Genomic DNA, 55685 nt, shown 5'->3' with positions numbered 1-55685 from the left:
CGCGGTCGTCGCTGCCGCTGGTGGTGAACAGCGCCAGCGGGTAACGGGCGTCGGCGCGCAGGTGATGGTAGGGCGAATAGGCCGCCAGCGCTGCGCGCTCGGCCTCGTCGTCCGGATCGCCGTACTCGTCTATCCAACTGGCGCCGGCCAGCAGCTCGGTGTAGCGCAGCATGTCCAGCAGCGGCACCTCGCACACCACCGCGCCGAACAGTTCCGGTCGCTGCGCCATCGCCGCGCCCACCAAGAGGCCGCCGTTGCTGCCGCCCTCTATCCCCAGCTTGGCCGGAGAAGTCAGTTTGCGGGAAATCAGGTCCTGCGCCACCGCCAGGAAATCGTCGAAGCTGACCTGGCGCTTGGCGCCCTGCGCCGCTTGGTGCCAGCGCGGACCGAACTCGCCGCCACCGCGGATGCAGGCCAGCACGAAGGCGCCGCCCTTGGCCAGCCAGTGCGGGCCGAAGTTTTCAATGTAATACGGCAGCATCGGCACCTCGAAGCCGCCGTAGCCGTACAGCAGCGTCGGCGCGCCGCCGTCGAACGCCGCGTCGCGGCGGCGCACCACGAAGTAGGGGATCATCTCGCCGTCCGGCGCGCGCGCCTGCCATTGCTCGGCCACATAGGACGCGGGGTCGAAGGCCGCCGGCTGCTGGCGCAGGCACTCGCCCTCGCCGCAGGCGACATCCAGCCGGTACAGGCCGCCTGGCGTGAGGAAGTCGCTGTAGCTGTAGTAGAGGATGTCGCTCTGCCAGGGCTGGTCGGCAAACTCGACCACCCCGCCCTCCGGCACAGGCAAGGCGCGCGGCAGCCAGACGCCGTCCTGCTTGGCGAAGGCCAGCAGCCGGCTTTTGACATTGTCCAGCAGGTTGACCAGCAACAGGCTGCGGGTGGTTTCCACCGCCGCCACCGCAAGTCGCGGCTGAGGCGCCTGCAGCAGCTGCGGCGCCGGGCCCTCGCCCAGCAGGCCGGCCAGGCTCACCGCCAGCAGGCTGCCGCTGCGATAGCGCTCGCCGCGCCAGTTCCAGTCCTCTGCCAGCTTGACGATGAAGTCGCCGGCGATATAGGCCTCGATCTCCGCCTTGTCCGGCAGCGGCAAGGCATGGGTTTCCAGCGCGCCGTCCAGCAGATGGTAGGTCTTGCGGTAGAAGCCGTCGGAGGCCTCGATCAGGTCCAGCGCGCTGCCGTCGCTGTCGAGGAAGCGCCAGGCCGCCACCATCATCGCGTCCTCCGGAGCGGCGAACAGCTGGGTCCAGCCGTGCTGGCCGTCGGCGCCGCGCGTCACCAGCCACACTTCGCGCGGATAGCCGGCGCGGGTCAGCGGCGCGCCCTTCCAGCCCGGGCAGACGAAGGCGCTGTCCGGATCGCGCCAGGCGATGTGGTTCTTGCCTTCCGGAAAGCGGAAACCCTGCTCCAGCCACTGCCGCGCCTCGATGTCGTATTCGCGCGCCACGGTGGCGTCGCCGCCGCCGTCGGTCAGATGCACCAGCGCCCGCTCCGGCATCACCGTGCAGTGCGACACGCCATCCAGATACCAGTCGCGCTCGTCGACGTCGGCCAGCGCGTCGATGTCCAGCACCGTCTGCCAGTCCTGGCTGCCGGCGCGGTAGGCGTCCAGCGTGCTGCGGCGGTAGATGCCGCGCGGATGGGCCTCGTCCTGGTGAAAGTTGTACAGCCAGCCGGCATGCTCGGCGAAGTACGGAATCTGCCGGGTGTCGCGCAGGTGGGCCAGGATGTCGGCGCGCAGGCCGGCAAAGCGCGGGTCGGCGTCCAGCACGCTTTCGGTGCGGGCGTTTTGCTGCGCCACCCAGGCGGCGGCGGCTTCGGAATCGAGGCTTTCCAGCCAGAGATGGGAATCGTGGGACGGGTTCATGGCGATACCGGAAACTCAAGGAATGGCGGCGAGGGTAGCACCGGCGGCGGCGGCTGCCAAATCGGCCGGCTAGCGCGCGCCGTGGGCGAGCATCCAGGCGCCGGCAAGCTTCAGCACCCGCGGCTCGATGCCGTGGTAGCCGTGCCAGGCCCAGGGCTGGCACGGGTCGCCCTCGCTCTTGCCGCCGTCCATCAGCATCAGCTCGCGCGGCTGATCCGAACGCAGCTTGTCGATGATGGCGCCCAGAGCGTAAGCGCGGCTGGAGCGGCACTCGTCGCGGCGGTGCTGGATCATCAGCACCGGCACCTTCAACCGCTCCAGCGCGAAGCCGGACAGGCTGCCGCGGCCGCTGTCTATGCTGGAGGTCAGCACCAGGCCGCTCACCTGGTCCGGCAGCTGCAAGGCCACCGCCACCGCCGAGGTGGTGCCGCGGCTAGTGCCCGCCAGCCACAGCGGCAGCGCCGCGCCCTGTTTCAGATAGCCGGCGACGGCGGCGATGTCGCGCGCGTGCTCGGCGCTGGCGCGGAAGTCGCCGAGCAGGCCGCGCGGTTGATCCGACGGCGCGTCCACCACCGCCACCCTAAAACCCATGTCAGCCCACCCCTGGCGGGTGCGCACCAGGAAATTGCTCTTTCCCGCGCCCAGTTCGCCGCTGTCGGACAGTTTGAGCTGCCCTTCGCCGCCGGTGAACAGGATCAGGCTGGCGCGCGCCGGCCCCGCCGGCTCCAGCAGCAGGAAGCGCACCGTCACTCCGGGACGGCTGTCCACGCTGACCAGTTGCTCGGCCAGCGTCGGGCAGGCGAGCAGGCAAGCGCAGAGCAGGCACAGCAGTTTGTGGAACATGGCGGCAGATCTCCTGGAAAGCGACGGGTCGCGGCGATCCGCGCCGCTCACTCCACCTCGGCGGCGGCGGCCTTGAAGCGGGCGATCACCTCCGGCGGAGTGTTCTTGTTGAATGCCGCGTACAGGGCGCTGTCCAGCTTGTCCAACTTCATTCCGCGCGCCAGTTGCGCCCGTTCCGCGCCCAGCGCCTTCAGTTTGCTGAGCATGCCGGTCTCGGTGGAAACGATCAGGTCGCAGCGGCCGCCGAGGAATTTCCTGACGTTCTCGGTGGTGTCGCCGGCGGTGTCCAGCTTGAGAAAGCCTTCGCTCTCCAGATATTCCTGCCGGTAGTCGTTGCGCACCACGCACACCGAGTATTTCTTGGCGTCGTCCAGCGACGCCAGCTGGATATCGGCGCGGCTCCTCCGCCAATAGAAATAAACCTCGGCATCGATGATCTTGAAGGTGAAGTCCAGGTATTTCAACCGCTCGCGGGTTTTGGCGATGGGAAACACCATCGCGTAGGGGCGGGTTTTCGCCTCCTGGTAGGCGCGCGCCCAAGGCACCGCCTGCAGAGCGCTGAAAGGCAGCCCCACCTTGCGCATCACCCGCGTCACCTTCTCCACCGTGGTGCCGCCCGCCACCGCGCCGTCCGCCGCCACCATCACGTAGGGCGGATCGTCGTCGGTATAGATCTTTACCTCGTCCAGCCCGGCGGCGCGGACCTCTCCCGCCGCCGGCTGGAGCCAGGGATTGCACAGCCCGGCCGCCAGCAGCGCGCCAGACAGCAAGCGATGCCACATGCGGCCAGCTCCCATCGATTCACGCTTTGTTTATAGCCGGCTCTCGCCGCTCAATCGCAAAGCACTTGCCGCATGGTCTCCACCAGCCGGTCGATATCGTCGCGGTCCACCTGCCAGTGGGTGACCAGGCGCATCATGCCCTGATGCGGCGGATTGGCCAGGAAACCGGCCTGCTTCAACGCCGCCATCAGTTCCGCGCCGTCGATGTCGGCGTTGAAGCGGAACCACACCAGATTGATGTGAACCTCGTCCGGCCGGATGTCGATGCAGGGCAGGCCGGCCAGACGCTCGGCCAGGTAGCGGGCATTGGCGTGGTCTTCCGGCAGCCGCGCCGCCATTTCGGTCAGCGCCAGGATGCCCGACGCGGCGATCACGCCGGCCTGGCGCATGCCGCCGCCCAGCAGCTTGCGCTTGCGGCGCGCCAGGGCGATGAAGTCAGCGGAACCTGCCAGGATGGAGCCGATGGGCGCGGCCAGGCCCTTGGACAAACAGGCCATCACGCTGTCGGCATGACGGGTGATCTCGCGCACGTCGCAGCCCAGGTGGGCGGCGGCGTTGAACACCCGCGCGCCGTCCAGATGCACCGGCACGCCATGCGCGCGCGCCAGCGCCACGGTGTCGGCCATCGCCGACAGCGGCAGCACCTTGCCGTTGCCATGGGCGTTTTCCAGACAGATCAGGCCGGTGCGCGGCTCATGGATGTCGTCGCCGACACGGATGCGCCGCTCGATGTCCGCCGCCGCCATCACGCCGTCCCGGCCCTCGATGGTGCGCAGCTGCACGCCGGCGATCACCGCCGCGCCGCCGGCCTCGTGCCAGACCAGGTGGCTGCTGTCCTCGACGATCACTTCCTCGCCGCGCCGACAGTGGCTGAACAGCGCCAGCTGGTTGCCGAAGGTGCCGCTGGGCACCAGCAGCGCCGCCTCCTTGCCCAATTTGTCCGCCGCCAGCGCCTCCAGCCGGATCACGGTGGGATCGTCGCCGTAGACGTCGTCGCCGACCTCGGCGTCGAACATCGCCTGGCGCATCGCCGGCGTCGGATGGGTGACGGTATCGCTGCGCAGGTCTATCCACTTCATCATTCGCACTCCCAGGTGGTGTCAATTCTCCGCCGGCAGGCCCAGAAAGCCCGCCAGCGCGTCGCTAATCAGTTGCGCCAGATCCGGCGGCGGCTCGGCGTCCAGCAGCAGGCCGTGGATCAGGCTGTCCGCCATCCTGAGCAGCACTTCGGCCCGGTCGGCGCCGACGCCGATGCCGTCCAGCCAGGCGGCCACGCAGCCGCGCAGCGCAGCGTCCTGCGGATTGCTGGGCGGCGGCTCGTCGAAAGCCGGCCACTCGCGTTCCAGCACCCGGTGCAGGCCCAGTTCGCGCTGATGCAGGGCCAGCACCGCCGATACCAGTTCGGCCAATTGTCGCCTGGGGGACAGCGCCGCGCCGCGCCGCAGCGTAGCCTCCACCACGGCCAGCGTTTCCTCGCCGTGGCGGCGGTGCAGCGCGGCCACCAGCGCTTGCTTATTGGGAAAGTATTGATACAGCGAGCCGATGGCGACGCCGGCCAGCTCGGCCACCTTGTTGGTGGTCATGCCGGCATAGCCGTCGCGCGCCAGAATGCGAGCAGCCGCCTCTAGGATGGCGGCGACGGCGTGGCGGGAACGGGCCTGACTCGGCTGTTTTCGGGCTTGCGGAATGGAGGGCATCGGTCTAGTGAAACACGAGTTTTTTCCTCATGCAAACCAACTTAAAGTTGGGGCTGCAAACATTTGCGTGGTTTCACTTTCACAGGAGCCTGACCCATGCAGCAAACCTACGCTTTCTTCGCGCTGTTGCGCGTCACCCCCAACTGGTTGCGGCTAAGCCGCCCGGAGCGCCGCCGCTTCGAAGCCGAAGTGCTGCAGCCGATCTACGCCCGCTATAGCCGCCGTGCGCATGCGCTGGTTCGACGCCGAGGCCTTCACCGGCCGCTGCAGCGACATCGCCCTGTTCGAAACCAAGTCGATCAAGGATTTCTATTACCTGATCGACGCGCTGCGCGACAGCAAGATAGGCACCGAGCCCTATTTTGAATTCCTCGACATCATCCCGGCGGTGGAGAACGGTTTTCGCGAATACGACGCCCAGCTGGCGCAATAGCGCGCGCCATTCCCAGCCTCGCAAAGCCATCCAAGCGGAACGGCGGCCGAATGGCCGCCGCGTCTATTGGTGCTTCCTGGATTCGAGCCTAAGCCCGATAAGGCCGGCTAAGGCTGCCGGCGGTTGCAGCGTGATCAATTGTCAGAGACTGAAATCAGTGTATTCGATACGATTGTCGGATGGCGTCCGCCTGGCGTTCGGCTTTCTGGATGTCGGGCGCGGCCATCGAGATGTCGGCGCCGCAGCTGCACTGCAGGGGATGGTCCGGAAGGATGGTTCTCAGATGTTGGCGCGTTTCACGTCCGCATTCTTCGCAGGCGATCACCACAGTGGCGTTGTAGTGCTTGTCCAGATCGATATCGAATCTTTGCTGCTTCATCGGAATCTCCCTAATGCTGAGAGTTGGCCGGCGGAGGACGCGCCGATGGCGCTTCATGCCGGTCCCTGACGCGCGCCCACCAGTAACCGGACGCGTATCAGTCAAGATACGGCCAATGCGGAAAAGGTTCCACGCAATCAAGCAGTTGGATTGTAAAAAAATCTTCACGCCGGCCGAAAACGCCACACCGCGCCCAAACCGGCCCCCCGCCGCCGGCAGGAGAAACGCGGCGGGGCTGGCACCAAGCCGCAGCCTTGGTTATCCTTGGCCGTTTTTCGCGCAACAGGTTATCCCGATGGACCACTCAGCCGACCTAGAACGCCGCTTCGGCGGCATTGCCCGTCTGTACGGCGACGACGCGCTCGCCCGCTTCCAGGGCGCCCATGTCTGCGTGGTGGGCGTGGGCGGCGTCGGCTCCTGGGTGGTGGAGGCGCTCGCGCGCAGCGCCATCGGCGCGCTGACCCTGATCGACCTGGACAATGTCGCCGAATCCAACACCAACCGCCAGTTGCCGGCGCTGGACCCGCTGTACGGCATGGCCAAGGTGACCGCGCTGGCCGAGCGCGCGCGCGCCATCAACCCGGCCTGCCGGGTGGTGGAGATAGAGGATTTCGTCACCGAGGACAATCTGGATGCAATGCTGGGCCAGGGCTACGACTACGTCGTCGACTGCATAGACAATCTGCGGGTGAAGACGGCGATGGCGGCCTGGTGCGTGAAGCGCCGCCAGCCCTTCATCGTGTCCGGCGGCGCCGGCGGCCAGATGGACCCGAGCAAGATCAAGCTGGCGGACCTCGCCGAAGTCACCCAGGACCCGCTGCTGTCCAAGCTGCGCTACAACCTGCGCCGCCACCACGGCTTCGAGCGCGACGCCAAGAAGATGCGGGTGCCCTGCGTCTACTCCACCGAACAGCTGATCTACCCGCAGGCCCAGGCCTGCGACGCCGACCCGGCGCGCGGCCCGCAGGGCCTGTCCTGCGCCGGCTTCGGCGCCGGCATGGTGGTGACCGCCAGCTTCGGCCTGTTCGCCGCATCGCGGGTGCTGACCGACTTGGCCAAGCCGCCGCGCAAGGCGAAGTAAAGCCTGCTCAGCCCCCGCGCTGGATTAAATCCCACTGGTTGCCGTACAGGTCGCGGAATACCGCCACCGTGCCGTAGTCCTGCTCCAGCGGCGGGCGGACGAATTCCACGCCGGCCGCGCGGTAGCGCTCGTAATCGCGCCAAAAGTCGTCGGTGTCGAGAAACAGCCACACCCGGCCACCGGCCTGGTTGCCGATAAACGCCGCCTGCCGCTCGTTGCTGGCCTGAGCCAGCAGCAGGCCAGCCTGCGAGCCCGGCGGCGTCACCACCACCCAGCGCTTGTTCTGCTCCGGCTGCGCGCTGTCGTCGCTTAGCTCGAAACCCAGCTTGTTGACGTAAAAATCGATGGCCTCGTCGTAATCCCGCACCACCAGCGACACCAGCCCCAACGACTGCTTCATGCCTGTCCCTTCGCGTTTGCCGGCGCCCCCGGCCCCGCATCGGAACCGGCAACGCCATGATTTAGAGGGCGCGATGATACCGCGGATGGCTCCCCGGCGGCGGATGGCGTACCCTAGCGGTCCAGCACCTTGCAGTCATGGTCCTGCAGCTCTTCCGCCGAGCCGCGGTTCACCTGGAACAGATCGGCGCGGCCGGCCAGCAGCACGAAACCGTCGCCGTCGGCGAAGCGCGCCGGCAACAGGGCCAGGCCGTAGCGCTCCATTTCGGTTCCCGCGCCGGGCAGTTCGTTGGCCAGCAAGCGAAACGGGTCACCCTCCGGATTGCCGTCCGGATCGGCATCCACGCGCCGCGCCCAATAGGCGTGCCCTTGCAACTCCACCGGCAGCTGGCGCCAGCGCCTCGGCAGGCTGTCATCCAGATCGTCTATCTGCTGGCGCACGGTGGGGTCGACGCAGGAAATGTGGATGTGCAGCTGGTTCTGGCTGCGACCATACTGCGAATTGACCGCCAGCAACACCGCCTGGCGCGGCAAGGCGGCGCCGCGCTTCTGGTCCATGTAGCGCCGCGCCTGCCATGCCTCGCGCCAGTAATCCGGCACACCGTCCCGCAGCAGCTGCGGACTCTCGATGCCGCTGACCCGGCTGGTGGGAATCAGCAGGTACTGCAGCGCGCCGTTGCGGTCCTTCAGCACCGCCACGCCCCGCTGCAGCTTGACCTCGGCGCAGGGGTCCGGCCTGCCTTGCTGCTGCTGATTGGGCACGCACTGCTCGCCGACGATACGCCACAAGGCGTCGCTGTCGGCCGCCGCATAGTAGGACACGCCGGCCAATAGCAGGCCGCACAGGCTGGCGCACAACACGAGTCGTCTCTTCATCATCCATCGCATTCAGTGGTTAACGTGGTCGGCGGCTTCCTGGCGCCGCCGGACATAATACTCCGCCCGGCTGGAATCGCCGTGCGCGCGATACAGCTTGGCCAGTTCGTCGAAAACATCGGGGTCGGGATCGCCGGCGGCGTCGTTTTCCCGCTCCAACCGCAACTGGATGGCCAGCGCCTCGTCGTCGTCGCCCCCGGCGTGCAGGGTCCAGGCCACCATCCACCACGCCACCCGGGTGGCCGCGGCATCCTTGCCCTGCTGCCGCAGGGCCAGGGCCTGGCGGAATTCGGCCAGCGCGGCGGGGTAATCGCGCTGCTGGTACAAGGCATAGCCGATATTGTTGCGCAGCGAGGCCTGCCACTGCCTGGCCTCAGCTTGGCCGGACGCCAGTGCCAGCTCCAGCGCCTGCCGGTCCCAGCGCAGTTGCGCCGCCGGCTCGGCATCGACAAAGGCCAACATATGCAGCGCATCCACCGCCAACGCGTCCAGCTTGGCCGCGCGCGCCAGCTCCAAAGCGCGCAGATAGGCGCGCCGCGCCTCCGCCCTGGCCGCATCGGTTTGCAAGGCCGCCGGGTGGGTGGCCGAAATCCAGCTGCGCCCCCATTCCAGCTGGTAGCGGACCTGCGCCTCGGCGCCGGCCCGCGGCAATTGCGGCGCGATCGCAACGAGTATCGCCCGCGCGCCGGCGAAGTCGCCGCGCAGGCCGTGGCTGCGGGCGATCTGGGTTTGCAGGATCAGCGCCTCATCCGGACTGGCCGTCGCCAGCGCGGCGCGGAAACGCTGCTCGCTGGCCTGCGGCTGGTCGAAATTCCACATCGAAGCCAGGTCCAGCGCCGCCGCCTGATTCGCCCAGGCGGCAAACCACGCCGCCGACCACAAACCGTACCCTCTCATCACCACCCTCGCCATGGATTGTCCTTCTGCGGCGAAAACCGCCTCCGCCACAGAAAATAACATGAGCATGGCCCTCGCCGCAGCCGCCTTCAGCGCCGCGGTCCGGCGCCAGCCAAGCCCCAATCCCGAAAACGGATGGCTCCTCCTGTCGGCAACCATGCCGCAGCGCGGTTTGCCAGAACACATTGATATCAATCAAATACAAATAAGCGACGTCATATTCCATAAAAGTAAAAAATCAAGCAACAAGCATAGGAAAACCATACTTAAGTACAGGCATTGCATCTGCGTTATTGACCTATCCTGTGCGCCGATTGAATGACGGGACGCTCCGCCGCCAGGCCGACGCCCATCCATGCCCGCCCACAGCCGTCGTTATTTGCCGCTGCAGCAAGAAAGCCGTTCCCCATGTCCGCCGAAACCTTCCGTCCCCTGCTAGCGATCCCGCGCCGCCAGGCTTTGCTGTTCTGCCTGCTGCTCACCGCCTTCGAGCTGCTCACCTACCTCGCCAGCGACATGGTGATGCCGGCCATGCTGCGCGTCACCCAGGACCTGCGGGCCGACAGCCGCCACGTGCCCACCGCCTTCAACGCCTTCCTGCTGGGCGGCGTCGCCTTTCAGTGGCTGATAGGCCCGCTGTCCGACCGCTTCGGCCGCCGCCCCTTGCTGCTGGCCGGCACCGTGGGCTTCGCCGCCGCCTGTTTCGCCGCCTCCGGCGCGCAGGCGATCGAATGGTTCAACCTGCTGCGCTTCGCCCAGGGCATCGGCCTGGGCTTCATCGTGGTGGTCAGCTACCCGGCGCTGCAGGAAACCTTCGCCGAAGAGGACGCGGTGCGGCTGATGGCGCTGTTGGCCAATATCGCGCTGCTGTCGCCGCTGGCCGGGCCGCTGCTGGGCAGCCTGCTGCTGGGCGCGCTGTCCTGGCGGGAACTGTTCGCCGCGCTGGGCTGCGCCACCTTGCTGGTGACGCTGGGCCTGTGGCGGCTGATGCCGGAAACGGTGGGCGTTCCCCGCCGCGACGGCAGCATGCAGCCGCCGACGCCGCTGCGGCTGCGCGCCGCGCTGGCCAATTACCTGGCGCTGCTGCGCCATCCCACCGTGCTGTGCGGCAGCCTGGCGCTGGGCCTGCTGACGCTGCCCCTGATCGCCTGGATAGGCCTGTCGCCGCTGCTGCTGGTCCGCCAGCTGGGTTACAGCAATCTGGAATACGGCCTGTGGCAGCTGCCGGTATTCGGCGGCGTGATCGCCGGCAACCTGCTGCTGAACCGGCTGGCCGGCCGCAAGAATCTGCCCGAGGTGCTGCGGCTGGCGCTGGCGCCTATGGGCTGCGGCTTGCTGCTGATCGGCGCGCTCACTCCGCTGCACCCGACGCTGCCGGCGCTGGTGGCCGGCCTTGCCGTCTACGCCTTCGGCCTGGGCCTGGGCAACGCCGCGCTGTACCGGCTCACCCTGTTCGCCAGCGACAGCGCCAAGGGCAGCGTCGCCGCCATGCTGGGCATGCTGTCCACCGCGACGCTGGGAGGCGGCGCCGCGCTGCTGGCCTGGCTGGACGCCGGCGCCAGCCCGCAACGCTTCGCCGCCGGCATCAGCCTGGCCGCAGTGCTGGCCGCGCCTTTGCTGTGGCGGCTGCTGCGCGCGCCGCAAGCGCAGCCTAGCCCCGTCTGATCCCTCTTTCCCATCGACACCGGAGTCACAATGAACACACTTGCCCATGTCGAAGCGCTTTGCAGCCTGGAGCATCCCTATCGCGCCGACGCCGAATGCGACCGCCTGTTCGACGCCGCGATGCGCGAACTGGTCGACTACCACTGCGAGCACAGCCCCGGCTACCGCCGCTGGCGGCAACAGAACGGCATGACGCCGGAGCGGCTGGCCGGCCTGTCAGACTGGTCGCAGCTGCCGCCCATCTTCGCCAATTACTTCAAGCGCAAGCTGCTGCTGAGCAAGGCCGGCGAGGACGCGCTGGAACTGACCTCGTCGGGCACCACAGGCCAGAAAAGCCGCATGCGCTACGACGCGCGCAGCATAGGCGCCGCCCAGCGCATGGTGGACCGCATCTTCGAGCACTACGGCTGGAACACCCCGGAGCAGCCCGCCAACTACCTGCTGCTCAGCTACGAGCCGGCCGGCGCCATCACGCTGGGCACCGCCTACACCGACCAGTTCCTCTGCAAGTACGCGCCGGTCAAGCGCGCCGTCTACGCGCTGCGCCACAACGGCAAGGGCAACGAGTTCGATCCCTTCGGCGCCATCCGCGCGCTGCAGGAGTTCGCCGCCGAAGGCCTGCCGGTGCGCATCTTCGGCTTCCCGGCCTTCCTGTGGTTCACGCTGGAACGGATGCAGGAAATGGGCTTGCCGTCCTTGCAGCTGCATCCGGATTCGCTGGTTTTCCTCGGCGGCGGCTGGAAAACCCACGCCGACCAGGCCATCCCCAAGCTGGAGTTGTACCGCCGGCTGGGCGAACAACTGGGCCTGCCGGACGCGCGCTGCCGCGACGGCTACGGCGCGGTCGAGCATCCAGTGCCTTATGTCGAATGCCCGAACCACCGTTTCCATGTGCCCAGCTACGCCCGCGCCTACATCCGCCACACCGCCACCCTGGAACGCCAGCCCTACGGCGAACCCGGCTTCCTGCATCTGGTGTCGCCCTACATCACCTCCAGCCCGGCGCACAGCATGGTGATGAGCGACCTGGCTGTGCTGCAACCGGCCGGGCAATGCGGCTGCGGCCTGGCCACCGACTGGTTCGAACTCTTGGGCCGCGCCGGCACCAGCAAGAGCCGCAGCTGCGCGATGGCCGCTTCCGAACTGATCAAGGAGTCCTGAACATGTACCTGAGCCACGGCACCCTGCACGCCGCCGCTGATCTCGCCGTCCTGCTGCCCGACCTGCGCCGGCAACTGCCCGCCACGCTGGCGCAAACGCCGATGCCTGACCTGGTGGTGGACTGCGCGCAGCGCTTCGCCGACGCGCTGTCCAGCGCCAGCCAGCACCCGCTGCTGGACGAGGCCGGCCGCGCCGCGCTCGCCGGCTTCTGCCAGCGCGAGGCGTTGGAGACCAAGCTGGAACGCGAACTGGGCGAACAGCCGTTCTCGCTGCGCCGGCACGACTACCGCCAGCCGCGCTTCGAGGCCTGGCAGCCGCTGGGCCTGGTGGTGCATATCACCCCGGCCAACGCCCCGCTGCTGCCCTTCATGGCGGTGCTCGAAAGCTTGCTGGCCGGCAATATCAACTGGCTGCGGCCCAGCACCAGCGACCAAGGCCTGAGCGCGCGGCTGCTGGCGGAGTTCCTGCATCACGACCGCAGCGGCCGGCTGGCCGCCCGCATCGCGGTGCTGCCGCTGCCAAGCGGCGAGCTGGGCCGACTGCTGGCCGACGCCGACGCGGTGTCCGCCTGGGGCGGCGACGGCGCGCTGTCCGCCATTCGCGCGCAGCTGCCGGCCGGCTGCCGCTGGATAGACTGGGGCCACCGCATCAGCTTCTCCTACCTCGACCCCGCCGCTGGCGAGCAGCAGCTCGACGCGCTGGCCGACGACATCTGCCGCCACGACCAACAAGCCTGTTCCAGCCCGCAATGCCTGCTGGTCGACAGCGACGACCCGGCCACGCTGCGCCGCGCCGCCGCGCAAATGGCCGCCGCGCTGGCCCGCCGCGCGCCATTGTGGCCGGCCTTGACGCCGGACATCCAGGAAGCCGCCGAGATCAGCAGCCAGATGGCCTTCCAGCGGCTGGATCAGACCTTTGCCCAGCTGGACGGCGAAGTGCTGCGGGGCGAAGGCTGGCGGCTGGCGTGGAACACGCGCCGGGAACTGGCGCCGTCGCCGCTGTTCCGCACCCTGCAGATGCGGCCGGCTCCGCGCGCCGAACTGGCGGCCATCTTGCGCCCCTGGCGCACCCATCTGCAAAGCTGCGGCCTGATCGCCCCGGCGGCGCAGCTGCCTGAGCTGAGCCGCATGCTGCTGGCGGCCGGCGTCAGCCGCATCGCGCCGGCCGGCCGCATGCACGACGGCTACCACGGCGAACCGCACGACGGCGTCTACGCGCTGGCACGGCTGTCGCGCCGGGTATCGGTGAGCCTGGACGCCGGCCAGGCCGGCTGCCATGTCCAGCTGGACGCCCCGCCGCCGGCCCCGGCCGGCCTCGACGCGCTGCCGGTGATGGACAAATCCGACTTCCAGCGCCAGGGCGCCAACGACAAGGCCCAGTTGTTCTTCCGCAGCGGCGGCAGCAGCGGCGCGCCCAAGCTGGCCGGCTTCAGCTACCGCGATTACCGCCGCCAGATGCGCGCGGCCGCCGACGGCCTGTTCGCCGCCGGCCTCAACCCGGCCGAAGACCGGGTGATGAACCTGCTGTACGGCGGCAAACTGTACGGCGGCATGCTCAGCTTCTTCACCATCCTGGACCAGATGGGCGCGGTGCAATACCCGATGGGCGGCCCGTCCGACGACGACTTCGGCGAAATCGCCCGCTTCATCGTCGAACAAAAGATCAACACCCTGGTCGGCATGCCCGGCACCCTGCACCGCTTATTCGAATGCGAACACAAGCTGCTGCGCCGCTACGGCGGCGTGCGCAAGGTGTTCTTCGGCGGCGAGCACATCAGCGACGGCCAGCGCGCCTACATCGGCAGCTTCGGCGTGGAGCTGATCCGCTCCGCCATCTACGGCTCGGTGGACGCCGGTCCGCTCGGCCACGGCTGCCCGCACGGCGCCGACAGCGAATTCCACCTGCTGGCGGATATCCAATGGCTGGAAGTTCTGGAGCAGGACAGCGACCGTCCTGCCGCCACCGGCGAGATCGGCCGCCTGGTGTTCACCTCGCGCGAACGCGAAGCGCAGCAAGTGGCGCGCTACGACCTGGGCGACCTGGGCCGCTGCTTGTCCGGCCGCTGCGCCTGCGGCCTGGCCACGCCGCGCTTTCAGCTCACCGGCCGCCACGGCGCCTTGCTGCGGGTGGCGACCATCTTCGTCAACCCGGGCGAACTGACTCAGGAGATAGGCCTGCCGCTGCAGTGGCTGGTGGACCAGGCCAACAGCGGCTGCGACCGCATTCATCTGTTGGCCGACGGCGATCCGAACCGGATCCGCACCCAATTACTGCAGGACCCGATGCTGAACGAAGTGATAGGCGGCGGCCTGCTGCAACTGGAAGTCACCGCCACCCCGGCCGCCGAATTCCGCCGCCACCCGCACAGCGGCAAAACGCCGCTGGTGATGGACCTGCGCCGTTAACCCCCGCGCCGGCGTCCTCGCGGCGCCGGCGCCAAAGCCGCAATCATGAATTCCAAACTAAAACAATTAGTCGACCACGCCCTGCATCATTCGCCGTTCTACCGCGAGCTGTACCGCTCGCTGCCCGACCAGGGCTGGACATTGTCCGACCTGCCGCTGGCGGACCCTGCCGACTACTGGCGCGGCTCGCAAACACTGCGCAGCTGGCCGGTGCTGAGCGCGCCGCTGCAGGACGGCCACGTGTTCAAGACCGGCGGCTCCACCAGCGAGGGCAAGCTGTCGGTGTTCAGCCGCGCCGAATGGCAGGCCTTCGTCCAGGCCTTCGGCCGCGGCATCGCCCGCCAGCTGAAGGCCGGCGACCGCGTCGCCAATCTGTTCTTCGCCGGCGACCTCTACACCAGCCTGCTGTTCATCCACGGCGCGCTGTCGCACGCGCCGCTGCCGGTGGTGGAGTTTCCGTTCACCTGCAATGTCGACGACGCGGCGCTGGCAGACGCCATCGCCCAGCACCGGATCAACGCGCTGGCCGGCGTGCCGGCGCAGCTGCTGCGCTTCGCCCACCACCTGACCGGCAAGAACACAACGCTGGACGAGGTGGACACCGTGCTTTACGGTGGCGAGAGCCTGTTCGGCGAGCAGATCGCGCTGTTGAAGCAGGCTTTCCCGCAGGCGCGCATCGCCTCGGTAGGCTGCGCCAGCGTCGACGCCGGCCTGATAGGTTACGCCGATCCCGGCTGCCGCCACGGCGAGCACCGGGTGTTCGACGGCGACAGCCTGGTGGAAATCATAGACGAGGCCAGCGGCGAGACGATTGAAGAAACCGGCCGCAGCGGCTTGCTGGTGCTGACCAATCTGCAGCGCCGGCTAATGCCGGTGATCCGCTACCCCACCGGCGACCTGGCCTGCTGGCGCGAGCCACCCGGCCCTGGGCGCAAGTTCGCGCTGCAGGGCCGCGCCGGCAACGGCCACCGCATCCGCGTCGGCACCCTGTCGCTGTTCCCGCAGCAGCTAGCGCCGCTGCTGGAAAGACACGCCGAGCTATTGGCCTGGCAGCTGGTGATCGAACGGCGGCAAGGCATGGATTGCCTCGGCCTGCTGCTGGCCAGCCGCCGGCAACTGGACTGCGCCGCGCTGCGCCAGGACGTCTTGGCCGCCCAGCACGCCATCGCGGCGCTGTGCGCCGCCGGACAATTGCAACTGGAGGTATCGCAGACCAGTCCGGAGCAGATGCATACCCATCCGCGCTCCGGCAAGCTGATGCGGGTGGTGGACCGGCGCGACTACCAGCCTGAGGAGGCGCAGCCATGAGCGCCCGCCACCCCGCCTCCGCCTGGGCGCGCGACTACCAGGCCGAAGACGCCGCCGCGGTCAGCGCGCTGTTCCGCGCCGTCTACGGCGACCACTACGTCTATCCCGACGTCTATCTGCCCAGCCAGATCCAGCAACGCAACGCCAGCGGGCAATGGCGCTCGGCGGTGGCGCTGCTGGATGGCCGGCTGGTGGGCCATGCCACGCTGTGGCAAGACCCGGCGCGGCCGGGGCAGGCCGAACTGGCGTTGAACGTGGTGCACCCGGACGCGCGCGGCCAGGGCGTGGCCAGTCTGCTGGGACGCCATCTGCGCGCGGCCGCGGCGGTGCAGGGCGTCGCGCTGCTGACCATCAAACAGGTATGCTCGCATCCGCAGAGCCAGTACGTGGCGCAAACGCTGGGCTTCCACACCAGCGCGCTGATGCTGGACTACGTCGACTCGCCGTTCGGCAAGCCGGAACCGGAAAGCATCGTGCTGGGCTGCCTGCCGCTGCAGCCGCGCCCCCTGCCTGACCTGGCCTGGCCCGCCGAATGGCGCGAATGGCTGCGGCCGCTGCAGCAGGCCTTCGGACAGCGCGCCGCCGTCGCTCCGTCGGCCAGATTGCCCGGCTTGAGTCTGGCCCGCCACGGCCAGCGGCTGGAGATCACGGTCCACCAGCCGACCGCGGCACGGCTGGCGGAGATCGCCACCCTGCCCGCCGGCCAGCTGCTCTACCTGAAGCTGGCGCTGAGCGCCGACGCGCTGGCGCTGCTGCCCGCGCTGCGGCAGGCCGGCTTCGGCTTCGGCGGCCTGCTGCCGGACGCCGGCGACGGCTGGCTGCTGCTGTTCCTGCGCGGCCAGCGCGGCGACGCCATCCGGTTTTGCGACGCCCAGGCCGAGCGGCTGCACCAACTGGAACTGCAGACCACGGCCGCTCCGGGCTAGAGCTGGCGAGCCGCGTCCAGCGGCTCCACCCGCACCGCGGTGCCGTAGCACAGCACCTCGGTCAAGCCCGCCATCACGTCGGTGGCGTCGTAGCGCATGCCGATCACCGCGTTGGCGCCCAGCGCCGCCGCGTGCTCGCACATCAGCGCATAGGTTTCCGAGCGGGCCTGCTCGCACAGGCTGGTATAGATGGTGATGTTGCCGCCGAACAGCGACTGCAGGCCGCCAAAGAAATTGCCGACAATCGAGCGCGAGCGCACGGTGATGCCGCGCACCACCCCCAGATTGGCCGTCACCCGGTAGCCGGGCAGATCGAAAGTGGTGGTAACCATTTTGGCAGGCAGCATGGGACTCTCCAGCAGGGAAACGGCAACGCGGTCGCGCGCCATCCCGCCATGTTAGCCGGTCGGCGGCGCGCCGGCATCCGCGTCAGGCGGCGGCGCCCAGGCTGGGCGCGCGATACGCGCCGTCGCGCAACACCGGCACGCAGCCGCTGACGCTCAGTTGCGCCGCCAGCTCCACATCGCCGGCAAAGCCGCGCTGGCTCAAATCGCAACCGGACATGCCCTGCGCCAGCTGGCGCTCCAGATCGTGGCGCGCCAGCGTGAAGGCGGCCTCCGCCGCCAGCGCTTCGGGCGACTTGCCGCCGGCCAATTGCCGGATGATGGCGCCGGCGCCGAGGAAATCCTCGTAGGCGAAGCGCAGCCGGCCATCCGGGCCGAGCTCACCGGCGGCGATCAACAGCACCGAACCGCCCTGCCGATTCAGATATTCGGCCACGGCATCGGCATTGCGCAGGCAACCGGCCAGGGTCTGCTCCGCCTCGCTGGCCAGGCTGATCGCCGCGCCGTTGAGCGATGGCAACACCAGCCGGCTGTCGGCGGCAAGAGTCTGCAGCGAAACCGGCGACAGGGACGGCTTGGCATGGCTGCGCTTGCCGGCCAGCAGCGCGCGGCTCTCGTCGGCGAAAGCCTGGGCGCCATCGGCCTGGTGGCGGTAGGGCAGCACCTGAGCGCCTCTGCCGCAGGCGATGTCGACGCAGGTGCTGAACGACAACACATCGATAACTACGCAATGCTCCGCCAGCCGGCTTAACTGCCGCGCGGCCTCCATGCCCCATTGCAGGCGCACCGAATATTCTTGTTGCGCGTAGTGCATTCCTGGTTCCGATGAAACGACAAGCCGCCAGCAGTCGGCTGGCGGCATTGGCTTTGACTTCCCGCCGCGGCGGCGGCGAGCAGCGATGCCGGTGACAGCATCGCCTGAAATATTTCTACCTAGAAGGTCAAGATCCTAACCATTGCTCGTGAAAAACTCAAAAGAATCAGGCAAAAAGCTAGCCCCAACCGCCAGGGAGGCGGGATTTATGACGCATTTCCAACACGGTCCGCCGCGCTTCAGGCCGGGCGCAGCGTCAGCAGATATTCGCCGCCATGCTCGCCCGCCCTGGCGACGATGCGGCCGTCGCCTGCCAGACCGGCGAAGTCGCCGCTGCCGCTGCCGGGCACTACGGTCAGCGTTCCGCTGACACCATGCTCCGGCGAATATATGCCGTCGTGCTTGAGCACCAGGCTGCCCCGCCTTTCCCCCCAGCGCGCCACCACGCGCTCATAGCCGATGAAAGGCACGTCGCCGCCCGCCGCCTGCGGATACAGCAGCTGGTACTCCAGCCAGCCCTCGCCCTCCAGGTTGCCGCTGAGCGCGTTGACGATGCTGGCGCGCTTGAGCTCTCCGGCGCCGTCGGTTTGCTGCAGCAACTGCTCCGTCCATTGGCTGGCCGTGAAACGGCAGGCCAGCGTGACGGGAAGATCCTTTGCCATCGCCCTCTCCCGTGATAATTCACATTGCAAGCATACCAGCTGGACCAGCGCGCAAGCATGAAAACGAAACCGCCGCCGATCCGAGAGGAAGGGCGGCGGCGACTGATGGATGAACCGGCCTCAGGCCAGCAGGCAGGACGACTGGGTATCGCTGGACAGCTTGCGCAGCTTGGGCACTTCCTGCGCGCAGCGCTCCACCGCCAGCGGGCAGCGGGTGCGGAACACGCAGCCGGACGGCGGGTTGATCGGGCTGGGCAGATCGCCTTGCAGGATCTGGATCACCTTGTTCTTTTCCAGCCGCGGATCGGGAATGGGGATGGCCGACAGCAGCGCGCGGGTATACGGGTGCGAAGGCACGTCGTACAGCGCGTGTTTCTTGGCCAGCTCCATTTCGCGGCCCAGATACATCACCAGGATGCGGTCGGAGATGTGCTTCACCACCGCCAGATCGTGGGCGATGAAGATCAGCGCCAGGCCCATCTCGCGCTGCAGCTCCTTCAACAGGTTGATGATCTGCGCCTGGATGGAAACGTCCAGCGCCGACACCGGCTCGTCGCAGATGATCAGCTTGGGCTCCAGGATCAGCGCGCGGGCGATGCCTATGCGCTGGCACTGGCCGCCGGAGAACTCGTGCGGATAGCGGTTGATCATCTGCTCACGCAGGCCCACCCGCTTCATGATGGCCTTGACCCGCTTCATCACCTCGTCCGCCGACAGCTCCGGCTTGTGCACGCGCAAGGGCTCGCCGATGATCTGCGCGATGGTCATGCGCGGGTTCAAGGACGCCAGCGGGTCCTGGAAAATCATCTGGATATCCTTGCGGACGCTCAGCCAGTCCTTGTCGCTGCCCTGGCGCAGGTCCTTGCCCATCCACACGATCTCGCCCTCGGTGGCCGGGATCAGATTCAGGATGGCGCGGGACAGCGTGGACTTGCCGCAGCCGGACTCGCCCACCACGCCCAGCGTTTCGCCGGCGTAGAGGTCGAAGCTGACGCCGTCCACCGCCTTCAGGGTCTTTCTGGGGCTCCACGGCCAGGCGTCGCCGCCCTTGACCTGGAAATGCACCTTGACGTTGCGCACCGACAGGATCGGCTGTTTGACTGCTTCAGACATGCGTCACCTCCTCGGCGGCTTTGACCAGCTCTTCCGCCGGCTTGTGACAGGCCCGCAGGATTTGCGGGTTCAGGCTGCTGGCCGCCAGCGGCGGCAGTTCGCTCACGCAGCGCGCGCTGCTGTGCACGCAACGCTCGGAGAACGGGCAGCCCTTGGGCATATTGGCCATATTCGGCGGATTGCCGGGAATGCTGACCAGCTCCGAACCATCGTGGTCCAGCCGCGGCAGCGCGCCCAACAGGCCTATGGTGTAGGGATGGCTCGGGTGGTAGAAGATGTCGTCGGCCTGGCCGTACTCCATCGCCCGGCCGCCGTACATCACCAGCACGTTCTCGCACAATCCCGCCACCACGCCAAGATCGTGGGTGATCATGATGATGGAGGTGCCGAAATCGCGCTGCAGGTCTTTCAGCAGAGTCAGGATCTGCGCCTGCACCGTCACGTCCAGCGCGGTGGTGGGCTCGTCGGCGATCAGCAGTTCCGGCTCGCACAGCAGCGCCATCGCTATCATCACCCGCTGGCGCATGCCGCCGGAGAACTCGTGCGGATACATTCCCACCCGGCGCGCGGCTTCCGGAATGCGCACCGCGTCCAGCAGCTCGATCGCGCGCTTCTTGGCGGCGCGCCGGCTCAGGCCCTTGTGCAGCTCCAGCACCTCGGTCATCTGCCGCTCCACCGTCAGGTAGGGGTTGAGCGAGGTCATCGGGTCCTGGAAGATCATCGAGATGCGATCGCCGCGGATCTTGTTCAAATCCTTGGCGCCCATCGTCAGCAGGTTCTGGCCGTGGTACAACGCTTCGCCGCTGGTTTTGCCGTTCTTGGCCAACAGGCCCATCATCGCCAGCACGGTCTGGCTCTTGCCGGAACCGGATTCGCCGACGATGCCCAGGGTCTGGCCCTTGTTCAGCTCGAAGTTCACGCCGTTGACGGCATTGACCACGCCGTCGTTGGTCTGGAACTGAACCCCGAGGTTAGTTACTTTCAGAATGCTCATGGCTTGCCTCATCTATCCTGCGGGGGTCAGCGGTCTTTCGGGTCCAGCGCGTCGCGCAGACCGTCGCCGATATAGTTGGCGCAATACAGCGTCAGCGACAACATCCCGGCCGGGAACAGCAGGATCCACGGCGTGGAGTCCATCACGCCGGCGCCGTCCTGGATCAGCACGCCCCAGCTGGTCATCGGCTCCTGCACGCCGAGGCCCAGGAAGGACAGCACCGACTCGGTCAGGATCACGCCCGGCACCGTCACCGTGGTGTAGATCACCACGATGCCCAGCAGATTGGGCACGATGTGGCGGAAGATGATCACCGGCGTGGACACGCCGATGGCGTGCGCCGCCTCGACGTACTCCTTGGACTTGATCGCCAGCGCCTGGCCGCGCACCACCCGCGCCATGTCCATCCACGAGAACACGGTGATGGTCAGCACCACCAGGTAGAACTCGCGGCCCAGCAGGGTCACCATCAGAATGGCGATCAACAGATAGGGCACCGCGTACATCATGTCGACGACACGCATCATCAGCGAGTCGATCTTGCCCCCCAGGAAGCCGGCGGTGGCGCCCCAGACGATGCCCAGGATCACCGAGGCGATGGTGGCCAACAGGCCCACCATCAGCGAGATGCGGCCGCCCACCAGGCAGCGCACCAAGAGGTCGCGCCCCAGCGCGTCGGTGCCGAACAGGTGCATATTGTGCAGGGTCGGAGCCTCGCTCATCGCATCCCAGTCGGTGTCGGCATAGCCGCTGGACAGCAGCATCGGACCGAAAATACAGGCCAGCGTGATCAGGCTGAGTATCACCAGGCTGACCACCGCCGCCTTGTTGCGGAAGAAGCGGATGCGGGCGTCGCGCCACAGGCTGCGGCCTTCGACCGCGGCTTCGCTCAGGCCGTTTTCCAGCGCCACGGCCGCGGCGGCTTGTTTTGTCTTTATCATTGCGGAATCCCCCTCAGTAACGGATCTTGGGGTCGAGCAGCGCGTAGGCCAGGTCGACGAGGAGGTTGAACAACACGGTGATCACCGTCACCAGCACCACCAGTCCCAGCACCAGCGTGTAGTCGCGGTTGGATGCGCCGTTGACGATCAGCTTGCCCAGACCCGGCAGGCCGAACACTGTCTCGGTCACCACCGCCGAGGTGATGGAGGAGATGGCCAGCGGGCCGATCACCGACACCACCGGCATCAGCGCCGGTTTCAGCGCGTGGCGCAGCACGATGGTGCGCAATGGCAGGCCCTTGGCGCGCGCGGTGCGGATGAAGTTGCTGTTCAGCACCTCGATCAGGCTGCCGCGCATCACCCGGCCTATGGTGGAAACGTTGATGAACACCAATAGCGAAACCGGCAGGATCATGAACTTGGGATTGAAATTGTCCCAGCCGCCAGCCGGCAGCCATTTCAGCCAGATGGCGAAGATCATCACCAGCACCGGCCCCAACACGAAGGACGGGAAGGCGCCGCCGATATTGCCGAACAGCATCACCAGGTAGTCGATCAGGCTGTTCTGGCGCAGCGCGGCGATGGTGCCCAACAGCACGCCCAGCACCAGCGAGATCAGGATGGCTCCGCCGCCTATGCTGGCGGACACCGGCAAGGCCTTGCTCACCAGATCGTTGACGCTCCAGTCCGCATAACGGAAGGAGGCGCCCAGATCGCCGTGCAGCAGGCTGTTGAGGTAATACAGGTATTGCTGCCACGGCGGCAGGTCAAGATGGTACTTGGCCTGCAGGTTGGCCAGCACCGCGGCGGACACCTTGCGCTCGCCGTCGAACGGGCCGCCCGGCGTCAGGTGCAGCAGCAGGTAACAGACCGTGATGACCGCCAGCAAGGTGGGGATCGTCGCCAGAATGCGTCGGAAAGTATAAGACCACATATCAAACTCCGCTTGGCAGGCGCAGGGCGACCGCGCGCCTAGGCGCGGGCCGGACTGACCGCCAATCTACATCGCAGGCCGGAGTCCGCCAGGCGGGCCTCCGGCCTCTGTTCATCCAGCGCTAGCGCTGGCCGCTTGCATCACGCTCAGTGGGCGATGATGTAGAGGTCCTTGCCCTGGTAACGATCCAGCGGGCTCTTGCCATAGCCGCCCACATAGGACTTCACCAGGCGCGGCGCGGTGTATTGCAGCAACGGCAGCATCGGGTAGTCGTCCATGATCATCTTGGTGGCCTGGGAGAACAGCTGCTTGCGCTTGGCCGGGTCCAGCGACTGGTTGCCCTGCTTGATCAGCTCTTCCGCCTTGGCGTTGCAGTTCTTGTTGTCGTTCTGGTCGTTATTGCACTGCACCAATGCCAGGAAGGTGGTGGCGTCGTTGTAGTCGGCGTTCCAGCCGTTGCGGGCGATCTGGTAGTCGCCGTCATGGCGCTTCTTCAGCAGCACCTTGAACTCCAGGCTCTCCAGCTCGGTGTTCAGTCCCAACTTGGACTTCCACTCGGAAGCGGCGAAGATCGCCATCTTCTTGTGATAGTCGTTGGTATTGTAGGTGAAGGTGACCTTGGTGCCAGGCTTGACGCCGGCTTCGGCCAACAGCTTCTTGGCCTCTTCCACCCGCTTGGCCATCGGCCATTTCACCCAGTCGTAGGTGGAGGCGTCGGCGCCGGAGATGCCGCGCACCATCACGCTATAAGCCGGAATCTGGCCATCGGCGGTGATCTTCTTGGCCAGGATGTCGCGGTCGATCACCATCGACAGCGCCTTGCGCACGCGCACGTCCTTCAGCAGCGGGTCCTTGTTGTTGAAGGAGTAGTAACGCAGCGCCAGGAATTCGGCGTTGCGGATTTCCTTCGGATACTGGGCCTTGTACTTGTCGAAGGTGCCCGGCGGCAATTGCTGCACATAATCGTTTTGGCCGGACTCATACAACTTGACGTCGGCGTTGCTGTCCTCGATCGGCAGATAGGTGATCTTGGTCAGCTGCACATCCTTGGCACCCCAGTAGCTCGGGTTCTTCACCGTGATGATCTTGCTGTTGACCTGCCAGTCTTTCAGCTGGAACGGACCGTTGCTGACCATCTTGCCCGGCTTGGTCCAGTCCTTGCCGTACTTGTCGATGACGGCCTTGGGCAGCGGGGCCAGCTGGGTATTGGCCACCAGCGACGGCAGGAACAACACCGGATACGGGGTCTTCACTTCCAGCGTGTACTTGTCCACCGCCTTCACGCCCAGCGTGGCGGCCGGCTTCTTGCCTTCGGCGATTTCCTTGCCGTTGACGATGAACATGCCGTAGGTGGTGGCGTACGGCGAAGCGGTTTTCGGATCGACGAAGCGCTGCCAGCCATAGACGAAGTCGCCGGCGGTCACCCCGCTGCCGTCGGACCACTTGGCGTTCTTGCGCAGGTGGAACACCCAGGTGGTGGCGTCGGTCTGCTTCCAGCTTTCGGCCACGCCGGGCACAACCTTGCCGTAAGCGTCCAGACCAGTCAGACCTTCGAACAGATCGGCGGTGATGGTGTTGGCGGGAACCGATTCGGCCACCACCGGATCCAGGGTTTCCGGCTCGGAGCCGGTGTTGCGGGTGAATTCCTGCTTGGCGGCCAACTTGACGCCGGCCGGCACCTTGGCGGCAAACACGGAACCCGAGGCCATGGCCAGCGCGACGGCGGCGGCGATCACCTGCAGCGATTGCTTATTAGACATCTCTACTCTCCTGATTCTGTAGCATCCCGTGACAACGGGTTGTTCGAATTTTTTCACTCGATTGTATCCAGAGTGGGTCCGCAGATTATGCGCAGAGGGTTTTGAATACTTCAAGCCCCAAAACCCATAATGTGCCATTCATTTTTCTCACGCCGGACAATTTGTCCGACAATAGACTATCAATGCAAATCAATGGCTTGATTATGCATGTCTTTTTATACGCACGACATGTAGCCATGTCGAATGCTATTGCCTGATCCGAGCAAATATCATGATGCAAAGACGTCCGCCGCCGCTGCGTTCCCAGCCGGATCATCATCCCCTGATTTGCAGGCTATGCTGCTTTCGCTAATTCCCCCGTCCCAATCGCATAAAATGCAAAAAGCCGCCCAAAAGCGGCTTTTTGCGACTGCATTTCTGCAATCAGCGCTGCAAACGCCAGGCGATCTCCTCGCCGGCGCGCAGCGGCACCAGCATATCGCCCGGATACGCCAGCTCGGCCGGCACGGTCCAGCTTTCCTTCACCAGCGTGACGCGGTCCGGATTGGCCGGCAGGCCGTAGAAGGCCGGACCGTTGAGGCTGGCGAATGCCTCCAGCCTGTCTAGCGCGCCGGCCGCCTCAAAGGCCTCGGCGTACAGTTCTATCGCGGCATTGGCGGTGTACATGCCGGCGCAGCCGCAGGCCGCCTCCTTGGCGCCCTTGGCGTGCGGCGCGCTGTCGGTGCCGAGGAAGAACTTGGCCGAGCCCGACGTGGCTGCCTTGACCAGCGCCTGTCGATGCAGTTCGCGCTTCAATACCGGCAGGCAGTAATGATGCGGACGGATGCCGCCGACGAACAGCGCGTTGCGGTTCATCAGCAGGTGGTGGGCGGTGATCGTAGCCGCGACATTGGCCGGCGCGGCGGCGACGAACTCGGCGGCCTCGCGGGTGGTGATGTGCTCGAACACCACTTTCAGATCCGGCAGCTTTTGCAGCAGCGGCTTCATCACCTGCTCGATGAACGCCGCCTCGCGGTCGAACACGTCGATTTCCGCCGCCGTCACTTCGCCGTGCACCAGCAACGGCATGCCGACCTCCGCCATCGCCTGCAACGCCGGCATCGCGCGGGCAACATCGGTGACGCCATGGTCTGAGTTGGTGGTGGCGCCGGCCGGATACAGCTTGACGCCATGGACGAAACCGCTGGACTTCGCCAAGCGGATTTCATCCGGGCTGGTCTTGTCGGTCAGGTATAGCGTCATCAGCGGCTCGAAGGCGCTGCCGGCCGGGCGCGCCGCCAGGATGCGCTCGCGGTAGGCGGCGGCGGCGGCCACGGTGGTGACCGGCGGCTTGAGATTGGGCATAACGATGGCACGGCCCATCTGGCGACAGGTGTCGGGCAGCACGGCGGCCAGCGCGGCGTCGTCGCGCAGGTGCAGGTGCCAGTCGTCGGGGCGGATCAGGGTGAGTGTCTGCATGGTCGGTGGCTTGGCGTATCCTAGGGATAAAAGAATGGCGACGGAAAAGCCGTCGCCTGTCTGCTTATTTGCGCTTGAGCACCATCCGGAACTTGCCCTCGCCGGTAGTGGTCGATTCGAGCAGGCCGTTGCCGGTCTGGCGGCAGAAGGCCTCGAAGTCCTTGGGCGCGCCCGGGTCGGTGGCGATCACCTCCAGCACGCTGCCGCTCGCCATGTCGGCCAGCGCCTTCTTGGCGCGCAGGATGGGTAGCGGGCAGTTGAGGCCGGAAAGATCAATGTGCTTGTCGGGAGTCATGGGCCGGTGTCCTGAGCCATATCGCGTTACAATGAATGAATACGGGCCCTGCACGCAGTGCGGACCGGTGGTAGCCGTATAGTTTACGCCAGTCGTCAAGCCTCACCCAAATCGGTCTTCAACATGTGCATCATCGCTTTTGCCTACAAGACGCCGGGCATGGGCCAGCTGGTACTGCTGGCCAACCGGGACGAATACTACGCCCGCCCCGCCGCGCCGCTGGACTGGTGGCCGGAATACCCGCACACGCTGGGCGGGCGCGACCTGCAATCCGGCGGCAGCTGGATGATGGTGGACGGGCGCAACCGCTTCGCCGCCGTCACCAATTTCCGCGACGGCTTCCCGGCCAAGGCCGAGCGCTCGCGCGGCGAGCTGGTGGAGCGCTTCGTCGTCGGCGACGACGACCCGTTCACCTTCGCCGACTGGCTGCGCGCCGAACATCACCGCTACGCGCCGTTCAACCTGCTGTTCGGCCATACCTCGGACCTGTTCTTCTTCCACAGCCGCACCGCGCAGATCGCGCGCGTCACCCCGGGCGTCCACACGCTGTCCAACGCCACACTGGACACGCCGTGGTTCAAGAGCCAGCGGCTGGCGGAGTACCTGCGCGAATTCCGGCGGCTGCCGACGGAAGACCAGGCCTATGCCGCATTATCCGACCCCACCCCCGCCGGTCCCGGCCAGTTGCCGAATACCCGCATCGGCCTGGCGCTGGAGAAGACGCTGTCGCCCATCTTCATCCAGGGCCGCGACTACGGCACCCGCGCCTCGATGCTGCTGACGGTGTCCAGCCGCGGCGACATCCAGTTTTCCGAACTGAGCTGGGGCCTGGCGGGCCGAGAAACCGACCGCCGCAACTACAACCTGCGCGCCGGCCAGGCGCGCTGATCCGGAGCACCCGAATTGAAAGTCATCCATACCCTGCCGGCCCTGCTGGCGCTATGCCTGAGCCTGGCCGCGCACGCCGAAGGCCGGGTCATCAAGAACGACAACTACGCCTTCGGCGACGACGACAAGCCGTGGCAGGAGGAAGCCTACGCGCTGCCCGGCTATCCGCAGAGCGCGGATTGGGTGGAAGTGAAGCCGGACTGGCTGCAGAGCAACCGCTTCTTCGTCGACGGCAAGTCGCTGAGTGTGGGCAAGGACGGCGTGGTGCGCTACATCGGCAAGGTGCTCAGCTCCAACGCGGTGGAGAACCTCAGCGTCGAGGGCATCCAATGCAAGGACAACAAGTACCGCGCCTACGGCTTCGGCGACAGCGTCAACCAGCGCTGGATCGAGCCGATGCGGCCCTTGTGGCAGGACATCGGCTACGGCGACAAGCTCAGGCGCGAACTGCGCGAGCTGCTGTGCCCATCGCACAGCGCTCCGCGCGACGCCGCCGAGGCGCTGAAATCGCTGCGCAAGGGATCCTGACAGCCTGACGGCGGAACGCCTGCCGCGCAGGCTTCCGCCCTAGGCCTTCCACTCGCCGCTGTTGCCGCCCGCCTTCTCCAGCAAGCGGACGCCGTCGATGACCATGCCGCGGTCCGCCGCCTTGCACATGTCGTAGATGGTCAGCAGGCCGATGTTGACCGCAGTCAGCGCCTCCATCTCCACCCCGGTCTGGCCGTTGCATTCGGCCGTCACCACGATCCGCACCGCCGACTCCGCGTCCAGCAGTTCGAACTCGACAGCCAGCCGCGTCAACCCGATGGGATGGCATAGCGGGATCAGGTCCCAGGTCTTCTTGGCCGCCATGATGGCGGCGACGCGGGCGATGGCCAGCACATCGCCTTTCTTGTGTCCGCCGCCCCGCACCAACTGGAAAGTGGCCGGCAACATGCGGATGAAACCCTCAGCCACCGCGCGGCGCCGGCTGACGCCCTTGGCGCCGACATCGACCATATGCGCCTGGCCGGAAGCGTCGAAATGGGTAAGCTCCGCCATCCGCGGCTCCTCAATAATCAGAAAATGGACGTGAAAAAGCCCGCTGCGTTAGCGCAGCAGGCGGAAAATCAGCCAGAAGCAGGCCACGATCGCCAGCAGGCCGCCGCTCCAGCGGGCAATGCCGCGCATGCGGCGCAGGTAGCCGCGGTCGCCGGTCAGCGCGAAGCAGACCAGAGCCCAACCCAGCGCCAGAATGGTCGCCAGCAGCCACAAGCGCCAGAAACCGAACATGGCGCTACTCTACGCGCGGCAGCTGGTGGAAGCTGGACGGCGCGTCCAGCGGGTCGTCGAAGCTGGCGAACTCCCAGGCGTCCGGCGTTTCCAGCAGCTTGCGCAGCAGCTTGTTGTTCATCGCGTGGCCGGATTTGTGGCCGGAGAAGGCCGCGATCAACGGATGGCCGACGATGTACAGGTCGCCGATGGCGTCCAGGATCTTGTGGCGGACGAACTCGTCCGGAAAGCGCAGGCCCTCCGGATTGAGCACGTACTCGTCGTCGATGACGATGGCGTTGTCCAAGCTGCCGCCGCGGCCCAGGCCGTGGCTGCGCATGTACTCCACCTCGTGCATGAAGCCGAAGGTGCGGGCGCGGCTGATCTCGTCGATATAGGAATGATGGGCGAAGTCCACCTCCACCGTCTGCGGCGCCAGATTGAACGCCGGATGGTTGAAATCGATGGACAGCGTGACCTTGAAACCGTCGTGCGGGTCCAGCCGGACCCACACGCCGCGGTCGTCGGCGACCGACACGGCCTCCTTGACGCGGATGAAGCGCTTCTTCTTGTGCTGCTCGACCACTCCGACCGACTGCAACAGGTAGACGAAGGGCGCGGCGGAGCCATCCATGATGGGGATCTCCGCCGCCGTCACCTCGACGATCAGGTTGTCGATGCCGAAGCCGGCCAACGCCGACATCAAATGCTCGATCGTGCCGACACGCACGCCGGTGTCCGTCACCAGCGTGGAGGAGAGGCGCGTGTCGTTCACGAGCGAGGGTTGCGCTTTCACATCGACCGGCTCGGGCAAGTCGGTACGACGGAAAACGATGCCGGTATCGGGCGGCGCCGGCAGCAGGGTGAGCTTCACCCGCTCGCCGGAATGCAGACCGACGCCCGTGGCGCGGATCGCTTGTTTCAGCGTGCGCTGCAGTATCATTTCAGGCTACTCAACCAGACGGGAAAACCCGATTCTAGCATAGCGACTGCCTATGCTTTATTGATTGATTCGCTAGGATGAATAGCGTTTCTCTATCCGTTCCCTCTCAGTCGGCCTGCTTGCGCAGAAAGGCCGGGATGTCGTAGCTCTCGCTGACTTCCGGATTGGAAAAGTCCAGCGACGGCGACGAGCGGCGACGGCCGGTGCGCATGATGGCCGGCGCGTCCAGGTCTTCGTAGTTGACCATTTCCACCGCGCGGTCATCGGTGCCGGTCTTGACGATCTTGATGTATTCCGGGCGGTCTTCGTTGCGGGAAGAGGACTTCTTCTGTCCCAGACCGGTGGCGATCAGCGTCACGCGGATGGTGTCCTCCGGCATGTCTTCCACTTCGGCGGTGCCGAATTTGATCTGCGCCTCTTCGTCGGCGTACTGGCGGACGATGCCCATGATCTCGCGGTACTCGCTCATCTTCAGGCAACCCGGCGCGGTGGAGATGTTCACCAGCACGCCGCGCGCGCCTTCCAGCGTGATGTTGTCGAGCAACGGGCTGGCCACCGCCTGTTCCGCCGCCACGCGGGCGCGGTCGATGCCGGAAGCGTAGGCGGAGCCCATCATCGCCAGGCCCATTTCGCACATCACGGTGCGCACGTCGGCGAAGTCGACGTTGATCAGGCCCGGGCAGGTAATCACTTCGGCGATGCCGGCCACCGCGCCCTTGAGCACGTCGTCGGCGGCGCGGAACGCTTCGCGCATGGTGACGTCGTCGCCCAGCACTTCCATCAGCTTCTCGTTGGGGATCACGATCAGCGAATCGACGTGCTTCTTCAGGTCTTCGATGCCGTTCTGCGCGACTTTCATGCGCTTGCCTTCGTGGTCGAACGGACGGGTGACCACGCCTACGGTCAGGATGCCCATTTCCTTAGCCACTTCGGCAACAACGGGCGCAGCCCCTGTACCTGTCCCGCCGCCCATGCCCGCGGTGACGAACACCATATTGGCGCCGCGCAGGGTCTCGGCGATGCGTTCGCGGTCTTCCAGCGCCGCGCTGCGGCCCACTTCCGGATTGGCGCCGGCGCCCAGCCCGCGCGTCAGATTGGTGCCCAGCTGCAGCTTCTGCGGCGCACGGTTGCGCTGCAGCGACTGCGCGTCGGTGTTGGCGCAGATGAATTCCACGCCGTGCACATTGCCCACGATCATGTTGTCGATGGCGTTGCAACCGCCGCCGCCGACGCCGATCACCTTGATCACGGCCGAGCTGGCCGTTTCCTGCATCACTTCGAATACCATTCCGCTCATTTTCCTCTCCTCAACATAAGATGAGCCACTAACCGTGTTTACTGCGCCCGAATTACCGCGCCGCCGCACCTGCGTGCCGGCGCTTCCTTGCCGCTTAGAAGTTCCCGGCGAACCAGGCCTTCATCTTGCCGAACAACTGTCCCACGCCAGCCGATTCCGTCTTGCTGTGCGGACCCGCATAACCCTGGATCTGGTCCTTGCCATACAACAGCAGACCGACGCCGGTGGAGAAGCGTGGGGTCTTGACCACCTCGGCCAGGCCGCCGACGTACTTGGGCACGCCGACGCGCACCGGCAGGTGGAACACCTCCTCGGCCAGTTCCACCATCCCCGGCATCAGGCTGGCGCCGCCGGTCAGCACCATCCCCGACGACAGCAATTCCTCGAAGCCGCTGCGGCGCAGCTCCTGCTGCACCAGCTGGAACAGCTCCTCCACCCGCGGCTCTATCACTTCGGCCAGCGTGGCGCGCGACATCTGGCGCGGACCGCGCTCGCCGACGCCCGGCACTTCAATCATCTGCGCCGGATCGGCCATCGCCACCAGCGACACGCCGTGCTGGATCTTGATGTCCTCGGCTTCCTTGGTGGGCGTGCGCAACGCCATCGCGATATCGTTGGTGATCTGGTCGCCGGCGATCGGGATCACCGCGGTGTGGCGGATCGCGCCGCCCACGTACACGGCGATGTCGGTGGTGCCGCCGCCGATGTCGATCAGGCACACACCCAGATCCTTCTCGTCCTCCGACAGCACCGCGATGGCCGAGGCCATCGGCTGCAGCACCAGGTCGGACACTTCCAGACCGCAGCGGCGCACGCACTTGGTGACGTTCTGCGCGGCGGACACCGCGCCGGTGACGATGTGCACCTTGGCTTCCAGCCGCACGCCGCTCATGCCCAGCGGCTCGCGCACGCCCTCCTGGCCGTCGATGCTGTATTCCTGGGTCAGGATGTGCAGCACCTGGTGGTCGGGCGGAATGGTCACGGCGCGCGCAGTTTCGATCACGCGGTCGATGTCCATCTTGGTGACTTCGCGATCCTTGATCGCCACCATGCCGTGCGAATTCACGCTCTTGATGTGGCTGCCGGCGATGCCGACGAACACCTCGTGAATCTTGCAGTCGGCCATCAGCTCGGCCTCTTCCAGCGCGCGCTGGATCGCCTGCACCGTCGACTCGATGTTCACCACCATGCCGCGCTTCAAGCCGCGCGACGGCGTGTGTCCCATGCCGACGATATTCAGCTGGCCGTCCTCCAGCACCTCCGCGACGATCGCCACGATCTTCGAGGTGCCGATGTCCAGGCCAACCAGCATGTTCTTGCTTTCCTTTGGTTTGCTCACCTGTCGCTCCAACGCCTAATCACTTGTTTCCCTTGACCGGCGGCGCCTTGTAATCAGGCATCCGCACAGCGAATCCGTTCGGGTAGCGCATGTCTACGTATTCGATGTGATACGGCAACAACGCCAACCGGCTTTTCCAGTACGTGGCGAAGCGCTCTGCGCGCGCCGCCGCGTCGTTACGTCCCAATTCCAGCTGCAGCTGGTTATCCAGCACCACTTTCCACGCCCGCCGCGACGACAGCCACAACTCGCGCGGGGCCAGGCCCGACGGCTGCAGCGCCTGCCGCAGATCGGTCAGCATCGCCGTCATGTCCTTCTCGGCGCCGGCCGGCCCGTAAAACACCGGCAGCTTGGCGTCGCTGGCGGCGTCGAAACGCTCGCCGCGGGTGTTGACCAAACCGTTTTCTCCCCAGCGCGCCAGCGCCACATGCTCCTCCACCGTGATGTCCAGCGCGTCCGGCCAGCGCCGCCTCACCTGCGCGTCTCGCACCCAGGGCAGCTTGCCGAAGGCGGACCGCGTCTTGTCGATGTCCAGCGTGAAGAAGGTGCCGGCCAGCTCATGCTCCGCGATGAATTTCAGCTGTTCCGCCGTCACCCGGTTCATGTCGCCCTGAATCCGTATCTTCTTCACCGGGAACACCGGCGCGTGCGTCAGCCAGAATCCCCCCGCATACAGCAACATCAGCGCTGCAGCGCCCAGCATCATATTGGCCAGGCTTCTGAGCAGCCGATGGTTATCCCACATGCACCGTATCCAATACCTTCAGGCACAGGTCTTCGTAACTGATGCCTTCCGCCCGCGCCGCCATCGGCACCAGGCTGTGGCTGGTCATGCCCGGATTGGTGTTCACTTCCAGCAGATAGATGCCGCCTGCCTCGTCCATCAGGAAATCCACCCGGCTCCAGCCGCGGCAACCCAATACCTTGAACGCCTGCAGCGCCAGTTCGCGCGCCTTCGCCTCCACCTCCGGCGCCAGGCCGGACGGACAGCGGTAAACGGTGTCGTCGCGGAAATACTTGGCCTGGTAGTCGTAGTACTCGGTGGCCGGCTCGATCTTGATGGTCGGATAGGCCACGTCGTCTATCACCGCGCAGGTGTACTCGCCGCCGCCGATGAATTGCTCGGCGATGACGATGCCGTCGTACTTGCGCGCCTCTTGATACGCCGCCTTCAGTTCGCCCGCCCGCTTGACCTTGGTCACCCCTATGCTGGAGCCCTCGGTGGACGGCTTGACGAAAATCGGCAGGCCCAGCTTCGCCTCGACGGCGGCGAAATCGCTGTCGTCGTTCAGCAGTTCGAACGCCGGGATCGGCAGGCCGGCGCCCTTCCACAACAGCTTGGTGCGCCACTTGTCCATGCAGATGGCCGAAGCCATCACGCCGCAGCCGGTGTACGGCACACCCAATGCCTCCAGCGCGCCCTGCAAGGTGCCGTCCTCGCCGAACGGGCCGTGCAGGATGTTGAACACGCTGCTGAAACCCTCTTCCTTCAACGCCGCCAGCGGCTTTTCCGCCGGGTCGAACTTGTGGGCGTCCACGCCCTTGGCCAGCAATGCCGAGAGCACGCCGTTGCCACTCATCAGCGACACTTCGCGCTCGGACGAGCCTCCGCCCATCAACACCGCCACTTTGCCGTACTGCTTCATCTATCTGTCCTCAGCAAGCCCGCGCCAGCCGCGCGGGCGGAAAATTCCTGTTCAGGCCAGCGCCAGCACCTTGGTAGGCACCGCGCCCACCGAGCCGGCGCCCATGGTCAGCACCACGTCGCCGTCGCGGGCGGCGTCGACAATCGCCTGCGGCAGCTCGGCGATGCTCTCGACGAACAGCGGCTCCACCTTGCCGCCCACCCGCACCGCCCGCGCCAGCGCGCGGCCGTCGGCGGCGACGATGGGCGCTTCGCCGGCGGCGTACACTTCGCCCAGGAGCAGCGCGTCCACGCCGGACAGCACCTTGACGAAGTCTTCGAACAGGTCGCGGGTGCGGGTGTAGCGGTGCGGCTGGAACGCCAGCAGCAGCCTGCGCCCCGGAAACGCGCCGCGCACGGCGGACAAGGTGGCCGCCATCTCCACCGGGTGGTGGCCGTAATCGTCTACCAAGGTGAAGCTGCCGCCGTCTTTGGCCTTCACTTCGCCGTAGCGCTGGAAGCGGCGGCCGACGCCGGCGAACTCCGCCAGGCCCTTCTGGATGGCAGCGATGTCCGCGCCGCACTCCAGGCCAATGGCGATCGCCGACAACGCGTTGAGCACATTGTGGCGGCCCGGCAGGTTCAGCACCACCGGGAAGCGGGTGGTGGCGCCGTTCTTCACCACCACGTCGAAATGCATCTGGCCCGCCGCCGCCTGTACGTTCTCGGCATAGATGTCGGCGCTGTCGTCCAGCCCGTAGGTGGTGACCGGCTTGCTGATGCGGCCGCGGATCTCGCGCACATTGGGGTCGTCAACGCACAGCACCGCGCGGCCGTAGAACGGCATGCGCTGCAGGAAATCGACGAAGGCCTGCTTGAGCTTGTCGAAACTGTGGTCGTAGGTGTCCATGTGGTCGGCGTCGATATTGGTCACCACCGCCATCACCGGGCTCAAATGCAGAAAGGACGCGTCGGACTCGTCGGCCTCGGCCACCAGGAACTCGCCCGAGCCCAGCTTGGCGTTGGCGCCGGCGGCGGTCAGCTTGCCGCCGATGACGAAGGTGGGGTCCAGCCCTGCCGCGCCCAGCACCGACGCGGTCAGGCTAGTGGTGGTGGTCTTGCCGTGGGTGCCGGCGATGGCGATGCCCTGCTTGAAGCGCATCAGCTCGGCCAGCATCATCGCGCGCGGAATCACCGGGATGCGCTTGTCGCGCGCCGCCAGCACTTCCGGGTTGTCCGCCTTCACCGCGGTGGAGGTCACCACCACGTCGGCGCCTTCGATATAGGTGGCGTCATGGCCGAAGAACACGCGCACGCCTTCGGCCGCCAGCCGCTTGGTGGTGGCGCCGTCGGCCATGTCCGAACCGGACACGGTGTAGCCCAGCCCGTGCAGCACCTCGGCGATGCCGCACATGCCGACGCCGCCGATGCCGACGAAATGTATGTGTTTGACCCTGTGTTTCATGTCTGTGTCTCGTAATCAGGCGCTTCTCTCCGGCGCCTATTCATTCCCCGGCCAATTCCTGGCACAGATCGGCCACCCGGCCGGCCGCGCCCGGCCGAGCCAGCGCGCGCGCGCGCGCCGCCCTGGCCGCCAGTTGGTCCCTGTCCAGCCCCGCCAACAGGCTGGCAAGCCTGTCCACGGTCAATTCCTGTTGCGGCAGATGCCAGGCCGCGCCTTCCTTCGCCATCCACTCGGCGTTGTCGCGCTGATGGCCGGTGGTTGACACCACCAGCGGCACCAGGATGCTGGGCACCCCGGCGGCGCACAATTCGCTGACCGTGATGGCGCCGGCGCGGCAGATCACCAGATCGCACTCGGCCAGCCGCTTCGGCATGTCGTCGATAAACGGCAGCAGCTCCACCTGGCCCTGCTGGCCAGCGGCGGCGTAGGCGGCGCTGACGGCGACGTAGTTGGCCTCGCCGGTCTGGTGCGCCAGCTGCGGACGCTTGTCGGCCGGCAGCGCCGCCAGCACCTGCGGCAGCGTCTCGTTCAACACCCTGGCGCCCAGGCTGCCGCCCACCACCAAGACCTTCAGCGGACCGCCGCGGCCGGCGTAACGCCCGGCCGGATCCGCGATCCGCTCGATTTCCCTTCGCACCGGATTGCCGGTGACCAGCGCCTTCGCCTGTTTCGCCGCGCTGCCGTCGAAGCCGCACACCAGCTTTTTGGCGAACGGCAGCAGCGCCTTGTTGCTCAGCAGCAGGCTGGCGTCGGCGTTGACCAGCACCAGCGGTTTCCACAACAGCGCCGCCGCCAGGCCGCCGGGCAGGCAGACATAGCCGCCCATGCCCAGCACCACGTCGGGACGATGGCGCAACATCAGCGCCACGCTCTTGCAGAACGCGCCCGCCAGCTGCAGCGCGCCCTTGAGCGAACCGAACAGGCCCTTGCCGCGCACGCCGTGAAAATTCAGCCGCTCCAGTACGATGCCTGACGGCGGCACCAGCTTGTTCTCCATGCCGCGCTGAGTGCCCAGCCACACCACTTTCCAGCCGCGCTGCTGCAGCTCTTTGGCCACGGCGAGGCCGGGGACGATGTGTCCACCCGTGCCTGCCGCCATCACCATGACCGTTCGATTCGTCATCTCTATCAAACCTTGTAGCCGCGCATGATGCGGCGGTTTTCATAATCCACCCGCAGCAGCACCGCCACGGCTATCAGATTCATCAGCATCGCCGAGCCGCCAAACGACATCAGCGGCAGCGTCAGGCCCTTGGTGGGCAACAGGCCCATGTTGACGCCGATGTTGAAGAACACCTGGATGCCCAGCCAGATGCCTATGCCCTGCGCCACCAGCGCCTGGTAGTAGCGCTCCAGCTTTTTCGACTCCACGCCGATGTGGAAGGCGCGGCGGACGATCCAGGCGTACAGGCCGATCACCACGCAGATGCCGGCGAAGCCGAATTCCTCGGCGATCACCGCCATGATGAAGTCGGTGTGCGCCTCCGGCAGGTAGAACAATTTCTCGATGCTGCCGCCCAGCCCCACGCCAAACCATTCTCCACGACCGATGGCGATCAGAGAGTGACTCAGCTGATAACCCTTGCCGTACGGGTCGTCCCACGGGTCCATGAAACCCAGCACCCGCTTCAGACGGTACGGCGAGGAAACGATCAGCAACACGATCGCCACCACCGCCATCGCCGCGAGTCCCGAAAAGATGCGCATATTGATGCCGCCGAGGAACAGCAGGCCCATCGCGATGCTCATCACCACCATCAGCGCGCCGAAGTCCGGCTCGCGCAGCAGCAGAAAGGCCACCACCACCATCGCCGCGAACATCGGCAGGAAGCCTTCCTTGATGCTGTGCAACAGGTGGCTCTTGCGCACCGTGTAGTCCGCCGCGTACAGCACGGTGGCGAACTTCATCACCTCCGACGGCTGCAGATTGAGCACCAGCAGATTGATCCAGCGCCGCGAACCGTTGACCACCTTGCCGATGCCGGGAATCAGCACCAGCACCAGCATCACCAGCCCGATCAGGAAAATCTTCCCGGAATACTTCTGCCAGAAGCCGGTGGGAATCTGGAAGGCCGCGTATGCCGCCGCCAGTCCGATCACCATGAACACCACGTGGCGGATCAGGTAGAAGTAGCGGTTCTGCGTCGCCGCGTCAGCCTCGGCGTAAGCGATGGAAGCCGAATACACCATCACCAGGCTGATCGACAGCAGCAAGGCCAGCGCCCAGGCCAGCGCCTCGTCCAGCGGAGTGATCGCCACATAATGGCGCGCCGGGTTGCGGTTCATCGCCGCGCCGCCTTCAACTCCGCCACCGTGGCGATGAACACCTCGGCGCGATGGGCGTAATTGCGGAACATGTCCAGGCTGGCGCAGGCGGGCGACAGCAGCACCACATCGCCCGGATGCGCCAGCGCCGCCGCGCGCCGCGTCGCCTCTTCCAGCGTGGCGTAGCGCTCCAGCGGCAGGCCGCAGCCGGCCAGCGCCGACTCGATCCGCTGCGCGTCGCGGCCGATCAGCACCACCGCGCGCGCGATGCGCTGGCAGGCCGGCTTGAGCGGCGCGAAGTCCTGGCCCTTGCCGTCGCCGCCGGCGATCAACACCACCTGGCGGATCATGCCGTTGAGCGCCGCCTCGGTGGCGCCCACATTGGTTCCCTTGGAATCATCGATAAACGCAACGCCGTCGAATTCGTCTACCAGCTCCACCCGGTGCGCCAGGCCACGAAAGCTTTTCAGTCCCTCCAGCAGGGCCGGCAGCGCCAGGCCTATGCCCTGGCACAAGGCCAGCGCGGCCAGCGCGTTGGCGGCGTTGTGCAGGCCCTGCAGCGGCATGTCGGCGCAGTCGAACACCTTCTCGCCGGCCACGCTCAAGTGGTAGCCGCCGTTGCGCGCCAGCGCGTAGTCGGCCGCACCATTCAGCGAGAACCACTTCACCTGATGCCCGGGGCGCACCATCGCCCGCACCAGCGCGTCGTCGCGGTTCAGCACCTGCACGCCCTGGCCGTTGAACACGGCGGTTTTGGCGTGGGCGTAATCCAGCAGGTCGGCGTAGCGGTCGAGATGGTCCTCGGAAATATTCAGCACGGTGGCGGCGTCCGCCTGCAAGCTGAAGGTGGACTCCAACTGGAAGCTGGACAGCTCCAGCACCCATACGTCCGGACGCTTGCCGCTCTGTTCCCGCGCCAGCTGCGCCTCCAGCACCGCCAGGCCGATATTGCCGGCGACGATGGCATCCAGGCCGGCTGCCTCGCACAGGTGGCCCACCAGGCTGGTGACGGTGCTTTTGCCGTTGGAGCCGGAAATGGCGATCACCTTGCTGCCGTCGCCGCGGATCGCGCGCGCCAGGATCTCGATGTCGCCCACCACCTCACCGCCGGCGCGGCGGTAGGCGGCGATGGCCGGATTGGCCAGCGGCACGCCGGGGCTGACCACCAGCAAGTCGATGCCGGCGAAGGTGTCGGCGGTGAACTCGCCGCGCTTCACCGCCGTGCCCGGCAGCAGGCGTTCCAGTTCGGCCAGCCGCTCGTCGGACGGATTGGCATCGGCCACGCCGACGCGCGCGCCGTGGGCGGCCAGGTAGCGCGCGGCGGCAAGCCCCGAGCCTCCCAGCCCCACCACCATCACTTGTCGATTGGCGTAATCCATCGTCGCGATCCTCAGCGCAGCTTCAGCGTGGACAGGCCGGCCAGCACCAGCATCATGGTGATGATCCAGAAACGCACCACCACCTGCGTCTCCTTCCAGCCCTTCAATTCAAAATGGTGATGCAGCGGCGCCATGCGGAACACCCGCTTGCCGGTGAGCTTGAACGAGCCGACCTGTATCATCACCGACAGCGCCTCCACCACAAACAGGCCGCCCATGATGAACAGCACCACTTCCTGGCGCACGATCACCGCGACGGTGCCCAGCGCGGCGCCCAGCGCCAAGGCGCCGACGTCGCCCATGAACACCTGGGCCGGATAGGCGTTGAACCACAAAAACCCCAGGCAGGCGCCGCACATCGCCGCGCAGAACACCACCACCTCGTGCGCGCCGGGAATGAAGGGCACGCCCAGGTACTTGGAGAACACCGCGTGGCCGGCGGCGTAGGCGAAAATCGACAGGCCGGCCGACACCATCACGGTGGGCAGCGCCGCCAGGCCGTCCAGGCCGTCGGTGAGGTTGACCGAATTGGAAGTGCCGACGATCACCAGATAGGTCAACACGCAGAAGCCCACCGCGCCCAGCGGGTAGGACACGGTCTTGAAGAAGGGAACGATGAATTCGGTGGAGGCCGGCAGCTTGGCGGTGGCGATCAGGAACACCCCGGCGCCGATGGCGATGGCCGACTGCCAGCCCATCTTGAACTTGGCCGATACCCCTTTCGGGTCCTTGTATACCACCTTGCGCCAGTCGTCGTAGAAACCCAGTGCGCCAGTGCCCAGCATCACCGCCAGCAGCAGCCACACATATTTATTGGACAGGTCGGCCCACAGCAGCGTGGTGATGGTGATGGCCAGCAGGATCAGCGAGCCGCCCATGGTGGGAGTGCCGGCCTTGACCAGGTGGGTCTGCGGGCCGTCGTTGCGCACCGCCTGGCCCACCTTGAGCTCGGTCAGCTTGCGGATCACCCACGGCCCCAGCAGCAGCGAAATCGCCAGCGAAGTCAGGGCCGCCATCACCGCGCGCAGCGTGATGTAATTGAAAACATTGAAGGCCCGGATGTGCGAGCCCAACAGATCAGCCAACCAAAGCAGCACCTTATACTCCCTCTGTGTTTGCGTGCATCAGGTGTTCCACCACCCGTTCCATGCGCATGAAGCGCGACCCCTTGACCAGAACGGCGGTACCCGATGCCAGCCGGCTATCCAGGCACTCCAACAACTCGTCAATCGAATCAAAATGCTGCGCGCCGGCGCCGAAGGCGGCGACAGCCGCGCGCGACAGCTCGCCCAGCGCGAAGAGCTGTTCGATGCCGCGCGCGCGCGCATGTTCCCCGACCTCGGCGTGCAGCGCCGGCGCGGCGTCGCCCAATTCGCCGATATCGCCCATCACGAAGCAGCGCGGGGCCGGCAGGCGCGACAGCACGTCCAGGCCGGCCTTCATCGAATCCGGATTGGCGTTGTAGCTGTCGTCCAGCACGGTCAAGCCGCTCGGCGCGGTTTTCAGCTGCAAGCGCCCCTTGGCGCCGGCAAAGGCGGCCAGGCCGGTGGCGATGGCGGCCTGCGGCACTTCCAGCGCCAGCGCCACCGCGGCGGCGGCCAGCGCGTTGCGGACGTTGTGCTCGCCCGGCGCCGGCAACGACACTGTTTGCTCGCCGACAGACGAGGTCAGGATGAAGCGGCTTGCCAGCGCGTCCATTTGCAAATCGCGTGCGCCGACCTCGGCGTCTGGACCCAGGCCGAAACTCAACTGACGATGCCGACCGGCACGCTGGCGGAACAATGCCAGATTGGCGTCGTCGGCGTTGAGCACCGCCACGCCGCCGTCGACCAGTCCTTCAAAAATTTCCGCCTTGGCCCTGGCCACTTCTTCGGTGGTGCCGAAATGGCCGAAGTGGGCGCGCATCGCATTGTTGACCAGCGCCACCTGCGGCCGGGCCAGGCCGGCGAGGTAGCTCAACTCGCCGTGATGGTTCATGCCCATCTCGATCACCGCGTAGCGGTGTTGCGGCTTCAGTCGCAGCAGGGTCAGCGGCAGGCCGATGTCGTTGTTGAAATTGCCGGCGGTGGCTAGCACCGCCTGATCTCCGGCATGGGCGCTCAGGATGGCGGCCAGCATTTCCTTGACCGTGGTCTTGCCGTTGGAGCCAGTGACGCCGACGACCACGGCCGGCTGCCCCGCGCGCCAGCCAGCGGCCAGACGCCCCAGCGCCAGACGGGTATCGTCCACTCGGATCAAACTGGCGCCGGCAAGCTGGAAATCGGCGCGCACCAGCGCGGCGGCGCCCTTGGCCGTCACCTCGGCGACGAAATCATGGGCATCGAAACGCTCGCCCTTCAACGCGACAAACAAATCGCCGGGCTGCGCCAGACGGCTGTCGGTGATCACCCGCGACACCGCGCCATCGACGCCGACGAGGCTGCCTTGGGCGTGGCGGGCGGCTTGCTGCAGGCTCATCATGCTTGGTGCCCCCAGGCGGTGAGCGCCTCTTCCGCCACGCGGAAGTCGGAGAACGGCCGCTTGACGCCGGCGATGTCCTGATATTCCTCATGGCCCTTGCCGGCGATCAGAACCACGTCGCCGACGCGCGCCTGGCCCACCGCCCAGTGGATGGCAGCCTCGCGGTCGGCATCGACATGGCCGGCCTGCTTCATGCCGGCCTGCACGTCGGCCAGGATGGCCAACGGGTCCTCGCTGCGCGGATTGTCGCTGGTCAGCACCGTCACGTCGGCATGCTTCTCGGCAATGGCGCCCATCATCGGGCGCTTGCCCGGATCGCGGTCGCCGCCGCAGCCGAACACGCAAAACAGCCGGCCGCCGGCGGGGCGGATTTCACCCAACGTGGCCAACGCCTTCTCCAGCGCGTCCGGGGTGTGGGCGTAGTCGATCACCACCAGCGGCTCATGCGTGCCGCCTATGCTCTGCATGCGGCCGCGCGCCGGCTGGATGCGCGCCATCACCGCGGCGGCGTCGGCCAGGCTGACGCCGTTGACGCACAAGGTGGCGAGGCAGGCCAGCAGATTGGCGGCGTTGAAGCGGCCAACCAGGCCGGTGCGCACATCCACCACGCCCCACGGCGTGGCGACGGTCAGTTGCAGGCCCTCCAATGTGGCGGCCAGCGCCAGCGGGCGCACATCGCCCTGCGTGAGGCCATACGTCACCACCTGGGTCTGCGCGCGGTCGATCTCCCCGGCCAGCTGGCGGCCGAATTCGTCGTCGGCGTTGATCACCGCGTGCTGCAGGCCCTCCCAGAAGAACAGCTTCTTTTTGGATTCGCCGTAAGCCTGCATCGAACCATGGTAATCCAGATGGTCGCGCGTCAGGTTGGTGAACACCGCGGTGGCGAAGGCCACGCCGTTGACTCGGGACTGGTCCAGGCCGTGGCTGGAAACTTCCATCGTCACCACGTGCGCGCCCTGGCGGCGATATTCGGCCAGCTTCTGCTGCACCGTCACCGGGTCGGGCGTGGTGTGGGTGGTTTCGGTCAGCGCGCCGTAGAAGCCGTTGCCGACGGTGCCGATCAACGCGGCCTTCCGGCCCAGCAAGGAGAAAGCCTGCGCCAGCCAGTGCGAAATCGAGGTCTTGCCGTTGGTGCCGGTGATGCCGACCACGGTCAGGTCGCGCGCGGGCTCGCCCAGCACATGGGCGGCGACGATGCCGGCGCGCTCGCGCAGATTCGGCACCGCCAGATTGGGCACCTGCCAGGCCGGATTCCAGGCGAAGCCGTCGGCGTCGTCCCACAGCACCGCGGCCGCGCCCTTCTCCAGCGCGGCGGGGATGAAATCGCGGCCGTCAACGAACTCGCCGCGACAGGCGAGGAATACATCGCCGGGCAGCACGCGGCGGCTGTCGGCCTCCACTCTCTTGATGGTCAGGCCCAGCTGGTTCAGCGCAGCCGGATCCCAGTCCGGCAAGGCGATCAGACGACTCTTCATGGTGTCAGAAGTCCGCCGGAACAGGGGTCGATTCCGGCAATAAAGTGTTGTTGGAAGGCTCGTCGGGCGGCACGTTCAGCACTCGCAGCGCGCCGCCGGCCACTTGCGAGAACACTGGGGCCGCCACCGCGCCGCCGTAATATTTGCCGGCGGAAGGCTCGTCTATCATCACCGCCACGATCACCTTGGGCGCATGGCCGGGCGCGAAGCCCATGAACAGCGCGCGGTGCTTGTTGGCCACGTAGGTGCGGCCCTCCAGCTTGCGCGCGGTGCCGCTCTTGGCGCCTATGCTGTAACCGATGATGCGGCCGCCGACCGCGCCGCCGCCGGGCTGGCTGTTGGCGATCAACAGGTCGCGCATTTCGTGCGCGGTCTTGATGTCTATCACCCGCTTGCCCGGCATTGGGTTGCTGGTCTTGTACAGCGCGATCGGCAGCATCACGCCGTCGTTGGCGAAGATGGTATAGGCGCGCGCCATCTGGATCAGGCTGACCGATACGCCGTAGCCGAAGGACATCGTCGCCTGCTCGATCGGCCGCCAGCGGTGCCAATCGCGCAGCCGGCCGCCGGCCTCGCCGGGGAAACCGGTATTGGGCGCGCGGCCGAAGCCCAGCGCGTCGTAGTGCTTCCAGAAGTCCTCCGGGCTGCTCATCAGCGCCAGTTTGCTGGTGCCGACGTTGGACGACTTCTGGATGATGCCGAGAATGTTCAGGCTGGCCTGCGGCGACACGTCGCGGATGGTGGCCGGCCCTATCATATAGCTGTGGGTGTCCAGCACGCTGTTGAGGCTGGCCTTGCCATGCTCCAGCGCCAGCGAAATCGACAAGGGCTTCATCGTCGAGCCCGGCTCGAACAGGTCGATCACGCCGCGGTTGCGCATCATTTCCGGCGTCACCCCGACGCGGTTGTTGGGGTTGAACGACGGGTAGTTGGCCAATGCCAGCAATTCGCCGGAGTGGGCGTCCAGCACCACCACGCTGCCGGCCTTGGCCTTGTTCTGCTCCACCGCCGCCTTGATCTCGCGATAGGCCAGATACTGGATGCGGTGGTCCACCGCCAGCGCCAGCTTCTGGCCGTCGCGCGGCGGCTCGATGGCGGCGATGTCCTCGATGATGTGGCCGCGGCGGTCCTTCAGCACCACGCGGCGGCCATCGCGGCCCGCCAGCATCTTCTCGCGCGCCAGCTCCACGCCCTCCTGGCCCTTGCCGTCGACCCCGGTGAAACCGATGATGTGCGACACGATCTCGCCGGCCGGGTAGAAGCGGCGGAATTCCTGCTGCTTGGCGATGCCGGGAATGCCCAGCGCCATCACCTTGTCGGCCTGCTCCGGACTGATCTGGCGCTTGATGTAGACGAATTCCTTCTTGCGGTCGGACAGCTTGGCGGCCAGTTCCTCCGGCGCCAGGTCCAGCAGGGCGGCCAGCTCGCGCAGCTTGGCCGGCGGCACTGGCTCCATGTCGGCCGGGCTGGCCCAGATGGTCTGCACCGGGGTGCTGATCGCCAGCGGCTCGCCGTTGCGGTCGGTGATCACACCGCGGTTGGCCTCCAGCGTCATCGCGCGGCGGAAACGCGCCTCGCCCTGGTTCTGCAGGAAATCCTGCTGCACCACCTGCAGATACATCGCGCGGCAGATCAACGCCAGAAACAGCAGCGCCAGCACCAGCAGCACGCAGCGCACCCGGGTTCTGGTCATGCGCAGGGCCGGGCTGGCCGACACCGGCCGCTGGCGAACGCTATAGCTGCTGCCGGCGCGCATCAGATCCTCCCTCCGGGCGAAATCACCTGGATCTGGCGCGGATCGGGGGTGTGCATGTCCAGACGGGTGGACGCCGCCTTTTCAATCACCGCGTGCGCGCCCCAGGTGCTCTGCTCCAGCTGCAGCTGGCCGAACTCCACCTCCAGCTGCTGCCCCGACTTGGTCTCCTTCTGCAAGTCGCTGTAGAGCTTGCGCGACACGTGGGTAGACGTCACCACCGACCAGGCGGAGAAGACGGTCATCGCCAGCAGCATCGCGTTGAGCTTGTTCATGCATCCACCTCCCGCCACGGCGCGGCGGTGCGCTCGGCCACCCGCATGATGGCGCTGCGGGAGCGCGGGTTCTCGCGCACCTCCTCGTCGCCGGCGCGGACCGCCTTGCCCACCAGGGCGATCGGCGGCTTGGCCATGTCCTCGGCGCGCACCATCGCCCACATCGGCAGCTTTTCCTCGCTGCTGACGTCGCGCAGGTATTGCTTGACGATGCGGTCCTCCAGCGAATGGAAGCTGATGACGGCCAGCCGGCCATGCTCGCCCAGCAGACGCGCGGCCTGCGGCAGCGCCGCCTTCAGTTCGTCCAGCTCCCGGTTCACAAAGATCCGGATCGCCTGGAAGGTACGCGTCGCGGGGTCTTGACCCGGTTCCCGAGTACGGACGTTTTGCCCAACGAGCAAAGCGAGCTCACGCGTGGTCGTGATGGGGTGTTCCCCCCGTTGCGCAACAATGGCTGCTGCGATCTTGCGAGCAAACCGCTCTTCACCATAAGTCTTGATGACCTCTTTGATATCGGCCTCGTCGGCCGTTGCCAACCACTCGGCGGCGGTGACGCCGCGAGTGGTATCCATACGCATGTCCAGCGGCGCGTCGAAACGGAAGCTGAAACCGCGGCTGCCATCGTCGATCTGCGGCGACGACACGCCCAGGTCCATCAGCACGCCATCCACGCTGGCCGCGCCCAGGCGGGCCAGCTCGGACGACAGTGTCTCGAAACCGTTGTGCACGATGTTGAAGCGGGAATCCTCCGCCGCCAGCCGTTCGGCGACGGCGATGGCTTCCAGGTCCTTGTCGAAGGCGATCAGCCGGCCATTCGGGCCGAGCTTCGACAGGATCAAACGGCTGTGGCCTCCGCGGCCGAAGGTGCAATCGACGTAGACGCCATCCTCGCGGATGGCCAGCGCGTCGACCGCTTCGGCCAGCAATACCGTGCGGTGCACGTAAGTGGGGGTGCTCACAGCGTGAAATCTCCAAGGTGTTGGGCCAAATCGGCCTGATCGATAGCCAGCGCGTCGGCGGTCTGGCTGTCCCATTCCTCGGCGTTCCACAACTCAAAGCGGTTGCCCATGCCTACCAGGGCGACATCCTTGTCCAGCGCGGTCAACTCGCGCAGCCGGGCCGGCAGCAGGATGCGGCCGGCGGAATCCATTTCCAGGGTTTCGGCATGGCCAAGCACCAGCCGTTGATAGCGTTTCAGCGTGGGATTGCCGGTGGGAAGGGCAAGCAGACGGGCCTCGACCGGGCGCCAGTTGGGTTCGGGGTACAACAGCAGGTGGTCCTGGGATTCGAGAGTGACGATCAGCTTGTGGCCAAACGCGGACAGCAGTGTCTCACGGTGTTTGGCCGGAATAGCCAAACGCCCCTTGCTATCGAGAGACAGGATACTGACGCCACCAATCATGATTTGAACCCGCTGACCGAGAAAACGGAGCCGTCGCTCCGGGGGGCATTTGCCCCACTTTCACCCACTTTATCCCACTTTTCGCCACTATAAGAAATAACCGCCCCACGGTCAACATAGGAATTCTCTAATTCGCCTTTTGCGACAATGACTTACGGGAGGGTATAAAAATGGAATCTGTGAGAAATCAGTGACTTAAAATCATCAGTAAAAGTGGGATGTGAACATTGCGGATCGCAGGGGATGCAACAGGACGGCAATAATTGCCGATGGAACTGTCTGAAGCATAAGTATCTTCAATAAAAGAAACACTTTACCCGCGGCCAATTTCAGGCCTGTATTTAAAAAACAACATGCGGCTTAAACAAGCCGCATGTTGTTCGGGTATCAAACTCAGCCCAGCTTCTGCCTCAGGATATCTTGCACCTGGGTCGGGTTGGCCTTGCCCTTGGATGCCTTCATCACCTGGCCGGCCAAGGCGTTGAGCGCCTTTTCCTTGCCGGCGCGGAATTCCTCCACCGCCTTCGGGTTGGCGGCGATCGCTTCTTCCACCATTTTCTCGATGGCGCCGACGTCGGACACCTGCTTCAGGCCGTCGCGTTCGATGATGTCATCGACCGACAACTCGCTGTCCCACAACGCTTCGAACACCTGCTTGGCCAGTTTGCTGGACAGGGTGTTGTCGGCGATGCGCGCCAGCAGGCCCACCAGGCGCTCGACCGCAATCGGGCAGTCGGCGATGCTCTTGCCGTCGCGGTTCAGCCGTGCGGCGATCTCGCCGTTGACCCAGTTGGCGGCCAACTTGCCCTGGCCGGAGGCGCGGGCGGCGGCTTCAAAGTACTGCGCCAGCGGCAGGCTCGCGGTCAGCAGCGCGGCGTCGTAGGCCGACACGCCGAATTCCTCGACGAAGCGGCCCTGCATCGCGCCCGGCAGTTCGGGCATCTCGGCGCGGATGCGCTCGATCTGCTCGGTCGCGATGCGCACCGGCAACAGGTCCGGATCGGGGAAGTAGCGGTAGTCGTGCGCGTCTTCCTTGCTGCGCATCATGCGGGTCTCGCCGCTGTCCGGATCGAACAGCACCGTCGCCTGCTGCACCTTGCCGCCGTCTTCCAGCGTGTCGATCTGCCACTGGATCTCGTATTTGGCGGCCTGCTCCAGGAAGCGGAAGGAGTTGAGGTTCTTGATCTCGCGGCGGGTGCCGAACTCCTTCTGGCCTTCCGGGCGCACCGACACGTTGACGTCCATGCGGAAGCTGCCTTCCTGCATATTGCCGTCGCAGATTCCCAGCCAGGTCACCAACGCGTACAGCGCCTTCACATAGGCCAGCGCCTCGTCCACCGAGCGCATGTCGGGCTCGGACACCACCTCCAGCAGCGGCGTGCCGGCGCGGTTGAGGTCGATGCCGGACAGGCCCTGGAAGTCTTCGTGCAAGCTCTTGCCGGCGTCCTCTTCCATGTGGGCGCGGGTCACGCCGATGATCTTTTCCTGATCGCCGACCAGAATCTTCAGCTTGCCGCGCTCGACGATAGGCAGCTCCATCTGGCTGATCTGGTAGCCCTTGGGAAGATCGGGGTAGAAGTAGTTCTTGCGGGCGAACACGTTCTTCTGGTTGATGGTGGCGTCCAGCGCGAGGCCCAGGCGGATGGCCTTGTCCACCACCGCGCGGTTCAGCACCGGCAGCACGCCCGGAAAGGCCAGCTCCACCGCGGAAGCCTGGGTGTTGGGCTCGGCGCCGAAGGCGGTGCTGGCGCCGGAGAAAATCTTGGAGACGGTGTTGAGCTGCACGTGCACCTCAATGCCGATTACGACTTCCCATTTCATCTTTATCTGGTCCTCAATCTTTTACAGTGCCGGCGCGCGGGTGTGCCAGTCAGTGGCCTGCTGGAACTGGTGCGCGACGTTCAGCATCTTGGCCTCGGCGAAGTAGTTGCCGATGATCTGCAGGCCGATCGGACGGCCACCCGCGGAAAAGCCGGCCGGCACGCTCATGCCGGGCAGTCCGGCCAGGTTGACCGACAGCGTATAGATGTCGGACAGATACATCTCTACCGGATCGGCCGACAGCTGGCCCAGATCGAAAGCAGCGGTCGGCGCCACCGGCCCCAGGATCACGTCGCATTGCTGGAACGCGGCCTTGAAATCGTTGGCGATCAGGCGGCGGATCTTCTGCGCCTGCAGGTAGTAGGCGTCGTAATAGCCGTGGGACAGCACATAGCTGCCCACCAGGATGCGGCGCTTGACCTCGTCGCCGAAGCCTTCGGCGCGGGTCTTCTCGTACATGTCCACCAGGTCCTTGTAGTCCTTGGCGCGGTGGCCGTAGCGGACGCCGTCGTAGCGCGACAGGTTGGTGGAGGCTTCGGCCGGGGCGATCACGTAGTAAGCGGGGATGGATAGCTCGGTGTTGGGCAGGCTCACGTCCACCGCCTCGGCGCCCAGCTTCTTCAATTCCGCCACCGCGTTGTCCACCGCGCGGGCGACGTCGGCATCCAGGCCGGCGGCGAAGTACTCGCGCGGCAGGCCCACCTTGAGGCCGGACAGCGACTGGTTCAGATCGCGGGTGTAGTCTTCCTTCGCGCGCTCCAGGCTGGTGGAGTCGCGCTCGTCGAAGCCGGCCATCACGTTCAGCATCAGCGCGCAGTCCTCGGCGGTCTGGGCGATCGGGCCGCCCTGGTCCAGCGAGGAGGCGAAGGCCACCATGCCGTAGCGCGACACCACGCCGTAGGTCGGCTTGATGCCGGTGACGCCGCAGTGCGAAGCCGGCTGGCGGATGGAGCCGCCGGTGTCGGTGGCGGTGGCGACCGGCGCCAGGCGCGCGGCCACCGCGGCCGCGGAGCCGCCGGACGAGCCGCCAGGAATGGCGCTCAGGTCCCACGGATTCTTCACCGCGCCGTAAAACGAGTTTTCATTGGACGAGCCCATCGCGAACTCGTCCATATTGGCGCGGCCCAGCGTCACCAGGCCGGCGGCGGCGCATTGCTGCACCACATGGGCGTCGTAGGGCGAGACGAAATTGTCCAGCATCTTCGAGCCGCAGCTGGTCTTCCAGCCTTGCTGGCAGAACAGGTCCTTGTGGATCAGCGGCACGCCGGCCAGCGGGTGGGCGTTGCCGGCGGCGATGCGCGCGTCGGCGGCGGCCGCCTCGGCCAGGGTCTTTTCGCGGTCGACGGTGATCAAGGCATTCAGCGCCGGGTTCAGCGCCTCGATGCGGTCCAGATACTGGCCGGCCAGTTCCACGCTGGAAACTTCCTTGGCCGCCAGCTGTTGCGACAATTGCTTGAGGGTGGCTTGTGTCATTTCGATTTTGGTCTTGCTATCCGGATAGTCTGGCCCGGGCCCCATTCAGGGAACCAAGCCGCGCGGGGCCGATCAGAGGGCTTACTCGATCACTTTGGGAACGAGGAACAGACCCTTTTCCACCTGCGGCGCCACCGCCTGGAAGGCCTCGCGCTGGTTGGCTTCAGTGACGACGTCATCACGCAAACGCAAGGACACGTCCTGCGGATGGGCCATCGGCTCGATGCCTGCGGTATCCACCGCCTGCATCTTCTCGATCAGGCTGAAAATATTGTTGAGCTTGTCTGCCGTGGCGGCGATTTCCGCCTCGCTCACATTGATGCGGGCAAGCTTGGCGATCCGTGCGACATCCTGGTGCGTAAGCGACATGGCGTCCTCGTTAAAACCTTTAATATTTCAAGCTTTATAGGGTATCATACCCCGTTTGATTCTCCCAAGATTGAGATTGCGCCACGACGCATCCTGACGGCATTTTCACCGCCTCCGGATCGTGCGCCGGGGCCAAATAGCGCAGGCCAGCTCCACCGTCCGGGTCACCGGGCAAGAACTGCTCAAAGCCAGCCGGTTGGGCGCACATTTCGCCCACAAGCGACGTCGACAGCAGCGCTTCTTGCCGCATCCGCGGCTGGGAGTTTGGGTCTACGACAGATAAACTGGATTTTACGGACGCCGCTGGCGTCCGCCCCTGACGAAAACTGACCAGGATCGCCCAATGTTTCGTTCGCTGACCGGATACTTCTCCAACGACCTCGCCATCGACCTTGGCACCGCCAACACCCTGATCTACATGCGCAGCAAGGGCATCGTGCTTGACGAGCCTTCCGTTGTGGCCATCCACAATGACGTGCCCACCAACAAGAAGTCCATCCTGGCCGTGGGCCTGGAAGCCAAGCGCATGCTGGGCCGCACCCCGGGCAGCATTCAGGCCATCCGCCCGATGAAGGACGGCGTGATCGCCGACTTCACCGTCACCGAACAGATGCTCAAGCAGTTCATCAAGAAGGTGAACCCCAACCGCTTCTTCGCCGCCAGCCCGCGCATCGTGATCTGCGTGCCCTGCGGCTCCACCCAGGTGGAGCGCAAGGCGATCCGCGACTCGGCCCTGGCCGCCGGCGCGCGCCGCGTCGAGCTGATCGAAGAGCCGATGGCCGCCGCGATCGGCGCCGGCCTGCCGGTGGAAGAGCCGACCGGCTCGATGGTGGTGGATATCGGCGGCGGCACCACCGAGGTCGGCGTGATCTCGCTGGGCGGCGTGGTTTACTCCAACTCGGTGCGCGTCGGCGGCGACAAGTTCGACGAGGCGATCATCAACTACATCCGCCGCAACTACGGCATGCTGATCGGCGAGACCACGGCCGAGGAAATCAAGAAGACCATAGGCTCCGCCTTCCCCGGCGCCGAAGTGCGCGAGATGGAAGTCAAGGGCCGCAATCTGGCCGAAGGCATCCCGCGCGCCTTCACCGTGTCCTCCAATGAAATCCTGGAGGCGCTGACCGAGCCGTTGAACCAGATCGTCTCCGCGGTGAAGATCGCGCTGGAGCAGACTCCGCCGGAACTGGGCGCCGACATCGCCGAAAAAGGCATGGTGCTGACCGGCGGCGGCGCGCTGCTGAAGGATATCGACCGTCTACTGGCCGAAGAAACCGGCCTGCCGGTGTTCGTGGCCGAGGAGCCGCTGACCTGCGTGGTGCGCGGTTCCGGCAAGGCGCTGGAAAAGATGGACAAGATCGGCACCATCTTCACCAACGTGCCTTAAACTTCAGCAACGGACCTTAACCAACCGAGCGAACGCCGCGCCGTCAAGGCGCGGCGGCTGTGGCCATGGATTTCGCCAACACCCCCAGCTTCTTCCGCTCCGGGCCGCCTCCGGCTGCTCGCCTGGCGATGAGCGCGGTCGCCTCGATCGCGCTCCTGATAGGCGACAGCCATTACGGCCTGATGGAACAGACGCGGGAAGCCCTGTCGCTGGCGCTGTACCCGGTGCAGCGCGCGGTGAACCTGCCGGCGCAGGCGGTGCGCCACGCCGGCGACTACCTGACCTCGCAAACCGAGCTGAAGCAGGAAAACACCGAACTGCGCACCCGCCAGCTGCAGATGTCGGCGCAGTTGTCCCGCCTGCAGACGCTGGAGCGCGAACTGAACGAACTGCGCGCGTTGAACCGCATCCGCGCCCAGCGCGACGACTCCGCGCAGATCGCCGAGACGCTGTATACCGGACGCGATCCGTTCTCGTACAAGATCATCATCGACAAGGGCGACGACGCCAAACTGCAGGCCGGCCAGCCGGTGGTGGACGCGCGCGGCCTGCTGGGCCAAGTGACGCGGGTGCAGCCGCTGACCGCCGAGGTGACGCTGATCATAGACAAGAACCAGATGGTGCCGGTGATGATAGCCCGCACCGGCGAACGCGCCATCCTCTATGGTTATGGTGGCGGGGTGGAATTGCGCTATCTGCCGCAAAGCTCGGATGTGAAAGAAAACGACCAGGTGGTGACTTCCGGCCTGGACGGCATGTTCCCCGAGGGCATTCCGGTGGCGGTGGTGAGCAAGGTGGAGCGCAATCCCGGCGCCGCCTTTACCCGCGTCGGCACCACGCCGCTGTCCGGCGTGCAGCAGACCCGCTACGTGCTGGTGCTGCAGGCCCGCGAAGCGAAGGCGCGCCCGGCCGAGGCGCCGGTTGTCGTCGAGAAAAAGACCAGGGGCGGCAGAAAGGCCGCCGCCGAGGAGTAAAACCCGATGTCGTTGGACCGCCCCAAGGAGCTGCTCAAGCCGGTCAAGCGCCGCTTCATCCTGCTCACATTCGTCACCGCCGTGCTGGTCGAGCTGGTGCCGCTGCCGCACGGCAGCACGCGCTGGCTGCCGGACTTCATCGGCCTCCTGATCCTGTACTGGGTGATCAACCAGCCGCGCCGGGTCAACATCGGCATCGCCTTCATGATGGGCATCGTCGCCGACGTTTCCACCGCTGGCCTGTTCGGCCAGCACGCGCTGGCCTACTCGTTCACCGCCTTCCTGGCGCTGAGCCGCCAGCGCCAGCTGGTGATGTTCAACCTGGGACAGCAGGCGCTGGTGGTGCTGGGGCTGATGCTCACCAACCAGATCATCATGGTGGTGGTGCGGATGCTGACAGGCTCGGCCTTCGTCGGCTGGAGCTATTTCCTGCCGCCGCTGATCGGCGCGCTGCTGTGGCCGCTGTTGACCAAGCTGATGCTGATTCCCTACCGCCACAATTCGGTATGAGACCTGACTGATCCATGCGCCGCCCCGCCCGCTTCAAGAATCCGCAGACCGAGGAAGAAGAGTTCCAGCTGCGGCTGATCATCGCCTACGCATTGATCATCCTGATGTTCCTGATCCTGCTGGCCCGCTTCGTCTGGCTGCAGGTGCTGCAACACGACCACTTCTCCACGCTGGCGCAGAACAACCGCATCTCGCTGGTGCCCATCCTGCCCAACCGCGGCCTGATCCTGGACCGCAACGGCGTGGTGCTGGCGCAGAACTACTCCGCCTACACGCTGGAGCTGACCCCCAGCAAGATTCCCGACCTGAACGCCACCATCGACAAGCTGAAGAAGCTGGCCGACGTCAGCCAGCGCGACGAGAAGCTATTCAAGAAACTGCTGGCGGAGAGCAAGAATTTCGAAGCCATCCCGCTGAAAGTGAAGCTCACCGACACGGAAGCCGCGCGCGTGGCCGCCAACGCCTGGCAGTTCCCCGGCGTGGAGGTGAAGGCCAGGCTGTTCCGCGACTACCCGTACAAGGAAATGACCAGCCACGTGCTGGGCTACATCGGCCGCATCAACCAGAAAGACCAGGAGCGTCTCGCCGACGAGGACAAGACCACCAATTACAAGGGCACCAACTACATCGGCAAGACCGGCCTGGAAGCGGTGTACGAGGAAGACCTGCACGGCCAGGTCGGCTTCGAGGAAATGGAAACCGACTCCGGCGGCCGCGCGGTCCGCTCCTTGCGCCGCACGCCGCCGGTCAACGGCAACACGCTGAAGCTGGCGCTGGACATCCGGCTGCAGGAGATGGCCGACAAGCTGTTCGGCGACCGCCGCGGCGCGCTGGTGGCAATCGACCCGGCCACCGGCGGCGTGTTGGCCTTCCTGTCCAAGCCCGGCTTCGACCCCAGCCTGTTCATCGACGGCATCGACAGCCAGACCTGGGCCGCGCTCAACACCGACTGGCAGAAACCGCTGGTCAACCGCGCGCTGCGCGGCACCTATCCGCCCGGCTCCACCTTCAAACCCTTCATGTCGATGGCGGCGCTGGTCACCCACAGCATAGGCGAACACGACATCCGCCCGGCGCCCGGCTACTTCACCCTGCCCGGCTCCAGCCACCAGTTCCGCGACAGCAAGAAGGGCGGCAACGGCATGGTCAACCTGCAGCGCGCCATCACCGTCTCCAGCGATACCTTCTTCTACAAGCTGGCCTGGGACATGGGGATAGACAAGATCCACCCGGTGGTCGGCTCCTTCGGTCTGGGCAGCAAGACCGGCATCGACCTCGACGGCGAAGCCAGCGGCGTGCTGCCGTCCAAGGAGTGGAAAGCCAAGCGCTTCGCCCGCTACAAGCCGGAAGTGCGGCGCTGGTACCCGGCCGACGCGGTCAGCATCGGCATCGGCCAAGGCTTCAACGCCTATACCCCGCTGCAAATGGCCAACGCCACCGCCATCATGGCCAACAGCGGCCAGGTGTTCAAACCGCACCTGGTGCAGCAGGTGGTGGACTCGAAAACCGGCCAGACCCGCCTGATAGAACCGGCACCGATCAAGCAACTGCCCTATCCGCAGGAGTATTTCGACTACATCAAGGAGGGCATGCACAATGTGATGATCTCCGGCACCGGCGCCCGCGTCGGCGTAGGCCTGAAATACTCGATGGCCGGCAAGACCGGCACCGCCCAGGTGGTGGCGATCAAACAGGGCGCCAAGTACAACGCCGCCGCGCTGGCCGAGCAGTACCGCGACCACAGCTGGTTCATCGCTTTCGCTCCGGTGGAAAAACCGAAGATCGCAGTGGCCATCATCGTCGAGAACGCCGGCTTCGGCGCCGCCGCCGCCGCTCCGGTGGCGCGCGGCCTATTCGATTTCTACCTGCTGGGCAAGGTGCCGAACGATTTGGCCGGCCTGCTCAAGACCGTACCGATGGAAAATGGGGACACGCATGAAGACACCCCTGATTAACCGCGTCTGGCAACAGATCAAGGAACCGCTGGACGGCTGGATGATGCTGTTCCTGGGGCTGATCTTCCTGGTCAGCATGGTGCTGCTCTACTCCGCCAACAACCAGTCCTTCGACAAGATAGACAACAAGCTGGCCTACACCGTGCTGTCGCTGCTGGTGATGTGGCTGATCGCGCGCATGCGGCCGCAGAGCGTGATGAATTTCGCGCCGCCCATCTACGTGCTGGGCGTGCTGCTGTTGGTGGCGGTGCATTTCAAGGGCATCACCGTCAATGGCTCCACCCGCTGGCTGAACCTGGGCATCACCCGCATCCAGCCGTCGGAGATCCTCAAGATCGCGCTGCCGATGATGCTGGCCTGGTTCTTCCAGAAATACGAGTTGTCATTGCGCTGGTGGCACTATCTGATCGCCGCGCTGCTGATCGCCATTCCCAGCGCGCTGGTGCTCAAGCAGCCGGACCTGGGGACCACCTTGCTGATCGCCGCCGCCGGCCTGTTCGTGCTGTTCTTCGCCGGCCTGCCGTGGAAGGTGATCCTGGCCGGCGTGGTGCTGTTCGCCGCCAGCCTGCCGCTGGTATGGAACCACCTGCACGACTACCAGCGCAAGCGGGTGCTGACGCTGATCGACCCCACCACCGACCCGCTGGGCACCGGCTACCACATCATCCAATCGATGATAGCCATCGGCTCCGGCGGCCCCTGGGGCAAGGGCTGGCTCAACGGCACCCAGACCCACCTCGACTATATTCCAGAACGTACTACCGACTTCATCTTCGCGGTGTATTCCGAGGAGTTCGGCCTGGCCGGCAACGTGCTGCTGCTGGCGCTGTACCTGCTGATCCTCAGCCGGGCGATAATGATCACCGCCAGCGCCCAGACCCTGTACGGCCGGCTGATGGCCGCCTCCATCACCATGTCCTTCTTCGTCTACGCCTTCGTCAACATGGGCATGGTGTCCGGCATCCTGCCGGTGGTCGGCGTGCCGCTGCCCTTCATGTCCTACGGCGGCACCGCCACCGTCACCCTGTTCATCGGCATGGGCATGCTGATGGGCATCAGCAATCTGCGCCGGCTGTAGGCTCCGCGCCGCCGACGGCCGGGTCACCTGGCTGGCTGTCCGGCAGCGGCCGGCCGTCGCGGCCGAACAGTCTCAGCTGGCGCGGCAGATCGTGCTCATCCGCCAGCTTCACCCCCACGCCCAGCAAGCGCACCGGCCGCGCCCCGCGGGCGAAGCCGGTGCGCAGCAACTGGCCGAAGGCCGCCATGGATAGGGCGTGGCCGGCTTGCTCCACCGTGGTCTGGGTAAAGTCGTCGAATTTCAGCTTCACCGACAGGCCCTTGAATTCCGG

The 55685-nt window shown here is 66.0% G+C and carries 56 protein-coding genes (2 of these 56 cut by a window edge); 15 read left to right on the top strand and 41 right to left on the bottom strand.

Features of this window, described 5'->3' with window-relative positions; genetic code table 11:
- The 5 genes from BI344_RS05875 to BI344_RS05855 form a co-directional block, all read right to left on the bottom strand.
- Positions 1-1864 carry the 5' portion of a prolyl oligopeptidase family serine peptidase gene (locus BI344_RS05875; RefSeq protein ID WP_071111970.1) on the bottom strand. Its footprint begins 170 nt before the window's first position, so only the first 1864 of its 2034 coding nucleotides appear in the window; it begins with the start codon at positions 1862-1864; its stop codon lies beyond the left edge, outside the window.
- A 69-nt stretch (positions 1865-1933) separates the two neighbouring features.
- The gene (locus BI344_RS05870) at positions 1934-2707 is read right to left on the bottom strand and encodes an alpha/beta hydrolase (RefSeq protein WP_071111969.1); all 774 of its coding nucleotides are present in this window, start codon (positions 2705-2707) and stop codon (positions 1934-1936) included.
- A gap of 47 nt (positions 2708-2754) precedes the next feature.
- Positions 2755-3489, bottom strand: coding sequence for a substrate-binding periplasmic protein (locus BI344_RS05865; RefSeq protein WP_071111968.1), 735 nt, complete (start codon positions 3487-3489; stop codon positions 2755-2757).
- Positions 3490-3539: 50 nt separating this feature from the next.
- Positions 3540-4571 (bottom strand): low-specificity L-threonine aldolase, encoded by a 1032-nt coding sequence (gene ltaE / locus BI344_RS05860; RefSeq protein ID WP_241499255.1) that lies wholly within the window; start codon positions 4569-4571, stop codon positions 3540-3542.
- Between the two features lie 18 nt (positions 4572-4589).
- Positions 4590-5186 carry a TetR/AcrR family transcriptional regulator gene (locus tag BI344_RS05855; RefSeq protein ID WP_071111967.1) on the bottom strand — a complete coding sequence of 199 codons (597 nt, stop codon included), beginning with the start codon at positions 5184-5186 and terminating at the stop codon, positions 4590-4592.
- Between the two features lie 223 nt (positions 5187-5409).
- Between BI344_RS05855 and BI344_RS24725 the strand changes: the two genes are divergently transcribed.
- Complete coding sequence (locus tag BI344_RS24725) at positions 5410-5619, top strand: darcynin family protein (RefSeq protein ID WP_277620422.1); 210 nt, start codon at positions 5410-5412, stop codon at positions 5617-5619.
- A 154-nt stretch (positions 5620-5773) separates the two neighbouring features.
- Here BI344_RS24725 and BI344_RS05845 read toward each other — a convergent pair whose 3' ends face one another.
- Positions 5774-5998 carry a hypothetical protein gene (locus tag BI344_RS05845; protein WP_071111966.1) on the bottom strand — a complete coding sequence of 75 codons (225 nt, stop codon included), beginning with the start codon at positions 5996-5998 and terminating at the stop codon, positions 5774-5776.
- A 295-nt stretch (positions 5999-6293) separates the two neighbouring features.
- Between BI344_RS05845 and BI344_RS05840 the strand changes: the two genes are divergently transcribed.
- Entirely contained in the window at positions 6294-7079 is a 786-nt protein-coding gene (locus tag BI344_RS05840; protein ID WP_071111965.1) for a tRNA threonylcarbamoyladenosine dehydratase, read from the top strand.
- 7 nt (positions 7080-7086) lie between these two features.
- Here the strand turns inward: BI344_RS05840 and BI344_RS05835 are convergent, their stop codons facing one another.
- From BI344_RS05835 to BI344_RS05825, 3 genes are all read right to left on the bottom strand, one after another.
- A complete protein-coding gene (locus BI344_RS05835) occupies positions 7087-7479 on the bottom strand; it encodes a VOC family protein (RefSeq protein WP_071111964.1) in 393 nt (130 codons plus the stop codon).
- Between the two features lie 113 nt (positions 7480-7592).
- On the bottom strand, positions 7593-8354 hold the full coding sequence (locus BI344_RS05830) for a CDP-diacylglycerol diphosphatase (protein WP_071112088.1): 762 nt from the start codon (positions 8352-8354) through the stop codon (positions 7593-7595).
- Between the two features lie 12 nt (positions 8355-8366).
- The gene (locus BI344_RS05825; RefSeq protein ID WP_139166895.1) at positions 8367-9266 is read right to left on the bottom strand and encodes a tetratricopeptide repeat protein; all 900 of its coding nucleotides are present in this window, start codon (positions 9264-9266) and stop codon (positions 8367-8369) included.
- A gap of 46 nt (positions 9267-9312) precedes the next feature.
- On the opposite strand from BI344_RS05825, the gene BI344_RS23715 reads away from it, so the two are divergent.
- The 6 genes from BI344_RS23715 (at position 9313) to BI344_RS05800 (ending at position 16716) form a co-directional block, all read left to right on the top strand.
- Positions 9313-9573 (top strand): hypothetical protein, encoded by a 261-nt coding sequence (locus tag BI344_RS23715; protein ID WP_139166894.1) that lies wholly within the window; start codon positions 9313-9315, stop codon positions 9571-9573.
- Positions 9574-9659: 86 nt separating this feature from the next.
- Positions 9660-10916 carry an MdfA family multidrug efflux MFS transporter gene (locus tag BI344_RS05820; RefSeq protein WP_071111962.1) on the top strand — a complete coding sequence of 419 codons (1257 nt, stop codon included), beginning with the start codon at positions 9660-9662 and terminating at the stop codon, positions 10914-10916.
- A 30-nt stretch (positions 10917-10946) separates the two neighbouring features.
- Entirely contained in the window at positions 10947-12077 is a 1131-nt protein-coding gene (locus BI344_RS05815; protein ID WP_071111961.1) for a LuxE/PaaK family acyltransferase, read from the top strand.
- 2 nt (positions 12078-12079) lie between these two features.
- Positions 12080-14482: an acyl-CoA reductase gene (locus tag BI344_RS05810; protein WP_071111960.1), complete on the top strand. Its 2403-nt coding sequence runs from the start codon at positions 12080-12082 to the stop codon at positions 14480-14482.
- A gap of 45 nt (positions 14483-14527) precedes the next feature.
- On the top strand, positions 14528-15790 hold the full coding sequence (locus BI344_RS05805) for a phenylacetate--CoA ligase family protein (protein ID WP_071111959.1): 1263 nt from the start codon (positions 14528-14530) through the stop codon (positions 15788-15790).
- Positions 15787-16716, top strand: a complete 930-nt coding sequence (locus tag BI344_RS05800; protein WP_071111958.1) for a GNAT family N-acetyltransferase — start codon at positions 15787-15789, stop codon at positions 16714-16716. The genes BI344_RS05805 and BI344_RS05800 overlap by 4 nt, the downstream gene beginning before the upstream one ends.
- Here BI344_RS05800 and BI344_RS05795 read toward each other — a convergent pair.
- The 10 genes from BI344_RS05795 to BI344_RS05750 form a co-directional block, all read right to left on the bottom strand.
- The gene (locus BI344_RS05795; protein ID WP_083338770.1) at positions 16713-17063 is read right to left on the bottom strand and encodes a YbjQ family protein; all 351 of its coding nucleotides are present in this window, start codon (positions 17061-17063) and stop codon (positions 16713-16715) included. The genes BI344_RS05800 and BI344_RS05795 overlap by 4 nt on opposite strands.
- A gap of 82 nt (positions 17064-17145) precedes the next feature.
- Positions 17146-17874: a 2-phosphosulfolactate phosphatase gene (locus tag BI344_RS05790; protein WP_071111956.1), complete on the bottom strand. Its 729-nt coding sequence runs from the start codon at positions 17872-17874 to the stop codon at positions 17146-17148.
- 239 nt (positions 17875-18113) lie between these two features.
- Complete coding sequence (locus BI344_RS05785; protein ID WP_071111955.1) at positions 18114-18536, bottom strand: DUF3224 domain-containing protein; 423 nt, start codon at positions 18534-18536, stop codon at positions 18114-18116.
- Positions 18537-18656: 120 nt separating this feature from the next.
- Positions 18657-19649: a murein tripeptide/oligopeptide ABC transporter ATP binding protein OppF gene (gene oppF, locus BI344_RS05780; RefSeq protein ID WP_071111954.1), complete on the bottom strand. Its 993-nt coding sequence runs from the start codon at positions 19647-19649 to the stop codon at positions 18657-18659.
- Complete coding sequence (locus tag BI344_RS05775) at positions 19642-20643, bottom strand: oligopeptide/dipeptide ABC transporter ATP-binding protein (protein WP_071111953.1); 1002 nt, start codon at positions 20641-20643, stop codon at positions 19642-19644. Before BI344_RS05775 ends, oppF begins: the two co-directional genes overlap by 8 nt.
- A gap of 26 nt (positions 20644-20669) precedes the next feature.
- Positions 20670-21584, bottom strand: coding sequence for an ABC transporter permease subunit (locus tag BI344_RS05770; protein ID WP_071111952.1), 915 nt, complete (start codon positions 21582-21584; stop codon positions 20670-20672).
- Between the two features lie 13 nt (positions 21585-21597).
- Positions 21598-22518, bottom strand: coding sequence for an oligopeptide ABC transporter permease OppB (gene oppB / locus BI344_RS05765; protein ID WP_071111951.1), 921 nt, complete (start codon positions 22516-22518; stop codon positions 21598-21600).
- Positions 22519-22664: 146 nt separating this feature from the next.
- Positions 22665-24278, bottom strand: coding sequence for a peptide ABC transporter substrate-binding protein (locus tag BI344_RS05760; protein ID WP_071111950.1), 1614 nt, complete (start codon positions 24276-24278; stop codon positions 22665-22667).
- A 423-nt stretch (positions 24279-24701) separates the two neighbouring features.
- The gene (gene pyrC, locus BI344_RS05755) at positions 24702-25736 is read right to left on the bottom strand and encodes a dihydroorotase (protein WP_071111949.1); all 1035 of its coding nucleotides are present in this window, start codon (positions 25734-25736) and stop codon (positions 24702-24704) included.
- Positions 25737-25800: 64 nt separating this feature from the next.
- Complete coding sequence (locus tag BI344_RS05750; RefSeq protein ID WP_071111948.1) at positions 25801-26031, bottom strand: sulfurtransferase TusA family protein; 231 nt, start codon at positions 26029-26031, stop codon at positions 25801-25803.
- 123 nt (positions 26032-26154) lie between these two features.
- Here BI344_RS05750 and BI344_RS05745 point away from each other — a divergent pair, with 123 nt between their 5' ends.
- Complete coding sequence (locus tag BI344_RS05745) at positions 26155-26919, top strand: NRDE family protein (RefSeq protein ID WP_071111947.1); 765 nt, start codon at positions 26155-26157, stop codon at positions 26917-26919.
- 15 nt (positions 26920-26934) lie between these two features.
- Positions 26935-27447, top strand: a complete 513-nt coding sequence (locus BI344_RS05740) for a CNP1-like family protein (RefSeq protein ID WP_071111946.1) — start codon at positions 26935-26937, stop codon at positions 27445-27447.
- A 39-nt stretch (positions 27448-27486) separates the two neighbouring features.
- Here BI344_RS05740 and moaC read toward each other — a convergent pair whose 3' ends face one another.
- From moaC to gatC, 21 genes are all read right to left on the bottom strand, one after another.
- Positions 27487-27960 carry a cyclic pyranopterin monophosphate synthase MoaC gene (moaC, locus tag BI344_RS05735; RefSeq protein WP_071111945.1) on the bottom strand — a complete coding sequence of 158 codons (474 nt, stop codon included), beginning with the start codon at positions 27958-27960 and terminating at the stop codon, positions 27487-27489.
- 48 nt (positions 27961-28008) lie between these two features.
- The gene (locus tag BI344_RS05730; RefSeq protein WP_071111944.1) at positions 28009-28191 is read right to left on the bottom strand and encodes a hypothetical protein; all 183 of its coding nucleotides are present in this window, start codon (positions 28189-28191) and stop codon (positions 28009-28011) included.
- A gap of 4 nt (positions 28192-28195) precedes the next feature.
- Positions 28196-29110 carry a UDP-3-O-acyl-N-acetylglucosamine deacetylase gene (gene lpxC, locus BI344_RS05725; protein WP_071112087.1) on the bottom strand — a complete coding sequence of 305 codons (915 nt, stop codon included), beginning with the start codon at positions 29108-29110 and terminating at the stop codon, positions 28196-28198.
- Between the two features lie 109 nt (positions 29111-29219).
- Positions 29220-30410: a cell division protein FtsZ gene (gene ftsZ / locus BI344_RS05720; protein WP_071111943.1), complete on the bottom strand. Its 1191-nt coding sequence runs from the start codon at positions 30408-30410 to the stop codon at positions 29220-29222.
- A gap of 94 nt (positions 30411-30504) precedes the next feature.
- Positions 30505-31749 (bottom strand): cell division protein FtsA, encoded by a 1245-nt coding sequence (ftsA, locus tag BI344_RS05715; protein WP_071111942.1) that lies wholly within the window; start codon positions 31747-31749, stop codon positions 30505-30507.
- A 19-nt stretch (positions 31750-31768) separates the two neighbouring features.
- Positions 31769-32494 carry a cell division protein FtsQ/DivIB gene (locus BI344_RS05710; protein ID WP_071111941.1) on the bottom strand — a complete coding sequence of 242 codons (726 nt, stop codon included), beginning with the start codon at positions 32492-32494 and terminating at the stop codon, positions 31769-31771.
- The gene (locus tag BI344_RS05705) at positions 32484-33395 is read right to left on the bottom strand and encodes a D-alanine--D-alanine ligase (RefSeq protein WP_071111940.1); all 912 of its coding nucleotides are present in this window, start codon (positions 33393-33395) and stop codon (positions 32484-32486) included. Before BI344_RS05705 ends, BI344_RS05710 begins: the two co-directional genes overlap by 11 nt.
- Positions 33396-33446: 51 nt before the next feature.
- Positions 33447-34838: a UDP-N-acetylmuramate--L-alanine ligase gene (murC, locus tag BI344_RS05700; RefSeq protein ID WP_071111939.1), complete on the bottom strand. Its 1392-nt coding sequence runs from the start codon at positions 34836-34838 to the stop codon at positions 33447-33449.
- Between the two features lie 40 nt (positions 34839-34878).
- On the bottom strand, positions 34879-35961 hold the full coding sequence (gene murG, locus BI344_RS05695; protein ID WP_071112086.1) for an undecaprenyldiphospho-muramoylpentapeptide beta-N-acetylglucosaminyltransferase: 1083 nt from the start codon (positions 35959-35961) through the stop codon (positions 34879-34881).
- A 5-nt stretch (positions 35962-35966) separates the two neighbouring features.
- The gene (ftsW, locus tag BI344_RS05690; RefSeq protein ID WP_071111938.1) at positions 35967-37124 is read right to left on the bottom strand and encodes a putative lipid II flippase FtsW; all 1158 of its coding nucleotides are present in this window, start codon (positions 37122-37124) and stop codon (positions 35967-35969) included.
- Positions 37121-38482, bottom strand: coding sequence for a UDP-N-acetylmuramoyl-L-alanine--D-glutamate ligase (murD, locus tag BI344_RS05685; protein ID WP_071111937.1), 1362 nt, complete (start codon positions 38480-38482; stop codon positions 37121-37123). The genes ftsW and murD overlap by 4 nt, the downstream gene beginning before the upstream one ends.
- Positions 38483-38493: 11 nt before the next feature.
- A complete protein-coding gene (gene mraY, locus BI344_RS05680) occupies positions 38494-39579 on the bottom strand; it encodes a phospho-N-acetylmuramoyl-pentapeptide-transferase (RefSeq protein ID WP_071111936.1) in 1086 nt (361 codons plus the stop codon).
- A 1-nt stretch (position 39580) separates the two neighbouring features.
- Positions 39581-40942 carry a UDP-N-acetylmuramoyl-tripeptide--D-alanyl-D-alanine ligase gene (locus tag BI344_RS05675; protein ID WP_071111935.1) on the bottom strand — a complete coding sequence of 454 codons (1362 nt, stop codon included), beginning with the start codon at positions 40940-40942 and terminating at the stop codon, positions 39581-39583.
- A complete protein-coding gene (locus BI344_RS05670) occupies positions 40939-42417 on the bottom strand; it encodes a UDP-N-acetylmuramoyl-L-alanyl-D-glutamate--2,6-diaminopimelate ligase (RefSeq protein WP_071111934.1) in 1479 nt (492 codons plus the stop codon). The genes BI344_RS05675 and BI344_RS05670 overlap by 4 nt, the downstream gene beginning before the upstream one ends.
- A 4-nt stretch (positions 42418-42421) precedes the next feature.
- Positions 42422-44173 carry a peptidoglycan D,D-transpeptidase FtsI family protein gene (locus BI344_RS05665; RefSeq protein WP_071111933.1) on the bottom strand — a complete coding sequence of 584 codons (1752 nt, stop codon included), beginning with the start codon at positions 44171-44173 and terminating at the stop codon, positions 42422-42424.
- A complete protein-coding gene (gene ftsL, locus BI344_RS05660) occupies positions 44173-44445 on the bottom strand; it encodes a cell division protein FtsL (RefSeq protein ID WP_071111932.1) in 273 nt (90 codons plus the stop codon). Before ftsL ends, BI344_RS05665 begins: the two co-directional genes overlap by 1 nt.
- The gene (gene rsmH, locus BI344_RS05655; RefSeq protein WP_071111931.1) at positions 44442-45404 is read right to left on the bottom strand and encodes a 16S rRNA (cytosine(1402)-N(4))-methyltransferase RsmH; all 963 of its coding nucleotides are present in this window, start codon (positions 45402-45404) and stop codon (positions 44442-44444) included. Before rsmH ends, ftsL begins: the two co-directional genes overlap by 4 nt.
- Positions 45401-45847: a division/cell wall cluster transcriptional repressor MraZ gene (gene mraZ / locus BI344_RS05650; RefSeq protein ID WP_071111930.1), complete on the bottom strand. Its 447-nt coding sequence runs from the start codon at positions 45845-45847 to the stop codon at positions 45401-45403. Before mraZ ends, rsmH begins: the two co-directional genes overlap by 4 nt.
- 393 nt (positions 45848-46240) lie before the next feature.
- A complete protein-coding gene (gene gatB, locus BI344_RS05645) occupies positions 46241-47668 on the bottom strand; it encodes an Asp-tRNA(Asn)/Glu-tRNA(Gln) amidotransferase subunit GatB (protein WP_071111929.1) in 1428 nt (475 codons plus the stop codon).
- 21 nt (positions 47669-47689) lie between these two features.
- Complete coding sequence (gene gatA, locus BI344_RS05640) at positions 47690-49141, bottom strand: Asp-tRNA(Asn)/Glu-tRNA(Gln) amidotransferase subunit GatA (RefSeq protein ID WP_071111928.1); 1452 nt, start codon at positions 49139-49141, stop codon at positions 47690-47692.
- An 81-nt stretch (positions 49142-49222) separates the two neighbouring features.
- Positions 49223-49510 (bottom strand): Asp-tRNA(Asn)/Glu-tRNA(Gln) amidotransferase subunit GatC, encoded by a 288-nt coding sequence (gene gatC / locus BI344_RS05635; RefSeq protein ID WP_071111927.1) that lies wholly within the window; start codon positions 49508-49510, stop codon positions 49223-49225.
- 343 nt (positions 49511-49853) lie between these two features.
- Between gatC and BI344_RS05630 the strand changes: the two genes are divergently transcribed.
- From BI344_RS05630 to rodA, 5 genes are all read left to right on the top strand, one after another.
- Positions 49854-50897 carry a rod shape-determining protein gene (locus BI344_RS05630; protein WP_071111926.1) on the top strand — a complete coding sequence of 348 codons (1044 nt, stop codon included), beginning with the start codon at positions 49854-49856 and terminating at the stop codon, positions 50895-50897.
- Positions 50898-50962: 65 nt separating this feature from the next.
- Positions 50963-51871, top strand: coding sequence for a rod shape-determining protein MreC (mreC, locus tag BI344_RS05625; RefSeq protein ID WP_071111925.1), 909 nt, complete (start codon positions 50963-50965; stop codon positions 51869-51871).
- 6 nt (positions 51872-51877) lie between these two features.
- Entirely contained in the window at positions 51878-52381 is a 504-nt protein-coding gene (gene mreD / locus BI344_RS05620) for a rod shape-determining protein MreD (RefSeq protein ID WP_071111924.1), read from the top strand.
- A 14-nt stretch (positions 52382-52395) separates the two neighbouring features.
- A complete protein-coding gene (gene mrdA / locus BI344_RS05615) occupies positions 52396-54336 on the top strand; it encodes a penicillin-binding protein 2 (protein ID WP_071111923.1) in 1941 nt (646 codons plus the stop codon).
- Complete coding sequence (rodA, locus tag BI344_RS05610) at positions 54317-55414, top strand: rod shape-determining protein RodA (protein WP_071111922.1); 1098 nt, start codon at positions 54317-54319, stop codon at positions 55412-55414. Before mrdA ends, rodA begins: the two co-directional genes overlap by 20 nt.
- On the opposite strand, the gene dinB is transcribed toward rodA, so the two are convergent.
- On the bottom strand, positions 55392-55685 hold the 3' portion of the coding sequence (gene dinB / locus BI344_RS05605; protein WP_071111921.1) for a DNA polymerase IV. It continues 849 nt past the right edge of the window; only the last 294 of its 1143 coding nucleotides appear in the window; its start codon lies beyond the right edge, outside the window; its stop codon occupies positions 55392-55394. The genes rodA and dinB overlap by 23 nt on opposite strands.

It is taken from the genome of Chromobacterium sphagni (genome assembly GCF_001855555.1).
Lineage (GTDB): Bacteria > Pseudomonadota > Gammaproteobacteria > Burkholderiales > Chromobacteriaceae > Chromobacterium > Chromobacterium sphagni.
Note: the sequence above shows the minus strand (reverse complement) of the source record. Positions and strands in the feature narration are given on the sequence as shown.

Bases quoted from the DNA above. Each gene is read 5' to 3' on its own strand.
- mrdA (WP_071111923.1), top strand. From the start codon at position 52,396: ATGCGCCGCCCCGCCCGCTTCAAGAATCCGCAGACCGAGGAAGAAGAG.
- BI344_RS05805 (WP_071111959.1), top strand. From the start codon at position 14,528: ATGAATTCCAAACTAAAACAATTAGTCGACCACGCCCTGCATCATTCG.
- gatB (WP_071111929.1), bottom strand. From the start codon at position 47,668: ATGAAATGGGAAGTCGTAATCGGCATTGAGGTGCACGTGCAGCTCAAC.
- ftsL (WP_071111932.1), bottom strand. From the start codon at position 44,445: ATGAACAAGCTCAACGCGATGCTGCTGGCGATGACCGTCTTCTCCGCC.
- BI344_RS05870 (WP_071111969.1), bottom strand. From the start codon at position 2,707: ATGTTCCACAAACTGCTGTGCCTGCTCTGCGCTTGCCTGCTCGCCTGC.
- BI344_RS05835 (WP_071111964.1), bottom strand. From the start codon at position 7,479: ATGAAGCAGTCGTTGGGGCTGGTGTCGCTGGTGGTGCGGGATTACGAC.
- BI344_RS05840 (WP_071111965.1), top strand. From the start codon at position 6,294: ATGGACCACTCAGCCGACCTAGAACGCCGCTTCGGCGGCATTGCCCGT.
- ltaE (WP_241499255.1), bottom strand. From the start codon at position 4,571: ATGATGAAGTGGATAGACCTGCGCAGCGATACCGTCACCCATCCGACG.
- pyrC (WP_071111949.1), bottom strand. From the start codon at position 25,736: ATGCAGACACTCACCCTGATCCGCCCCGACGACTGGCACCTGCACCTG.
- gatC (WP_071111927.1), bottom strand. From the start codon at position 49,510: ATGTCGCTTACGCACCAGGATGTCGCACGGATCGCCAAGCTTGCCCGC.
- BI344_RS05745 (WP_071111947.1), top strand. From the start codon at position 26,155: ATGTGCATCATCGCTTTTGCCTACAAGACGCCGGGCATGGGCCAGCTG.
- BI344_RS05820 (WP_071111962.1), top strand. From the start codon at position 9,660: ATGTCCGCCGAAACCTTCCGTCCCCTGCTAGCGATCCCGCGCCGCCAG.
- BI344_RS05730 (WP_071111944.1), bottom strand. From the start codon at position 28,191: ATGTTCGGTTTCTGGCGCTTGTGGCTGCTGGCGACCATTCTGGCGCTG.
- BI344_RS05670 (WP_071111934.1), bottom strand. From the start codon at position 42,417: ATGAAGAGTCGTCTGATCGCCTTGCCGGACTGGGATCCGGCTGCGCTG.
- BI344_RS05770 (WP_071111952.1), bottom strand. From the start codon at position 21,584: ATGATAAAGACAAAACAAGCCGCCGCGGCCGTGGCGCTGGAAAACGGC.
- BI344_RS05665 (WP_071111933.1), bottom strand. From the start codon at position 44,173: ATGCGCGCCGGCAGCAGCTATAGCGTTCGCCAGCGGCCGGTGTCGGCC.
- murG (WP_071112086.1), bottom strand. From the start codon at position 35,961: ATGACGAATCGAACGGTCATGGTGATGGCGGCAGGCACGGGTGGACAC.
- oppB (WP_071111951.1), bottom strand. From the start codon at position 22,518: ATGTGGTCTTATACTTTCCGACGCATTCTGGCGACGATCCCCACCTTG.
- oppF (WP_071111954.1), bottom strand. From the start codon at position 19,649: ATGTCTGAAGCAGTCAAACAGCCGATCCTGTCGGTGCGCAACGTCAAG.
- BI344_RS05825 (WP_139166895.1), bottom strand. From the start codon at position 9,266: ATGGCGAGGGTGGTGATGAGAGGGTACGGTTTGTGGTCGGCGGCGTGG.
- BI344_RS05710 (WP_071111941.1), bottom strand. From the start codon at position 32,494: ATGTGGGATAACCATCGGCTGCTCAGAAGCCTGGCCAATATGATGCTG.
- BI344_RS05705 (WP_071111940.1), bottom strand. From the start codon at position 33,395: ATGAAGCAGTACGGCAAAGTGGCGGTGTTGATGGGCGGAGGCTCGTCC.
- BI344_RS05800 (WP_071111958.1), top strand. From the start codon at position 15,787: ATGAGCGCCCGCCACCCCGCCTCCGCCTGGGCGCGCGACTACCAGGCC.
- ftsW (WP_071111938.1), bottom strand. From the start codon at position 37,124: ATGAACCGCAACCCGGCGCGCCATTATGTGGCGATCACTCCGCTGGAC.
- BI344_RS05830 (WP_071112088.1), bottom strand. From the start codon at position 8,354: ATGAAGAGACGACTCGTGTTGTGCGCCAGCCTGTGCGGCCTGCTATTG.
- mreD (WP_071111924.1), top strand. From the start codon at position 51,878: ATGTCGTTGGACCGCCCCAAGGAGCTGCTCAAGCCGGTCAAGCGCCGC.
- murD (WP_071111937.1), bottom strand. From the start codon at position 38,482: ATGGATTACGCCAATCGACAAGTGATGGTGGTGGGGCTGGGAGGCTCG.
- BI344_RS23715 (WP_139166894.1), top strand. From the start codon at position 9,313: ATGAGCATGGCCCTCGCCGCAGCCGCCTTCAGCGCCGCGGTCCGGCGC.
- BI344_RS05865 (WP_071111968.1), bottom strand. From the start codon at position 3,489: ATGTGGCATCGCTTGCTGTCTGGCGCGCTGCTGGCGGCCGGGCTGTGC.
- mraZ (WP_071111930.1), bottom strand. From the start codon at position 45,847: ATGATTGGTGGCGTCAGTATCCTGTCTCTCGATAGCAAGGGGCGTTTG.
- BI344_RS05750 (WP_071111948.1), bottom strand. From the start codon at position 26,031: ATGACTCCCGACAAGCACATTGATCTTTCCGGCCTCAACTGCCCGCTA.
- BI344_RS05775 (WP_071111953.1), bottom strand. From the start codon at position 20,643: ATGAGCATTCTGAAAGTAACTAACCTCGGGGTTCAGTTCCAGACCAAC.
- BI344_RS05815 (WP_071111961.1), top strand. From the start codon at position 10,947: ATGAACACACTTGCCCATGTCGAAGCGCTTTGCAGCCTGGAGCATCCC.
- BI344_RS05810 (WP_071111960.1), top strand. From the start codon at position 12,080: ATGTACCTGAGCCACGGCACCCTGCACGCCGCCGCTGATCTCGCCGTC.
- BI344_RS05790 (WP_071111956.1), bottom strand. From the start codon at position 17,874: ATGCACTACGCGCAACAAGAATATTCGGTGCGCCTGCAATGGGGCATG.
- mreC (WP_071111925.1), top strand. From the start codon at position 50,963: ATGGATTTCGCCAACACCCCCAGCTTCTTCCGCTCCGGGCCGCCTCCG.
- BI344_RS05785 (WP_071111955.1), bottom strand. From the start codon at position 18,536: ATGGCAAAGGATCTTCCCGTCACGCTGGCCTGCCGTTTCACGGCCAGC.
- BI344_RS05795 (WP_083338770.1), bottom strand. From the start codon at position 17,063: ATGCTGCCTGCCAAAATGGTTACCACCACTTTCGATCTGCCCGGCTAC.
- murC (WP_071111939.1), bottom strand. From the start codon at position 34,838: ATGAAACACAGGGTCAAACACATACATTTCGTCGGCATCGGCGGCGTC.
- BI344_RS05845 (WP_071111966.1), bottom strand. From the start codon at position 5,998: ATGAAGCAGCAAAGATTCGATATCGATCTGGACAAGCACTACAACGCC.
- gatA (WP_071111928.1), bottom strand. From the start codon at position 49,141: ATGACACAAGCCACCCTCAAGCAATTGTCGCAACAGCTGGCGGCCAAG.
- BI344_RS05630 (WP_071111926.1), top strand. From the start codon at position 49,854: ATGTTTCGTTCGCTGACCGGATACTTCTCCAACGACCTCGCCATCGAC.
- moaC (WP_071111945.1), bottom strand. From the start codon at position 27,960: ATGGCGGAGCTTACCCATTTCGACGCTTCCGGCCAGGCGCATATGGTC.
- BI344_RS05855 (WP_071111967.1), bottom strand. From the start codon at position 5,186: ATGCCCTCCATTCCGCAAGCCCGAAAACAGCCGAGTCAGGCCCGTTCC.
- BI344_RS05675 (WP_071111935.1), bottom strand. From the start codon at position 40,942: ATGATGAGCCTGCAGCAAGCCGCCCGCCACGCCCAAGGCAGCCTCGTC.
- ftsZ (WP_071111943.1), bottom strand. From the start codon at position 30,410: ATGAGCGGAATGGTATTCGAAGTGATGCAGGAAACGGCCAGCTCGGCC.
- rodA (WP_071111922.1), top strand. From the start codon at position 54,317: ATGAAGACACCCCTGATTAACCGCGTCTGGCAACAGATCAAGGAACCG.
- BI344_RS05760 (WP_071111950.1), bottom strand. From the start codon at position 24,278: ATGTCTAATAAGCAATCGCTGCAGGTGATCGCCGCCGCCGTCGCGCTG.